Source organism: Chromobacterium sp. INPA-IVC, from assembly GCF_059047085.1.
The window spans coordinates 1-56,164 of the sequence record NZ_JBTNLS010000013.1 but is presented as its reverse complement, the minus strand read 5'-3'; the positions used below and the strand labels follow the sequence as shown (position 1 = coordinate 56,164).

Below are 56,164 nucleotides of genomic sequence, written 5' to 3'. Positions count from 1 at the left end.
GGCCAAGTTTGGCGGCGCCAGCCTGAAGACGGTAGCGGGGAGCGGCTATGCGACGTTGGGGCTGACTGAGGCGTTCAATGCCAATGCCTTCACCATCGAGGGGTGGCATTATCCGACTTTCGCCGGCACGGGCGGCTCCAACGGCTACAGCGCAGCCTGGCTGGTCAGCATGAATGCTTCTACCTCGATTGGTGAAATCACGATCGCCATCGATAGGGCCAGCCGCGCGCCTCTGGTATGGCTGTGCAACAGCACGAGTTTCTTTGCCAATGCATCGCTGGGGACCGCCGGCGTATTCAACTCCCCTCGCTGGTATCACGTCGCCTTCAGCTACGACGGCTCGACTTACCGCCTGTTTGTCGATGGCGCGCAGGTGTGGAGCCTGGCCAGCGCGACCCGGGTGAGCATCCCGGACAACACGCTGGTATTCGGCGTGGATGGCGGCGCACCGGGTGTCGCAGGCTCCACCACGGCTTACTATCAGGATTGGAAAATCAGCAAAATGTGTCGATATGCCGGCAATTTCGCGCTGCCGACTGCCCAGGCGGGTTATCAGCTTGCCTCGGATGCCGGGAAGTTCTATTTGCCCAATTTGTGCGGCGAATTCATCCGTGGCTGGAGCGACAGCCGCAAAGATGTGGAAAAGCGGGCATTCGGTTCATGGCAAAAGGGAACGCTGACTTTTTCGGATCCAACACTGGGCGCGATTTGCGTAGGCACGCCAATTCATGCGACCGATAACGCGCTAGATGGATATCAAGACTTAGGCGCGGATCCAGTCAGCAAGCTGTGGTATCAGATGAGCCGAGCCTGGATTCCTGGCCAGGAAGTTCATCCTGATTTGGATAGCAATGGCTGGAATTTTGGCTACGGTTCCACCCGTCCGCGCAACGTCGCGCTGCTCGCTTGCGTCAAATACTGAGGAGATTCGCCATGCAACAACAGAAAACTGTTTACAGCTATCACCCGCAAACCGGCGAGTATTTAGGCCTGGCGCTGGCTGACCGATCGCCGCTGGATGCGGAGGAGGTCTGGTTGATCCCGGGTTTTACGACCGAGCAACAGCCGCCGCAGGCAGGAGAACGTCAGGTTGCTGTTTTCTGCGATGGCGAGTGGGCCTTGCAGGTTGATTGGCGCGCTACGCCGTTGTGGAGCAAACAGACGGCTCAGCTGGTCATGCCGAAAATCGGCGATACGCCGGGCAGCCTGAACGCCACGACGCAGCAACCTCCTGCTTTCGCCGTGTGGAAGGACGATGCATGGACGGTGGACGACGCGGCGCAACGGGCGGCTCAGACGGCGGCGGCGCAATTGCGGCAACAGCAGCGTTTGGCAGCGGCCTTGCAACAGCGCAAGCCCTTGGAGGACGCGGTGGAGTTGGGTATCGCCAGCGCTGCGGAACAGGCCAAGCTGGCGGAGTGGAAACGCTACTGCGTCGATTTATCCCGCCTGCCGCAGCAAGCAGGTTGGCCGTCGCTGGCGGACAGCGCATGGCCCGCGCAGCCCGCCGCCTGAGCATCTCGCCGGATAGACGGAAGTCGTAAACCCCTTTCCTAAACCCCGTTCCAATCCGCGCGCCGCGCGCTTGGGCACCATGTCGTCCTGACCGGAAAGCCGGCCTCTGTCTTGAGGCCGGTTTTTTGCCGCGCACCTTGCGTGGCTCAGGCGCTTGGACGGGGACGCATGCGTTCATCGCCACGGTCTTGATTTCGCTTCTGCCGCCTGCGGGTCGGCAGTCCATCACTATTCATGACCGTGAGGAATGACATGGCCAATCTGCAGGAAAAGTCGTTTTGGGAACCTGGCATCTATCAATTGGAAACTTCAGATCCAGTGCTGGCCGGGCCGGACGGCATCGACAATCTGCAAGGCAAGCAGCTGGCAAATCGCACCAGTTATCTGAAGGACCAAGTCGAGCAACTGGCCAGCGGCAAGCAGCCGGCCGGCAACGCGGCCAAGCTGAGCGCCGCGCGCAAGATTGAGGCGACCGGCGACGGCAGCTGGAATGTCGTCTTCGATGGCAGCAAGGATGTCACCGGCCAACTGACACTGCGCGATAGCGGCGTGGCGCCTGGCAGCTACGGCATGGTGACCGTAGACGGGAAAGGCCGGGTCACAGCAGGCCGGCAAATGACTGGCGATGATATGCCGGCGCATGACTGGAGTAAGGTTGCCAGCGGCAAACCGACCACATTGGCGGGGTATGGCATTACCGACGCGGCAAGCAAAGATAGCCAGGGCAGGGTGTGGGGAACGACGATTCGCGCGGAAAAAGGCATCCCGGCCGGGGATGGCTCAAACGTGGGTTTCGCATTCGGTCCGGACGGAGATACCGGCTTGTTTGCGGATGCGTCGGGAGATAAACCCATTACAGGCACTAGCGTACTTGGGATGTATATCAATTCTAGCAAGGTATTGGGGGTGGATAAGACGGGAGCGGTTTGGACGCCTGCATATGGAATGTTGGATGACAAGTTTGCCTCTAAAGCCGATGCCCAGCCAGCTAGCTCCGACCTGACCGCGCTGGCCAATCTGAAAGGCGCGGCCGGCCTCTACGTCAATACTGGTCCAGGCGCGGCGACCGTGCGCAGTCTGGCCGCCGGCCAGGGCATTACCATCAGCAACGGCGACGGCAAGGCGGGCAACCCCACGGTGGCGCTGGCCAACAGCGGCGCGGCAGCCGGCACCTACGGCATGGTGACGGTGGATGCGATGGGACGGGTGACGGCGGGCAGGCAGATGGCTGCGAGCGATGTGCCACTGTTGGATTGGTCGAAGATCGCGACTGGTCAGCCGACCACGCTGGCGGGTTATGGCATTACTGATGCGGCAAGCAAAGACAGTCAAGGCCGCTTATGGGGAACAACGGTGAGAGCGGACAAGGGCCTGCCGTCAGGAGATGGCTCGAATGTGGGCTTCGCGTTTGGTCCAGATGGCGACACCGGTTTGTTTGCGGATATGTCCGGGGACAAACCTGTTTCCGGCACCAGCGTTCTCGGGATGTATATCAACTCAAGCAAAGTATTGGGCGTGGATAAGGCGGGAGCGGTCTGGACGCCTGCGTATGGAATGCTAGATGACAAGTTTGCTGCGAAGGCTGATTTCCAGGCGGCGATTGACGGGCCGGTGATGTCATTCCGTGGAGAGCTTGAGGACGATTCTGATCTTAATGTCATACAGGCAAATGGATGGGTCAGGCAGAGAATGAATGTGCGAGCGGCATCAGGGAAAAACTATCCTCCCATCAAGGATGCTGGCGCGTTGACCACCTTGAATAGCGGCAGCATGACTTTCCAGCAGTATCAGACCCACCATCCGAAAAATACTCAGTTATTTTTCCGCAGCCGTTACGACGACATATGGAGCGACTGGAAACAAGTATGGCATAGCGGAAACCTAGTTTTCTCTAGTGTGGTAGAAGGCAACGGCTACCAGAAATTGCCCAGCGGCCTGATCATCCAGTGGGGACAGGGAAGTTTATTGGCAACCTTAGGACAACCTAGTGGCTTTGGCAGCCCATTATTCGCGACGGGTGAGATCACATTCCGGACAAGCTTTCCATCGGCATGCTTTTCCATCATGGTTAATGGCAATGAGAATAGTGTCAACAGCCAGACACAAGAAGGCTATTTCTGGGTAGGGGGGCGATCAAAGGAAAAGGCGACGATTGGCTATACCCAGACATTTGGCTCTTCCGGTGTGGGTGAAAGAACCGCATTCGACTGGATCGCGATTGGATATTGATAACTGAGGAGAGCGAAATGACGATTTTTTATTCTGCCGGAACGGGTGGTTTTTACGATAGCGAGGTCCATGGACAAGACTACCCCGCGGATGCGGTCCAGGTGGAGGCTTCTGTGTATGAGACGCTGTTTCGCGGACAGGCGGCTGGCAAGCTTATTCAGGCGGATGGCAACGGTTGCCCCGTCTTGGTTGACGGCCCGGCGCTTTCCATTGAACAACTGCGCCAATCCAGAATGGCGCGTTGCCAAGGGGAGATTGGCCGTCTGGAGGCTGATCAACATCGAGCGGTCAGGGAGCTTTTGACCTCGATGCTTGGCGGCGCGGCGCCGGTGGATGCGCTCAAGACTGAGGCGGGACAGAGGCTGCAGCAGGTGGAAACGGCTATTGTCCGGTTGCGCTCAGTGCTGGAGCGTATTGCCAAGGCGCAGACCCCTGCGGAGCTGAATGAGATCGTCTGATCGCGGCTCATCGCAAGCGGACGTAAAAAAACCTGCCTGTTTCCAGGCAGGTTTTTCCATTCAAGCGGCAGGAAAGCGTTACCGCTTCTCCCCCTCCCACCCCCCGCCCAGCGCCTTGTAGACGCCGATGGTGGAGTTGAGCTTGTCCAGCTTGGCGTTGACCAGGTTCAGCTCGGCCTGGAAGCTGTTGCGCTGCGCGTCCAGCACGTCCAGGTAACTGGCGTAGCCGTTGTCGTAGCGCAGGCCGGCCAGCTTCAGCGTGCGGTTCAGCGCCGTCGCCTGGGTGGTTTGCGCCTGCAGGATGTCGCGGGAGGCGCTGTTGGCGGCCAGCGAATCCAGCGCGTCCTTGAACGCCGACTGCACCGTCTTCTGGTACTGCGCCAGCGCCTGCTTCTGGCCGGCCGTCGCGGCGTCCACGTTATAGCCGGTGGCGCCGAAGTTGAAGATAGGCGCGGCCAGGTTGCCGGCGAAGCTCCAGGTGCGGGTGGGGCCGGTGAACAGGCTGTCCAGCGACAGGCTCTGCGAGCCCAGCGCGCCGGTCAGGTTGATGCTGGGGAAGTAGGCGGCCTTGGCCACGCCGATGCGGGCGTTGGCGGCGATCAGCTGCTGCTCGCTGGAGGCGACGTCGGGCCGGCGCTCCAGCAGGCTGGAGGGCAGGTCGGCCGGCACGTCGGGCGGGCTGGCCAGGCTATTGATGTCCTTGCCGCGGACCAGGCCGCCGTCCACCAGCTGCTTGGGGCTGTGGCCCAGCAGCACGCCGAGCGCGGTTTCGGTCTGCTCCAGCGAACGGGCGAACTGCGGCACGGAAGCGCGGGCCGACGCGGCCTCCACCTCGGCCTGGCGCTGGTCCAGCTCGGAGATCAGGCCGCCGTGAAAGCGCTTGGTCTGCAGTTTCAGCGATTCCTCGCGGCTTTGCAGCGTGCGCTTGGCGATGTCCAGTTGGGCGTCCAGCGCCCGCATCTGGAAGTAGGTTTGCGCCACCTGGGCCGCCAGCGACAGCTGGGCGGCGTCGCGGTCATAGCGGCTGGCCTGGTAACTGGCGCGCGCCGCCTCGTTGCCGCGGCGCAGCTTGCCCCACAGGTCCAGCTCCCATGAGGCGGTCAGGTTGGCGGAGCGGACGTCGTTGACCAGCGGCGCGCCGGGTGTGGCGAGCTGCTGCGAGGTGCGGCCGCTCTGGTAGCCGGCGTTGGCGCCCAGCGCGGGCAGCAGCGCCGCGCGGGCGATGCCGGCCTGCGCCGCGGCCTGGTCGACGCGGGCCGCGGCAGCCTGCAGGTCGAGGTTGCTCTTGACGGCTTCCTCGATCAGCTGGTTCAGCACCGGGTCGTCGAAGCGTTTCCACCAGCCGGCGTCCACCGCCGGCGCCTGGGCGCCGGCCTGGGCCTCCGGCAGCTCGACCTTGGGCCGGCTGTAGTCGGGGCCCACCGCGCAGGCGGACAGCGCCAGCGCCAGCAAGGTGGGGATCAGGGCCCGCTTAAGCATCTGCGTTTCCTCCGGCCTCGGCGTTTTGCTGAGGCTTGTTCTGTTTGCTGAACTTCATGATCAGGATGAAGAACAGCGGAATGAAGAAGGTGGCGATGAAGGTGGCGGCCAGCATGCCGCCGATCACGCCGGTGCCGATCGAGTGGCGGCTGGCGGAGCCGGCGCCGCTGGAAATGGCCAGCGGCACGCAACCCAGCACGAAGGCCAGCGAGGTCATCACGATCGGGCGGAAGCGCAGGCGGGCGGCTTGCATCGCGGCGTCCACCGCTTCCATGCCTTCCTCCATCTGCTGCACCGCGAACTCGACGATCAGGATCGCGTTCTTGGCCGACAGGCCGATCAGCGTCACCAGCGCCACCTGGAAGTACACGTCGTTGGCCAGGCCGCGCAGCCAGTTGGCCATCAGCGCGCCGAACACGGCGAAGGGCACCGCCATCAGCACCGAGATCGGCAGGCTCCAGCGTTCGTACTGCGCCGCCAGGATCAGGAACACCATGATCATGCCGAAGCCGAACACTAGGGCGGACGAGCCGCTGGTGGATTTTTCCTGGAAGGCGGAGCCGGTCCAGGCCAGGCTATAGCCATCGGGCAGCGTTTCCTTGGCCACTTCCTCCAGCGCGGTCAGCGCCTGGCCCGAGCTGTAGCCCGGCGCCGGGCCGCCCACCAGCTTGGCCGCCGGGAACACGTTGAAGCGTTCCAGCGTTTCCGGGCCGGTGGTTTGCTGGATGTTCACCAGCGCGGTCAGCGGGATCATCTGGCCGGTCTGCGAGCGCACGTAGACGTTGCGCAGATCGTCCACCTTGGTGCGGAACGGCGCTTCGGATTGCAGCTGCACGCGGAAGGTGCGGCCGAACTTGTTGAAGTCGTTCACGTACAACGCGCCGAAGGTGCTTTGCATGGTGTCGAATACGCTGTTGATCGGCACGCCCAGCGCCTTGGCCTTGTCGCGGTCCAGCTGCACGAAGACCTGCGGCACGCTGGCGGAGAAGGTGGTTTGCACCCCCTTCAGCTCCGGACGCTTGGCGGCGGCGGCCACCATCTTCTTGGTGATGTCGCCCAGCTCGGCCGGGGTGCGGCCGGCGCGGTCCTGCACATAGGCTTCAAAACCGCCGGTGTTGGACATGCCGGAGATCGGCGGCGGGTTGAAGGCCAGCACGATGCCGTCGCTGATGCCCATCGCGCCCTTGCCGAATACATCCTTCACCACCGCCATCGACGACAGCTCCGGCGACTTGCGCTCATCCCACGGCTTGAGCACGATGAAGGACACGCCGGCGTTGGTCTTGTTGCCGCCGGATAGGATGTCGAAGCCGGCGAAGGTCATCCGGTCCTGCACCGCCGGGTTCTTGGCCATCATGGCGTCCAGCTTGTCCATGGTGGCGGCGGTGCGGGTCAGCGACGCGCCGTCCGGCAGGAAGGCCGCGGCCAGGATATAGCCCTGGTCCTCGTCCGGCGCCAGGCTGGACGGGATGATGCGGAACAGGCCGGCGGAGGCGGCGATCAGGCCGCCGAACAGCAGCACCGCCAGCATCGCGCGCTTGTTGATGAAGGCCACGCCGCCGGCGTAGCGCTCGGTCAGGCGGTCGAACCAGTTGTTGAACCAGGTGAAGAAGCGGTTCGGATGCTGGTGTTCGGCCTTCAGGATCAGCGCGCACAGCGCCGGGGTCAGCGTCAGCGCCACGATGCCGGAAATCACCACCGACACGGCGATGGTCATCGCGAACTGCTTGTACATCTGGCCGGCGATGCCGCCGAGGAAGGCCACCGGAATGAATACCGAGCACAGCACCAGCACGATGGCGACCAGCGCGCCGGACACTTCCTTCATCGCCTTCAGACTGGCCTCGCGCGGCGACAGCCCTTCCTGCGTCATCAGGCGCTCGACGTTTTCCAGCACCACGATGGCGTCGTCCACCACGATGCCGATGGCCAGCACCAGGCCGAACAGCGTCAGCGTGTTGATGGTGAAGCCGAAGGCGTACATGCCGGCGAAGGCGCCGACGATGGATACCGGTACCGCCAGGCAGGGAATCAGCGTGGCGCGCCAGTTTTGCAGGAACAGGAATACCACCAGGAATACCAGCACCATGGCTTCGCCCAGCGTCTTGTACACCTCCTCGATCGATACTTCGACGAACTTGGTGGTGTCGTACGGGATGCCGTAGGACAAGCCGGTCGGGAAGCTCTTGGACAGGCGCAGCATCTCGGTTTCCACCGCCTGCGCGGTGGCCAGCTGGTTGGCGCCCGGCGCCAGGAAGATGCCGATCGGGATGGTGGCCTTGCCGTTGTGCTTGCCGTGGAAGTCGTAGGACAGCGCGCCCAGCTCGACGCGGGCGACGTCCTTCAGCTTCACCGCGGAGCCGTCCGGATTGGCGCGCACGATGATGTTCTCGAACTCCTCAGGCTCGGACAGGCGGCCCTTGGTGGTCACGGTGTAGGTGAAGTCCAGCTTCTGCGGCGTCGGCTCGGCGCCCAGCTTGCCGGCGGCGAACTGCGAGTTCTGCTCGCGGATGGCGGCGGCAACGTCGCTGGGGGTCAGCTTCAGCTGCGCCAGCTTGTCCGGCTTCAGCCAGATCCGCATCGAGTAGTCCTGGCCGGCGAAGTTCACCACGTCGCCCACGCCCTGCACCCGCTTCAGCTCGTCCACCACGTTCAACAGCGCGTAGTTGCTGATGAACAGCGTGTCATGGCTGTTGTCGGGCGAGAACAGCGACACCACCTGCAAGATGGTGGCGGACTTCTTGCGCACGTTGACGCCCTGGCGCCGCACTTCTTCCGGCAGCTGCGACAGCACCGATTGCACGCGGTTGTTGACGTTGATGGTGGCCTGGTCGGCGTTGGTGCCGATCTTGAACGACACGGTCAGCGACAGCGTGCCGTTGCTGGCGCTGTTGGACTGCACGTACAGCATGTCGTCCACGCCGTTGATCGCCTGCTCCAGCGGCGCGGCCACGGTGTTGGCGATCACTTCGGCGGAAGCGCCCGGATAGCTGGCGGTGACGTTCACCACCGGCGGCACGATTTCAGGGTACTGCTGGATAGGCAGCGCCTTGATGGCGGCCAGGCCCGCCAGCATGATCACGATGGAGATCACGCTGGCGAAGATCGGCCGCCGGATGAAGAAAGCGGAAAACATGTATCAGGTTCCCCCTGGTTTACTGCTTGGCCGCGGCGGCCGGCGCGCTGGCGTCGGCCTGGAACGGGTGAGGCTTGACCTCGGCGCCCGGACGCAGCTTGATGATGTTGTCGACAACGACCTGGTCGCCGGCCTTCAGGCCCTGCTCGACCAGCACGTCGAGGCCCACTTCCTGCGAGGTGATGATGGGGCGCGGCGCGGCCTTGCCTTCGGCGCCGACCACCCAAACCATCTTGCCCTGCTGCGTGGTCAGCACCGCGCGCTGGGGCACGGTGATGGCCTGAGTGCGCACCGCGCCGTTCAGCTGCACGCGGACGAACTGGCCGGGCAGGATGCCGCCTTGCGGGTTGGCGAAGGTGGCGCGCGAGCGGATGGTGCCGGTGGTGGTGTCCACCAGGCTGTCGGTGAAGTTCAGATGGCCGGATTTGCCGTACATGCTGCCGTCGGGCAACTTGAGCTGGACTTCGAAACCGCCGCCGTTGGCCAGCTTCAGCTTGCCGGCGTGCTGCATCTTGCGCAGGTTCAGCATGTCGCCGTCGGACATGCTGAAGTTGACGTAGATCGGGTCCAGCTGCGAGATCTTGGTCAGCAGGCTGGCGTCGGCGCTGGTCGCCACCAGGCTGCCCTCGGAGCGGGCTTCCTGGCTGGTGATGCCGGAGATCGGCGCGGTGACGCGGGTGTAGCCCAGATTGATCTGCGCCTGTTCCACCTGCGCCTGCGCGGCGGCGGTGGAGGCCTTGGCGGCGTTATAGGCGGCCACGGAGTCGTCGCGGTCCTTCTGGCTGACCGCGTTCTCCTTGAACAGCGGCATGATGCGCTCGTAGTCCTGCTTGGTGCGGGCGAGCTGCGCCTGCTGCACCTGCAGATTGGCCTTGGCTTGGTCCAGCGCGGCCTTGAACGGCTCGGGGTCGATCTGGAACAGCAGGTCGCCGGCCTTCACCGGCTTGCCTTCGGCGTAGGCGCGCTTCTGCAGGATGCCGCCGACGCGGGCGCGCACTTCCACTTCGCGCGAACCGGCCGCCTGGCCGACGAATTCGTACGACACCGGCACGTCGGCCGGCTGCACCTTGATCACGGCCACCGGCACCGGCGGCATCGCGCCGCCGGCTTGGGCGTCGGGTTTCTGGCCGCAGGCCGCCAGGCTGGCGGCCACTACGCCCAGCATCAGCCCGCGCGCGGCGCGCGGGAACACTACACTTGCTTGCATGGTTTCGAGTCCTCGAAAGCAGAATCCGGGAAGGTTTACTGTTATTAGGGGAATGGTCTGGATTGTCATATCCCCGAGTCTGCGCATTTTACATACATACGCGTCTGTATGTAAAATGAAGAAATGTCGAGGCATGTAACAGCTTTGCGATATCGACTAGGGATAGGCGTTAAAATTCATTAATTAGTACTAGCGTAAAGAATCAGGAATGGCACGGAAAACACGTGAGGAAGCGGAACAGACCCGCCAGCAGTTGCTCGACGCCGCCGAGCAGCTGTTCAGCGAGCAGGGCGTGTCGCGCACCACGCTGGCGGAAATCGCCACCGCCGCGGGGCTGACCCGCGGCGCGGTGTACTGGCACTTCCAGAACAAATTGGATCTGTACCGCGCGATGCTGGACCGGGTGTCGCCGTCGTTCGACGATATGCGCGAGCAACTGTTGCTTGTCGCCAACACCGATCCGGCCCAGGCGTTGTGGCAGCACAGCCACCGTCTGCTGGCGCTGATCGAGCACAATCCGCAGGTGCGGCGGATTCTGCTGATCCTGTTCATGCGCAGCGAGCACGTCGGCGAATTGGCGCCGATCCACGAGGAGTGCGTCGCCCACATGCACGAGGCGCGCGGGATGCTGAGCCAGGTGGTGCTGGCGGCCAAGGATAGGGGGCAGACCTATGATTGCGTCGATCCGGACGAAGTGGCGGTGGCGCTGCAGTCGCTGCACGACGGCCTGATGAACCGGCTGCTGGTGGAGACGCCGTGTCCGGACGCCACCCTGGCCGCTAGCCGGCTGTTGCAGTATTTGTACCGCGGCATTTTCCTGCCGCCGGTGATGGAACAACTTACCACTTGCGGCTGAGCCGGCGCTATAATTGCGCTTTTTTCTCAAGCCACTAGCGCGCGTTCATCCGGACGGCATCGCCTTGGTGGCCCCATGGTTTTCATGTCCCACGCAATCGAAATCGAGGCCGTCAGCAAGCGCTACGGCCAGCTGCAGGCGCTGGACCGGGTGAGCTTCGCTGTCGAGCCCGGCGAATTCTTCGCTTTGCTCGGCCCCAACGGCGCCGGCAAGACCACGCTGATCTCGGCGCTGGCCGGCCTGGCCCGCCCCGACAGCGGCAGCATCCGGGTGATGGGCCGCGACGTGGTGCGCGACTTCCGCGACGCGCGGCGCGCGCTCGGCGTGGTGCCGCAGGAGCTGGTGTTCGATCCCTTCCTGTCGGTGCGCGAGACGCTGCGCTTCCAGTCCGGCTACTTCGGCCTGGCTCGCAACGAGGCCTGGATCGACGAGCTGCTGTTCAAGCTGGGCCTGGCCGACAAGGCCGACAGCAATATGCGCGCCTTGTCCGGCGGCATGAAGCGCCGGGTGATGGTGGCGCAGGCGCTGGTGCACCGCCCGCCCGTGGTGGTGCTGGACGAGCCCACCGCCGGTGTCGACGTCGAGCTGCGCCAGAGCCTGTGGACCTTCGTCCAGGAGCTGAACCGCGCCGGCACCACCATCGTGCTGACCACCCATTACTTGGAAGAGGCCGAGGCCCTGTGCGGCCGCATCGCCATGCTGAAGAAGGGCAGGCTGCTGGCGCTGGAGAACAAGGACAAGCTGCTGGCTCACAGCGCGCGCCGCGAAGTGGCGGTCAAGCTGTCCGGCCCGCTGCCCGACAGCCTGCTGCCGCGCAAGCTGCGGGACGACGACGGCCGCGCGGTGCTGCAACTGGCGGATCTGTCCGAGCTGGAGGGCGTGCTCGCCGAGCTGCGCCTGGCCGGCGTGGAAGTGCGCGAACTGAACGTGGTGGAGGCGGATCTGGAAAGCGTGTTCGTCAAGATGATGAATGGAGGCGCGGCATGACCGGTTTCCTGACCCTGTTCAAGAAGGAACTGGTGCGCTTCTGGAAAGTGGCGTTCCAGACCGTGGCGGCGCCGGTGCTGACCGCGCTGATGTACCAGCTGATCTTCGCCCACGTGCTGTCCAAGCATGTCGAGGCCTATCCCGGCGTCGATTACACCGCCTTCCTGATCCCGGGCCTGGCGATGATGTCGATGGCGCAGAACGCCTTCGCCAACAGCTCGTCCAGCCTGATCCAGTCCAAGATCACCGGCAACATCGTGTTCCTGCTGCTGCCGCCGCTGACCGCGGCCGAGTTCTTCTTCGCCTACCTGCTGGCCTCCATCGTGCGCGGCCTGGCGGTGGGCGCCGGCGTGCTCGCCGTCACCGCGTGGTTTGGCCTGCCGCTGCCGGCCCAGCCGTTGTGGGCGCTGATTTTCGCCGTGCTGGGCTGCGGCGTGCTGGGCGCGTTGGGCGTGATCGCCGGCATCTGGGCGGAAAAATTCGACCAGCTGGCCGCCTTCCAGAACTTTTTGATCATGCCGCTGACTTTCCTGTCGGGCGTGTTCTATTCCATCCACAGCCTGCCGCCGTTCTGGTACGCCGTGTCGCACGCCAACCCGGTGTTCTACATGATCGACGGCTTCCGCTACGGTTTCTTCGGCCAGGCCGACGTCAGCCCCTGGCTGTCGGCCGGCGTGGCGGCCGGCAGCTTCGCGCTGCTGTGCGCGCTGGCGCTGGGCATGATCCGCGCGGGCTACAAGCTGCGCCACTGAACCCTATTCGCCATTCGGACAATCAAGATGACCCCTGAGCAAGTCAAACAATATATCGAGGCCGGCCTCGACTGTGCTTTCCTGAAAGTGGAGGGCGACGGCCACCACTTTTACGCCACCGTGGTCTCGGCCGCCTTCGAAGGCAAGCGCCTGATCGACCGCCACCGCCTGGTGAAGGAAGTGATCGCCAGCCGCCTGGCCAGCAACGAAATCCACGCGCTCTCCATCGTCAAGGCGGCCACGCCGGACGAGTGGGCCAAACAGCAAGCCTGAAAGCAATACCATGGATAAACTGAAAATCATCGGCAACGGCCCGCTGAACGGCGAGATCCGCGTTTCCGGCGCCAAGAACGCCGCGCTGCCCATCCTCTGCGCCGGCCTGTTGACCGGCGACACCATGCGTTTCACCAACGTGCCGATGCTGCGCGACATCGCCACCACCCAGAAGCTGCTGCAAGGCATGGGCGTGCGGGTGATGACCGACAATGTGCACGAGGTGGAGATCACCGCTTCGCAGCTGGACAGCCTGGTGGCGCCGTACGATCTGGTGAAGACCATGCGCGCGTCCATCCTGGTGCTGGGCCCGACGCTGGCGCGCTTCGGCGAAGCCACCGTGTCGTTGCCCGGCGGCTGCGCGATCGGCAGCCGCCCGGTGGACCAGCACATCAAGGGCCTGGTGGCGATGGGCGCGGAAGTGTCGATCGAACACGGCTACGTCAAGGCGCGCGCCAAGCGTCTGCGCGGCGCCCGCATCGTGATGGATGTGGTGACCGTCGGCGGCACCGAGAACCTGCTGATGGCCGCTACCCTGGCCGAGGGCACCACCATCCTGGAAAACGCCGCCCGCGAGCCGGAAGTGACCGACCTGGCCCACTGTCTGGTGGCGATGGGCGCCAAGATTTCCGGCATCGGCACCGACCGCCTGGTGGTCGAGGGCGTGGACAAGCTGCACGGCGCAGAGTACGCGGTGATGCCGGACCGCATCGAGGCCGGCACCTTCCTGGTGGCCGGCGCGATGACCCGCGGCCACGTGGTGTTGCGCAACGCCGCGCCCAAGAGCATGGAAGCGGTGCTGGACAAGCTGCGCGAAACCGGCGCGCTGATCGAGTGCGGCGACGACTGGATCTCGCTGGACATGAAGCAGCGCCCCAAGGCCGTCAATTTCCGCACCCTGCCGTATCCGGCCTTCCCGACCGACATGCAGGCCCAGCTGATGACGCTGAACTGCGTAGCCGAGGGCGCCGGCGTGGTGACCGAGACCATCTTCGAAAACCGCTTCATGCACGTGCCCGAGCTGAACCGCATGGGCGCCAACATCGAAGTGGAAGGCAACACCGCCATCGTCAAGGGCGTGGAGAAGCTGTCCGGCGCCACTGTGATGGCCACCGACCTGCGCGCGTCCGCCAGCCTGGTAATCGCCGGCCTGGTGGCCGAGGGCGAAACCATCGTCGACCGCATCTACCACCTGGACCGCGGCTACGAGTACATCGAGAAGAAACTGGGCGCCGTCGGCGCGCTGATCGAGCGCGTCAGCTGAGCGCAGAGCCGTCGATGACGGAAAACGCCGCGGGCCTTCGGGACGCGGCGTTTTTTTGTCCGGCGCCGGCGCTTGCCGCCGCTCACTGGCCTGGGCGGGCGGCGGCGTAGGCCGGCGAGGCGCGCACTTCGGCCACGGCGTCCCATATTCGCCGGGCCAGCGCCGGCTGGCGCTGGTAGAAATCGTGCGAGAAGATCAGGTAATAGGGTTTGACCGCCAGCGGCGGCTCCAGCTTGTCCAGCGTGCCCTGCAGCGACGGGTCGGCGGCGATGGCGTCGTCCGCCGCCCGGCTTTGCAGCGCCGCGCCATCCACCCTGCCCAGCAGCACCTTGCGCAGGATGACCGCCGCGCTGCGCGAGCTGCTGTCCACCCGCAGGCCCCATTGCTGCAGCTGGGCGACGATGGAAAACCCGGCCTGGGCGGCGATGCCCCTGTCCGCATGGGCGATATGGCGGCCGTCCCAGCCCAGATGGCCGCTTCTGGCGCGATAGAGATGGTAGCTGTCGGTCAGCATGCGCAGCGCGGCGTCGGGTTGGCCGTGCTTCAGCGGAAACTCGCCCAGCGCCATCCGCTCCGGCGCGTAGCTGACCTTGTACAGGCCGTCCAGGCGGCCGGCCTTGACCTCGGCCATGCAGCGCACCCAGGGCAGCGCTTCGGTCTGGATGACGATGTCTAGCCGCTTGGCCACCATGTCCATCATGATCTGACTGAGGCCGCGGCCGTTTTCCAGCAGCCAGGGATAGGATGGCGCGTCCTCATGGCACAGGCGGACGGCGGGAGGCTGGGCGGCGGCCTGGCATAGCCACAGGCAAGCCCAAAGTCCGGACAATACGCGGATCATCGATGTCGGCGCTTGGCGATGGAGTTGTCATGAGTATAGAAGGGATGAAAAAAGGCGGCCGGAGGGCCGCCTACGTCGATCACCGGCATACGCCGCGCGGATCAGGCTTTCTTGACGAACTCTGACTTCAGGCCCATCGCGCCGATGCCGTCTATCTTGCAATCGATGTCATGGTCGCCGTCCACCAGGCGGATGTTCTTCACCTTGGTGCCGACCTTGACCACCAGCGACGATCCCTTGACCTTCAGGTCCTTGATCACGGTGACGCTGTCGCCGTCCTGCAATACGTTGCCGACGGCGTCGCGCACCACGCGGACTTCCTCGGTTGCGGCGGCCGGCTGATCGCTCCATTCATGCGCGCACTCCGGGCACACGAACAGCGCGCCGTCCTGGTAGGTGTATTCCGATCCGCATTGCGGACAGGCGGGCAATTGGCTCATGGCGGCTCCTGTGTTTTGAAAAAGAAAAACGCCGCCGTCCGGAGGACGGCAGCGGCGTGGGACGGGGCGGGCGCTTATTGCGCGGCCGAAGCGGCGACGGCCGCCGCGGGCGCGGACGCTTCCGCCGGAGCGGTTTTGCGTTCTGCGGCGGGGGCGGAGCTGTCGCCGCCGTTCACCAGATCGTCCAGATTGAAGTTGTCCACCGGCTGGGTCGGGTCCGGCTGGCCCAGCTGCTTGGCGCGGTACTGCATGTAGAGGTCACGGGTGTAGCTGTAGCGGTCCACTGCCGCGGTGTCCAGCAGATTGTCGGCGCCCAGCAGTTTGGCGCGGGTGCTGACGCCGTAGACGCTATAGAAGGCGATGGCCTCGTTGGTGTTGTGGTAGACCAGCTTTTCCGGACCGGGTCCGACCAGGGAGGTGGCGAGGCCAGTGCTGTCTCGCACCGTCGACGGGCCGAAGAAGGGCAGCACGAAGTAGTTGCTGTTCTTCCAGCCCCAGGCTGACATGACATCGCCCAGCGAGGTCTTGTTGTTCTTCAGTCCGGCCTGGTCGGCGATGTCGATCAGGCCGAACAGGCCGAAGCCGGTGTTCATCGCCACGCGCATGAAGTCGTTGGCGGCTTTTTCCGGCTCGGCGCGCAGGATGTTGAAGGCGAAGCTGTAGACATCCTTCAGGTTGTCGAAGAAGTTGCCCACCCCGGTGCGAATGGGCGAGGGCACGACGGCCTGGTAGCCCTGGGCCACCGGCTTGATCACCCATTGGTCGGCCTTGTCGTTGACCGTGAACATCGCGCGGTTGTACGGCTCGTACGGGTCGTAGGCGGTGGTGGGATGGCTGGCGCAGCCGGCCAGCAGCAGGAGCGCGGTTGCGGCCAGGAGTTTATCGGGGCGCATGGTCAGTCTCCAGCGCGAAGCAAAGGTTCGAGATTGTACAGGCCGGCCAACGTGGCGAGGCCGGCGGGGATGCCGGACAGCGTCAGCGGGTGGCCGGCGGCGGCGGCGGCGCGGCGCGCCGCCAGCAGCAGCGCCAGCGCGGCGGAGTCGGCGGTTTCCACGCCGGACAGATCCAGCCGCAGCGGCCCCTGGGCCGCCAGCTGAGCCAGCGGCCGCGCCAGCGACGCGCAGCTGGCCATGTCGATGCGGCCGGACAGGCTGGCCGCGCCGGGGGCGGTGGCGTTCAGCATCAGCCCTTGCCCTTGGCGGCCGCAGCGGCGGATGCCGGACCGGCGTTCTTGTCCTGCAGCAGCTTGATCAGGCCATCCACGCCGTTCTTGCGGATTTCCTCGGTGAAGCTGTTGCGGTACACGGTCACCAGGCTGGCGCCTTCCACGCTGACGTTGTAGATCTTCCAGCCCTTGTCGCCCTTGTTCAGCACGTAGTCGACGGACACCGGATTGGCGTTGCCCGGCAGGGTGACGCTGGACTTCACGGTGACGTCCTTGCCGTTGGCGCCGGGCACCGGGTTGGGTTGCACGTTGACCTGGGCGGTCTTGAAGCGGGTCATGGTGGTGGAGTAGGTGCGCACCAGCAGGGTCTGGAATTGCTGGGTCAGCTCATTGCGCTGATCCGGCGACGCCTGGCGCCAGCCCAGGCCGACCGCCAGCGCGGTCATGCGCGGGAAGTCGAACAGCGGCACGGCGACGGCTTCGGCCTGCTGGCGCACTTGCTTGGTGTTCTTGCCGTTGTCCTGCTTCAGGATGTCCAGCACTTGGCGCGAGCCGTCCTTGATCAGCTCGACCGGGTTGTCGGCGGCGGCCAGAACCTGGGTGGAGGACAGGCCCAGCATCAGACAGAACAGGGTAAGCAGTTTCTTCATTTGCGACATTCCATTTTTCACTAGTCGGGCGGCACGCGGTGCCGCGAGGAGGGTTGGCCCCGCTTGCGACGCTATTTGCTTGCGTCTTTGCCGGTAAATCCGGTCATGAATTTACCGATCAACTGTTCCAGCACCAGCGCCGACGAGGTGATGGTGATGGTGCCGCCGGGCGCCAGATTGGTTTCCGAACCGCCTTGCTGCAGGCCGATGTATTGCTCGCCCAAGAGGCCGGAGGTCAGGATCGAGGCGCTGACGTCATCGCTGAGCTGGTAGGTCTTGTCGATGTTCAGCGCGACGCGGGCGCGGTAGGTCTTCGGGTCCAGGCGGATGTCGGACACGCGGCCCACCAGTACGCCGGCTTCCTTGACCGGCGCCTTCACCTTCAGGCCGCCGACGTTGTCGAAGTCGGCGTAGACGACATAGGTTTGCGACGCGCTCTGCGGCGTAAGATTGGCCACTTTCAGCGACAGGAAGACGACGGCGGCGATGCCGAGGGCGACAAAGATGCCGACCCATAAATCAATGGTAGAGCGTTTCATTCGTTTTATTCCTAGAACATGAAGGCGGTCAGCACGAAATCCAGCGCCAGGATCACCAGCGCCGAGGTGACCACGGTGCGGGTGGTGGCGGCCGACACGCCGGCGGCGGTCGGGGTGGCGTCGTAGCCCTCGAACACGGCGATCAGCGTCACGGCGATGCCGAACACCAGGCTCTTGATGATGCCGTTGATCACGTCGTAGTGCAGGTCCACATTGCCCTGCATCTGCGACCAGAACGTGCCGGCGTCCAGGCCTATCATCACCACGCCGACCAGATAGCCGCCGAAGATGCCGACCACGTTGAACAGCGCGGCCAGGATGGGCATGGAGATCACGCCGGCCCAGAAGCGCGGGGCGATCACGCGGGCCATCGGGTTGACCGCCATCACGCTCATCGCGTCCAGTTGCTCGGTGGTCTTCATCAGGCCGATTTCGGCGGTCATCGCGCTGCCGGCGCGGCTGGCGAACAGCAGCGCGGCCAGCACCGGGCCCAGCTCGCGCAGCAGCGCCAGCGCCACCATCGCGCCCAGCGCGTCGGCGGAGCCGAACTTGGCCAGCGTGGTGTAGCCCTGCAGGCCCAGCACCATGCCGACGAACAGGCCGGAGACGACGATGATGATCAGCGACATCACGCCGGCGAAGTAGATCTCGCGTATCGTCATCTGCAGCCGCAGTAGGCTCTGGCCGCTGTTGAGCAGGATGGCGGCCAGGAAGCGGGCGGCGAAGCCCAGCCGCCAGACGGCGTTGATGGTGGTATGGCCGAGGCGGCGCAGCGGCGAGGTCAGAAAATCAAGCATGCCCGCCTCCTTGCAGACCCAGGTCCGCAGCCAGCGAGGTGGCTGCGGGGAAGTTGTAGTGCACCGGGCCGTCGGCCTCGCCGTTGATGAATTGCTTTACCCATGGGGAGTCGGACGCGCGGACTTCGTCCGGCGAGCCCTGGGCGATGATCTGGCCATTGGCGACGAACAGCACATGGTCGACGATGGCCAGCGACTGGTGGACGTCGTGGGTGACCATCACCGCGGTGGTGCCCAGCGCGTCGTTCAGCTTCTTGATCAACAGCGCGATCACGCCCAGCGAGATCGGGTCCAAGCCGGTGAAGGGCTCGTCGTACAGCATCAGCTGCGGATCGAGCGCGATCGCGCGCGCCAGCGCGACGCGGCGCGCCATGCCGCCCGACAGCTCGGCCGGCATCAGCTTCTGCGTGCCGCGCAGGCCCACCGCCTCCAATTTCATGGTGACGAGGTCCTGGATCATGCTTTCCGGCAGCTTGGTGTGCTCGCGCAGCGGGAAGGCGACGTTGTCGGCGACCGAAAGGTCGGTGAACAGCGCGCCGAACTGGAACAGCATGCCCATGCGGCGGCGGTGCTGGTACAGCTCGGACTGGCTCATCCGCGCGATGTCGCGGCCGTCCACCAGCACTTCGCCCGACTGCGGGCGAATCTGGCCGGAGATCAGCCGCAGCAGCGTGGTCTTGCCGCTGCCGCTGCCGCCCATGATGGCGACCAGCTTGCCGCGCGGCACGCTGAGCGTAAGGTTCTTCAGGATGGGCCGGTCGCCGTAGGCGAAGCTGACGTTCCTGAATTCGATGAAATGGTCTGTGGACACAAAAATTCCAAACAGCTTGAAAGAGGGATCCCGTATCTGACCCCGCTGCGACGGCGAAATTCAACCGGTTCGGCTGCCGGCGAGAATCAGGTCGGCCGCGGTTTATGGTAGCGTACTATCCGGTCTCGAATAGCTGGATTTTATAGCGTTGGCGACTTTGCGCCAAATCTAGCTATGTTACGGTGTGCAAAATCGCCGCAATTTGATGCCCATGTCATCGCGACCGGGGCAGGGGTGTTGCCATAATGGCACACCGGCCGCGACCGGGGATCGGTTCGCGGCCGGCGCAAAGACGCCGGGAGGCGTCTTTCAGGTCGGGATCACACGCCGCGCAGCAGTTCGTTGATGCTGGTCTTGCTGCGGGTTTGCGCGTCCACCTTCTTGACGATCACCGCGCAGTACAGGCTGTGGCTGCCGTCCTTGGACGGCAGGTTGCCGGACACCACCACCGAGCCCGGCGGCACGCGGCCGTACATCACTTCGCCGGTTTCGCGGTCGTAGATCTTGGTGGATTGGCCGATGTAGACGCCCATCGAGATCACCGAGCCCTCGCCGACGATCACGCCCTCGACGATTTCTGAGCGCGCGCCGATGAAGCAGTTGTCCTCGATGATGGTGGGGTTGGCCTGCAGCGGCTCGAGCACGCCGCCGATGCCGACGCCGCCGGACAGGTGCACGTTCTTGCCGATCTGGGCGCAGGAGCCGACGGTGGCCCAGGTATCCACCATCGCGCCTTCGTCGACGTAGGCGCCGATATTGATGTAGGACGGCATCAGCACGGTGTTCTTGGCGATGAAGCTGCCCTTGCGCGCCACCGCGCCCGGCACCACGCGGAAGCCGGCTTCCTGGAAGCGGGCCTGGCTCCAGTCGGAGAACTTGGTGTCGACTTTGTCGAAATAGCGGTTGACGCCGTCGTCCTGCACCGCGTTGTCGCGGATGCGGAAGGACAGCAGCACCGCTTTCTTCACCCACTGGTTCACCACCCAGTCGCCGCCTTGCTTTTCGGCGACGCGCAGATGGCCGTTGTCCAGTTCCGTTACGACCTGCTCAATGGCGGCCTTCAGTTCCGGCGACACGGTGGCGGGGGTGATCTCGGCGCGGTTTTCGAATGCCTGTTCGATCAGGCTTTGGATCGGATGCATCTGGTTCAGTCCTTTGGCAATGTGAATCGAAGTCGTCATCTGTAATTCTGGGTCCTGTGGCGGAGCGTCACGCCGGCGTCGCGGCGCGCTGGGTCTGGATGAATTCTACAATCCTTTGCGCGGCGGCCACGCATTCTGCTTGCTCGGCCACCAATGCGATGCGCACGTAGCCGCGGCCGGGGTTGGCGCCGTGGGCGTCGCGGGCGAGGAAGCTGCCCGGCAGCACCGTCACGTGTCGCTGCTGGAACAGCGAGCGGGCGAAGGCCGCGTCGTCGCCGTCCGGCACCTTGGCCCACAGGTAGAAGCCGGCTTCCGGCATGCCTACCTCCAGAACCGGCGAGAGCAGCGGCAGCACCGCGGCGAACTTGGCGGCGTAGGCGGCCCGGTTGGACTCGACGTGCGCCTCGTCGTTCCAGGCGGCCTGGCTTGCCGCCTGCACCGTCAGGCTCATCGCGCTGCCGTGGTAGGTGCGATACAGCAGGAACTGCTTCAGGACGGCGGCGTCGCCGGCGACGAAGCCGGAGCGCATGCCGGGCACGTTGGAGCGCTTGGACAGGCTGGTCAGCATCACCAGCCGTTCCAGGCTCCGGCCAAGCGCGCGGGCGGCGGACAGGCCGCCCAGCGGCGGCGCGTCGAAATAGATCTCGGAATAGCACTCGTCGCTGGCGATGACGAAGCCGTAGCGGTCCGACAGCGCGAACAGCTTGTCCCAGGCGGCCAGGTCCATCACCGCGCCGGTGGGATTGCCGGGGCTGCAGACGATCACCAGCTGCGCGCGCCGCCACACGTCATCCGGCACGCCGTCCCAGTCCGGCTGGAAGCGGTTCGCCGCCTCGCAATTCAGGTAGTAGGGCTCGGCGCCGGCCAGCAGTGCCGCGCCTTCGTAAATCTGGTAAAAGGGATTGGGAGACACCACTACCGGTTTTGTCGCGCCGCCGGCGTCGATCAGGCACTGGGTCAGCGAGAACAGCGCTTCGCGGCTGCCGTTGACCGGCAGCACTTCGCTGGCCGGGTCCAGCTTCACGCCGTAGCGGCGCTCGGCCCAGTCGGCGCAGGCCTGGCGCAGCGCCGGCGTGCCTTGCGTCGCCGGGTAGCCGGACAGGCCGGCGAGATTCGCGCACAGCGCGTCCTTCACCAGTTGCGGCGCCGGATGCTTGGGTTCGCCCATCGCCAGGCTGATGTGCGGCAATGCCGCCGGCGGCTTGGCGTCGGCCAATAGCGCCGCCAGGCGCTGGAACGGGTAAGGATGCAATTGGGCCAGGCGGGGATTCAAAGCGGCGTCTCCATCGAAATTCGGCACAGGCAATCGACCATCTTAAGAACAGCCATGACACCTGTAAAACAAAAAATCGTCGCCACCTCCGGCATCCTCACCACCGCGCTGGTGTGGGGGCTGATGTGGTATCCGTTCCGCAGCCTCAAGGCCCAGGGCGTCAGCGTGCCCATGGCCTCGCTGGCCACCTATCTGGTCACCATCGCCGCCGGCCTGACGCTGTTCTTCAAAGTGTACCGGCGCCAGTTCCATTTCGAACCGGTGCTGGTGCTGCTGACGCTGTTGTTCGGCTGGTGCAATTTCAGCTACACGATGGCGGTGGCCGAAGGCCAGGTGATGCGGGTGCTGCTGCTGTTCTACCTGTCGCCGCTGTGGACCGCGCTGTGGTCGCGGCTGCTGCTGCACGAGCACCTGACCCGCCGCGGCTGGGTGGTGGTGGGGTTGTCGCTGCTGGGCTGTTGCGTGTTCATCTACCGGCCGGAGCTGTTCGCCGGCGAGCTGCCGCTGACCCACCGCTACGAGTGGCTGGCGCTGTCAGGCGGCATGGCTTTCGCGCTGGGCAATGTGATCAGCCGCCGCTCGCACGGCATCCCGGTGCCGGTGAAGTCGGCGACGGTGTGGTTCGGCGTGGCGCTGATCGGCGCGTTCAGCCTGCTGCAGAGCGGCGATCTCCCCAGAATGCTGGAGATCCCGGCCGAGAGCTGGCTGGTATTGTCGATTCTGGGCGTGGTGCTGTTGTGCACCAGCGTGGTGTCGCAGTACGGCCTGTCCATCATGCCGGCCACCCAGGCGATGACGCTGATGCTGATGGAGCTGGTGTTCGCCGCGGTGTCGGCCTATCTGCTGGCCGGCGAGAAAATGTCGCTGCAGGAGTGGCTGGGAGGCGCGTTGATCGCCGGCGCCAGCCTGCTGTCCGGCGGCATGAGCCAGCCCGGCAGCAAGCCGCAGCCCACGCCTTGAGTATCGATAGTCGGGAAAACAAGATGCAGATCAGATTGATGGAGCCGCGGGATTTCGCGGCGTTCTGGCCGGTGTTCCACCAAGTGGTGGCCGCCCGCGAAACCTACGCTTTCGACCCGGACATGGACCAGGAGGCGGCGTGCCGGCTGTGGTGCGAGGCGCCGCTGGAAACCTGGCTGGCGGAAGAGGATGGCCAGTTGCTGGGCAGCTACTTCCTCAAGGCCAACGCCGCCGGGCCCGGCGGCCATGTCGGCAATTGCGGCTACATGGTGGCGCCGGCGGCGCGCGGCAAGGGCGTGGCCCGCGCGATGTGCGAGCACTCGCAGCAACGCGCGCGGGAGCGGGGATTCCTGGCGCTGCAGTTCAACAGCGTGGTGGCCACCAACGCGGCGGCGGTGGCCTTGTGGCAGAAGCTGGGCTTCGACGTCGTCGGCCGGCTGCCGCGCGCCTACCGCCACGCGGTCCACGGGCTGGTGGATTGCCTGGTGATGTACAAGTGGTTGGGCGAGGCGGAAGCGCCGGCGATGCCGGAGCCGGTCAAGCTGATCGGCCGCAAGAACATCGAGGCGACGGTGTCGCGGCGGCGCAAGCGGGATTGAGGAAGGCCGCCCCGCGGCGGGAGCCGACGGGGCGGGATGCGGGCGTTTACAGATTGTCCAGGTACTGTTGCAGCGCCCGGATATTGTTGTCGTAGGCGGCCGGGGTGCCCAGCTCGACGCCGCCGCTGCGCACGTAGTAGGCGAACGCCACGCCGCGGGTGTCGAAGAAGGGCAGGAAGTCGTCCGGCTGCAGCGTGCTGCCGTTCAGGCCGATCGCCCAATTATTGGCCTTGTAGTGGTTCAGCTGCGTGATCGCGCCGTGCACGGCGATGCCCTCGGAGCTGCGGATCAGCGCGACGTAGTGGTTCAGCGTGTCGATGTTGATCTGATAGGCCGACGGCTCGCCGACGCTGACGCCCTGCGCGCGGACGTAGTAGGCGAACGGCAGCTGGCGCTCGGTGAAGAAGGCCAGGAAGTTGTCCGGTGCCAGATTGTCGCCGTTCAGGCCGATCGCCCAGTTTTTCGACTGATACTCCTTCAGCTGTTTGACGACGCCGTCGGCGGCTTCGATTTCCTGCCTGGCGGGAACGTTCACTGCGATGCTGTGTGCCATGTCGGATACTCCTGCGTTGGGGTTGGTCAACAGCAGAAGGCGCTGGGGCGGAATAGGGTGGTCATCGCGGGTCTCCGTTGCCGGGTGGGCGCCGCAGGGGCGGCGGAAAGTGAGACCAGCCTACCGTTGGCGGCCGCGTGCGGATACTGGGATTGCGGCCAGCCGATTTATGTCGGCAAATATCCTATAAAAGCAGGTATATCGACGCATTTGTCTGCAAAATTTCGTATTTGCAAACCTGTTTTTCCGATAAGGCGACGTTTACCAGCTGATCGTGGCATGGGACAGCTTGGGATCGCCGTGGGGATTGATCTGCGCCTTGTAGCGGGTGTTGGCCTTGAGCGAGACCGGTCTGGAGATATTGCCGGGAGAGATCGATTTCTGCTGGTTCAGCAGCTTGGGCGCGCTAGCGTCCGTCATGTCGAAGACGCTGCAGTCGGCGGGGCTGCCGTTGACCAGGAATGTGAGCTTGGCGTTTTGGCTGCAGGTGAAGGTGTGTTCGAACCCATTGCCCGGATGAAGCCGGAAGGTGCGCATGGCGGTCTCCCCGAATATGGGCGGCGCGGGATGCGCTGCCCATATTCGGTGAACGGGAAGGCGCGCGCGGCGTGAAGCGCGCCGCGCTCAGTAGTGCGGCGGAATCTCGTCCCGCGGCGAGCCGCCGGGGCCGTCATCCGGCTGCGCGCTTCTGAACTGCTGGTACAGCAGGCGGATCTGCTGTTGCAGCAGGTCGATTTCCTTCTGCTGGCGCGCGACGGTGGCGTTCAGCGCGTCCAGCAGCTCGTCCTGGAAGGCGAGGCGCACTTCCAGCGCCTCGACGCGGTTTTCGTTTTCAGTATGCATGCCCGCCATTCTACAACACCATCGCCGCGATCCAGCCGGCGGTCATCAGCGGCAGGTTGAAGTGCAGGAAGGTGGGGATCACCGTGTCGCGGATGTGGTCGTGCTGGCCGTCCAGGTTCAGGCCGGAAGTCGGGCCCATCGTCGAGTCCGACGCCGGCGAGCCGGCGTCGCCCAGCGCGCCCGCGGTGCCGATGATGGCCACGGTGGCCATCGGCGAGAAGCCCAGGTGCGCGCACAGCGGCACGTAGATGGCGGTGAGGATGGGCACGGTGGAGAACGACGAGCCGATGCCCAGCGTCACCGTCATGCCGATGGCCAGCATCGCCAGCGCCGCCAGAGAACGCTGGCCCTCGAACAACGCCGCGCCGGCCTTGACCAGCGGCGCGATCTCGCCGCTGGCGCGCAGCACTTCGGCGAAGCCCTGGGCGGTGATCATGGTGAAGCCCACCATCGCCATCATCTTCATGCCCTCGTTGAACACGCCGTCGGCGTCCTTCCACTTGACCACGCCGGCGGCGAGGAACAGCAGGAAGCCGGACAGCGCGCCCATGATCATCGAATCGGTGTACAGCTGCACCGAGAACGCGGCGACGATGGCGGCGAAGGCGGTGGCCAGCGACTTGCGGCTGACACGGGCGTGAGTGCGCTCGGCGTTTTCGATTTTGCCCAACGAGTAGCGGCGCGGCTTGCGGTAGCTGACGAACACCGCCGACAGCAGGCCCGCCACCATGCCCAGCGCCGGAATCGCCATCGCGTGCATCACGTTGATGTTCGAAGTGTCCATGCCGGCCTTGGCGGCGTTGCCCAGCAGGATCTGCTTCAGGTAGATGTCGCCGAAGCCCACCGGAAACACCATATAGGGCGTCACCAGGCCGAAGGTGATCACGCAGGCCACCAGCCGGCGGTCCAGCTGCAGCCGCGCCATCACGTACAGCAGCGGCGGGATCAGCATCGGAATGAAGGCGATGTGTATCGGCACCAGATTCTGGCTGGCGACGCTGACGCAGCCGAGCAGCGCGATCAGCGTCCATTTCAGCTTGCGGTGGGCGCTGGCGTGCTCCAGCTTCTTCACCGCCAGGTCGGCCATCGCGTGCGGCAGCCCGGATTTGGCGATGGCGACGGCGAAGGCGCCCAGCAGCGCGTAGGACAGCGCCACCGAAGCGCCGCCGGTGATGCCCTGGTTGAAGGCGGCGAGGGTGGCGGGCAGCGACAGTCCGCCGGCGAGGCCGCCGACCAGGGCGCCGATCAGCAGGCTGATGACGACATGGGTGCGCAGCAAGGTCAGGGTGAGCATGGCGCCCACGGCTAGTACAACGGCATTCATTTGTATAGACAAATCAGTGGCTTATGCGCGGCTGCGCGGGGCGGGCAGGGTAACGGGTTTGCCGGGGCCTGTCTAGCAGTCTGACCTTCCATGCCATCCATATATCAAATGAATATTGAAATAAAATTTATTATTACTTTGAGAGATTAGCGGGCCGCTTTACAGTCAAACCATCACCCGATTCCGCGCGAAGCGGCAAGGAGGCAAGATGGAAGCGCTGCTGGTGGGAGCCGATAGCCTGGGCAATATTCCCGAGGTGCTGAGCCTGTACGACATCCGCATCGCCCGCCACATCTGCGGCCGCAACGTCGCGCATCAGCGCAAGGCGGCGCTGCCCGGCCGGCCGGACGTGCTGATTCTGCTCACCGATTTTCTCGGCCACAACGTGATGCGGCACTATCGCGACCGCGCCGCCGCGCTGGGCATCCCGGTGCTGGCCTGCCGCCGTTCCGCCACCGCGGTCGAGCAGCGTTTGCGCCACCACGGCTGGAGGAGGCTGTCATGATTTTTTCCGGCAACGAAAACTGGCTGGCCTGGCTGCTGGGCCGCACCGCGCTGCAGGCGCCGCCCAAGGTGGAATGGCGCCGCGTCGCGCCGCCGACAACCCCTCCCTCCCGCTGAAATCGGATGGCGGCGCTGGTTCCCCGGCCGCCTATCTGAGAAACTCCCTGCCATCGTCGGCGTCCAAGCGGCTTGTCCGCCGCGGCGGGCGCCTCATCGTTTCGAAACAGGGAACCGCTTGATGTCAGTCTTTTCCGTTGAATTCAAAGTGCGCGACTACGAGTGCGACATGCAGGGCATCGTCAACAACGGCGTCTATTTCAATTACCTGGAGCACGCCCGGCATGAGTTTTTGCTGGCCAAGGGCATAGACTTCGCCCAGCTGGCGCGCGACAAGATCAATCTGGTGGTGGTGCGCTCGGAGATGGACTACAAGGCCTCGCTGACCAGCGGCGACGCCTTCGCCGTCACCGTGGCTTTCGAAGCGGTGTCCAAGGTGCGCTTCGGTTTCCGCCAGCAGGTGGTGCGCGCGGCCGACGGCAAGGTGGTGCTGGATGGCCTGGTGATAGGCACCGCGATCAATGAACGCGGCCGCCCCGCCATCCCGGAAGGCTTCGCCGAGCGGCTGACCGCCTGAGTCTGCCGTCGCGTCTATTCCGCCAGCGTTTCCGGCCGGATGCCCCACTGCTGGCGCAGGAAGGCTTGCCCGGCCGGCGTGACGCGCAGCGCGCGGCTGTCCAGCCGCCGCTCCACCCAGTTCCGTTGCAGGAATTCCCGGCACAATGCCGCGCCTAGGGCGCCGGCCAGATGCGGCCGCCGCTCGCTCCAGTCGAGACAGGCCCGCGCCAGCGGCCGCTTGCCGCCGGCCGGGGCTGTCACTGCCAGCGTCGCGGCGAACCAGCCTCGGCCCGCTTCGGTCACCGCGAACTGCCTGTCCTCATCCAGCAATAGCAATCCGTTTTCCAGCATCGCGTCGGCGATGGCGATGCCCAGCCGGCCCGCCAGGTGGTCGTAGCAGGTGCGCGCCAGCCGCAACTCCGGCGTCACCCGGCTGGCCGCGCGCGGCCGGGCCAAGTCGTGGCCGTGGGCGGCGGCGCTCAGCGCCTCCAGCGCCTGGGCGATGGCCGCGTTGGCCAGCAGGTAATAGCGATGGCGGCCATGCTGCTCCACCTTGACCGCGCCGCCTTGCAGCAGCTTGGCCAGGTGGTTGCTGGCGGCCTGGGCGCTGAGGCCGGCGTGCTGCGCCAGCTCGCTGGCCGGGTAGCTGCGGCCGTCCAGCATCAACAGCAGCATCAGGGCGCGGCCGGGGTCGGCCAGCAGACTGGCCAGGCGGCTGATGTCGGGTAGGTTGGCGGCGGTCATGGTTCACTCCAGCGTGAAACATCGTGGTAGTTCGCCGGCTACGATACGGCTATCCGAACGACATGCCAAGGAGTTTTGCCATGCGAGCCCTGCTGGATTATCTACACACCTATTTCATGAGCGAGCCGCAGCTGCTGTTCCGCTGCGGCCTGGCGCCGGAGCGGCTGGCAGAGCTGCAGCGGGAGGGCCGCGCGCCCCTGCCTTCTTACAAGGTGCGCTGCGCCGGCACCGTCACGTCTTACTTCGGCGAGCGGGCGCTGGATGGAGAGCTGGCCTGGTATCCGCAGGCGATGGCCGAGTGGCTGATCGAGGCCGAGCATGCCGACGCGGCGACGCTGCGCGCGCGTTTCGAGCGGCGCTACCGGGCCGAGCTGGCGCGTCTGGCGGAGCAAGGGCTGCCCATGGTTGAACCAATTGGCGGTTTGGACGAAGAGTGGGCGCATTTTCTGGCCGGCACCTACGGCGTCTGCACCCGCGATGGCAGGGTGGAGCAGATCGCGGCCAAGAGCGCGCTGGTGGCCCTGATAGACCGGCTGACCGAACGCCAGACCCGAGCCTTTTTGCCGGAGGCCGAGCTGGCCTTGCTGCGCCGAGCGGTGGATCTGCTGGACGAAACGGAGGCATGGTTCGCCCCGCATGAACGCGCGGCCAGCTCCCGCGCGCGCTGCGTCGACGGCGCGCGGCGGCGATATCTGGGAGGCGGGGCATGAGCGCTTGGCCGGAACACGCGCTGGCCGCTGCCGGCCATCCAGACCCTTATCCTTATTACCGGGCGTTGGCCGAGGTCGGCTGGCGGCGCGACGAGCAGCTGGGGTTGTGGCTGGCCGCCTCGCGCCGGGCGGTGGACGCGGTGCTGGCCAGCCCCATCTGCCGTGTGCGGCCAGTGAGGGAGCCGGTGCCGGCGGGCATCGCCGGGTCGCCGCTGGGAGAGGCGTTCGGCCGCTGGCCGCGGATGAGCGAGGGCGACGCGCATGCCCGCTTGCGGACGGCGGTGGGAGAGGGCCTGGCGGCCCAACCCTGCGATGAGGCGGAACTGACTGCGCGGCGGTTGGCTCGGGCTTTCCTGGCGGCCGGCGCGGTAGATGGCCGCCGGCTGGACGCGTTGGTGGATTTTCTGCCGGTCGCCACGTTTGCTTCGCTGTTGGGCTGGCCGGAGGCCGCGTTGGCCGAGGCGGCGGAAGCGATCGCGCGGGTGTGCCGGGCCTTGGCGGCCGATGCCGACGCCGCGGCGCGAGAACGGGGCGCGGAGGCTTGCCGGATTTTGTTGGCCTATCTCGCGCATCTGCCGGCAGAGGGCTGGCTGCGGCGCTGGCGCGAGGTGTTTTCCGAATGGGACGACGCCAGCCTGAGCGCGAATCTGCTCGGCATTCTGTTCCAGAGCCGCGACGCCGGCGCCGGGCTGCTGTCGGCCGGCATCGCCTGGCGCTGCCAGGGCGAGTGGGATCATGCCGATCCCGCCGAGTGGCGCGCGCGTTTGCGGCAAGACCCGGTGCTGCATCACACCCGACGCTTCGTCGCAGCGGACGTGACGCTGGCCGGTCAGACCTTGCGGGCCGGCGATCAGGTGCTGGTGTTGCTGGCCGCCGCGGCGCGCGATCCGGCCGGGCCGGCAGAGACCATGGATTTCGGCCGCGGCCGGCATGCCTGCCCGGGCGAGACGCTGGCCCTGGCCACCGCCCGCGGCGCTTTGCATGCATTGGAGCAGAACCGTCCGGACTGGCGGGCCTTGGGCGGCGGCATCCGTTTTTCTGGTCCGCCCAATGTCAGAATGCGCCGCTTCGGCGCGGGAGAGCGAGCATGATCGCGGTGATATTCGAGGCGACGCTGGCCGAAGGCGGCCGCGAGGCTTACTTGCAATGGGCGGCGCGGTTGGCGGAGCAGTTGCGGACGATGGACGGCTTTGTCTCCATCGAGCGTTTCCAGAGCCTGAATCAGCCGGACAAGCTGCTGTCGCTGTCGTTCTGGCGCGACGAGACGGCGCTTGCCGCCTGGCGCAATCTGGAATCGCACCGGATGGCGCAGGCGGCGGGGCGGGGCGGCGTGTTCGCCGACTACCGGCTGCGGGTGGCGGCGGTGATGCGCGACTACGGCATGGGCGAGCGGGAACAGGCGCCTGACGACAGCCGCGCGGCGCACTCAGCTTGAGAGGGCTTTGATCACGTAGAGGTCGAAACGGGTGGATTTGCCGTCCAGCACCGCGGACGGCTTCACGCCGGCGATGGCCGCGCCCAGACGCGGCCGTTTCACCACCACCCGCACCTTGGCGGCGGAGATGGCGGCGGCCAGCAGCTCGGCGCTGTCCATGTCGTCGCCAATCACATGCTGGAAGGCCTGCATGTCCTTCTTGGCGGCGGCGGATTTCTTGTCGGTGTCGGGGAACATCGGGTCGACGAACACCACGTCGGGCCGCTGCGCTTCGGCGAGGCCGGCCAGCCAGTCGCGCGAGTTGGCATGCACCAGCGTCATCCGCGCGGCGATGTCGCGGGTGGTTTCGTCGCGTTCCGCGCGCTCCAGCGCGTCAGCCAGCAGCGCCGCCGCCACCGGCGAGCGCTCCACCATCGTCACCCGGCAGCCCAGCGTGGCCAGCACGAAGCTGTCGCGGCCCAGGCCGGCGGTGGCGTCGGCCACATGCGGCAGATCCTTCGCGCCCTTCAATCCCACCGCCTTGGCCACCGGCTGGCCGCGGCCGCCGCCCTGCTCGCGGCGGTGGCGCGCCGCGCCTTCGACGAATTCGGCGTACACCGCGCCGTGTTTGCCGGTGGTCAGCAGTTCCAGCCGTTCGGAGCCCAGCTCCAGCCAGTAGCCGTCGGTCGGCCGTTGCCTGATCAGGGGCAGGGCGAAGCGTTCGCTCAGGCGGAGGGCGGCGTCGAGGCGGGCGGGCTCGGCGCAATAAAGCGGTGTGGCGGTCATCGGCAGTCCTTCAAAACTGTTGCGCACGATACGGGATGCGGGACCGCGTCGCAAGCCGCCTCGTGGCCGCGCTACGTAGATTTATCTAAAGGCTCTTTACTCATACGACATTTTTTTATGCCCTCAACTAGTCTATTTCTGTAGAAGGGATAATTTTATTCAAACGCAATCGGCGGCAGCCGTAGCGCAGGCGCGGGAGCAGGAACATGGCGTGGTGGAAATCGACGGGCCGGGAATCGGCCAAACAGGCTGGACGTCCGGCCGGCCGTTTGCTGCTGCAGGCGCTGGAGCCCAGGATGATGTTCGACGGCGCGGTGGCGGCTTCGGTCGGCGAGGCCGCGCATCATGTCGACCCCGCGCACGACGCGGCGCGCGTCGACGCGCAGCAGCGACACGGCGAGGCCGCAGCCGTCGCCCCGCCGCGGGATGCCGCCAGCGCGCGCGATACCCATGCGCAGGGGCCGCAGGTGGTGTTCGTCGAGTCCAATGTCGTCAATTACCAGAGCCTGATCGCCCAGCTGCCGGCCAATTACCAGGTGGTGATTCTGGACAGCAGCAAGGACGGCCTGGCGCAGATCGCGCAGTGGGCGCAAACCCATAGCGGCTACAGCGCCATCCATATCATTTCCCACGGCCAGGAAAACGATCTGCAACTGGGCACCGCCCAGCTAACCACCGCCAATGTCGCCAGCTATCAGGCCGAGCTGGCCGCCATAGGCCAGGCGCTGCGCCCCGGCGGCGACATCCTGCTGTACGGCTGCGACGTGGCCGAGGGCAGCGACGGCGCGGCGCTGGTCAACGCCATCGCCCGCGAAAGCGGCCGGGTGACCGCCGGCTCCACCGACGCCACCGGCGCCGCCAGCTTGGGCGGCGACTGGACGCTGGAATACGCCACCGGCAAGCTGCACGCGGCGACGCTGGATCTGCCGGGCTATGTCGGCCTGCTGACCCAGCCGACCAGCGGCACCACCACCTTCGACAACCTGGACGGCGCGGTCTACAACCCGTCTGGCAGCACGGACACGGCGACCAACCTGAACGGCTGGAATTTCGTCATGCAGCTGGGCCAGACCAACAACGGCAACCAGTCCATCATCGTCGAAAAGCCCAGCACCGCGGAAACCGTGGACGGCTATTCCGACGGCACCATTCCCATCACCTATCTGAGCGTCAAGCCCAACGACGGCAGCCTGTTCACGCTCAACTCCATCGGCGTGGTGCTCAATGGCTACGATTCCGGCACCACCGGCGGCAGTGTTCAACTGGTTGGCTATTTGAATGGCTCCGCGGTGTCTGGCGCGACATTGACCCAGTCTGTGGGCGATGTGCTGCAGGGCGGCGGCACGCTGGTGACCTTCAACGTTTCCGGCAATAGCGCCTTCCAGGGCATAGACTCCTTCCGGCTGCTGGCGGCCTCGGGCCACAACATCACCGGCATGGTGGGGGTGGGCAGCATCAACGCCATCAATTTCCATTTCCCGGGGCCGACGCTGACCGCCAGCGGCGGCAGCAGCGCCTACAGCTCCGGCAACGGCAACGCGGTGGCGGTGGACAGCGGCATCACGCTCAGCGACACCGCGGCCTCGACGCAGACCAGCGCCACGGTGTCCATCACCGGCAACTTCCACAGCAGCGAGGACGCGCTGGCGTTCAGCAACACCAACTCCACCACCTTCGGCAATATCGTCGCCAGCTACAACAGCGGCACCGGCGTGCTGACGCTGACCTCCAGCGGCTCCACCGCCACCAACGCCCAGTGGCAGTCGGCGCTGGAGGCGGTGACCTATCGGGACACTTCGCTGTCGCCCAACACCAGTACCCGCACCCTCAGCTTCGCCATCACCGACGCCAGCAGCAACACGAGTTCCACTGTGACCAAGACCGTCACCGTGGCCGCCGACGCGGCGCCGGTGATCGGCAACCTGAACGGCGACAGCAATACCTACTACGCCGGCAGCGGCGCGGTGAGCCTGGACACCGGTACCGCCGCCACCGTCAGCGACAGCGATACTTCGAATTTCAACGGCGGCAACCTGACGGTGCACATCTCCGCCAACGGCCATAGCGGCGAGGACGTGCTCGGCATCAGCACCGCCGGCACCGTCACGCTCAGCAACGGCACCAATTCGGGCAGCACGGTGTCGGTGGGCGGCGTGGCGGTCGGCACCATAGACAGCAGCGGGGTGGGCAGCGGCGGCCAGGACCTGATCGTCGATTTCAACAGCAACGCCACCGCCTCCAGGGTGGGCTTGCTGGTCAACGCGCTGACCTTCAACGACACCGCCGGCACGCCCAACACCGCCACCCGCACCGTGCAGGTGACGGTCAACGACGGCCGCGGCGGCACCAGCAGCGCCGCCAGCGTGACGATGGCGATCAGCAACGCGGCGCTGCTCACCGCCAGCGGCGGCAGCGCGGCCTTCACCGCCGGCGACAACGCCACCTCGACGCCGGTGGCGGTGGACGGCGGCATCGCCATCGTCGACAACGCCAGCAGCACGCTGGCCAGCGGCACGGTGTCCGTCACCGGCAACTTCCACAGCGGCGAAGACGTGCTGGCGTTCAGCAACACCAACGCCACCACCTACGGCAACATCGTCGCCAGCTACAACAGCGGCACCGGGGTGCTGACGCTGACCTCCAGCGGCGCGACGGCCACCATCGCCCAATGGCAGGCCGCGCTGCGGGCGGTGACCTACACCGACAGCGCGGTGACGCCGAACAGCTCCACCCGAACCATCAGCTTCCAGGTGGCGGACGGCAGCAGCAACACCAGCAGCGCGGTGACGCGGACGGTGACGGTGGCCGACACCGACCAGACGCCTATCGCCACCGCCAGCAGCGGCAGCGCGGCCTTCACCGCCGGCGACAACGCCACCTCGACGCCGGTGGCGGTGGACGGCGGCATCACCGTGTCCGACCTCGACAACACCACCCTGGCCAGCGGCACGGTGTCCATCACCGGCAACTTCCACAGCGGCGAGGATGTGCTGGCGTTCAGCAACACCAGCGCGTCCACCTACGGCAACATCGTCGCCAGCTACAACAGCGGCACAGGCGTGCTGACGCTGACTTCCAGCGGCGCGACGGCTACGGTCGCGCAATGGCAGGCGGCGATGCGGGCGGTGACTTACACCGACAGCGCGGTGACGCCGAACAACGCCACCCGCACCATCAGCTTCGTGGTCAACGACGGCACCAAGAACAGCGCGGCGGCGACGCGGACGGTGACGGTAACCGACACCGACCAGACGCCGATCGCCACCGCCAGCGGCGGCAGCGCCGCCTTCACCGCCGGCAACAATGTGACGTCGACGCCGGTGGCGGTGGACGGCGGCTTTACCGTGTCCGACCTCGACAACGCCACGCTGGCCAGCGCGACGGTGTCGATTACCGGCAACTTCCACAGCGGCGAGGATGTGCTGGCGTTCAGCAACACCAACTCCACCACCTTCGGCAATATCGTCGCCAGCTACAACAGCGGCACCGGCGTGCTGACGCTGACGTCCAGCGGCGCGACGGCCACGCTGGCCCAGTGGCAGGCGGCCCTGCGCGCAACGACTTACACCGACAGCGCGATCACGCCCAACAACGCCACCCGCACCGTCAGCTTCGTCGTCAACGACGGCACCAAGAACAGCGCCGCCGCGACACGCACCGTGACGGTGGCGGATACCGATCAAACGCCGATCGCCACCGTCTCCGGCGCCAACGGCAGCTACACCATCAGCGGCACGCCGACGCCGGTGGCGGTGGACAGCGGCATCACCGTATCCGATCGCGACAACGCGACGCTGGCGTCGTCGACGGTGTCGATCACCGGCAACTTCCACAGCGGCGAGGATGTGCTGGCGTTCAGCAACACCAGCTCCAGCAGCTTTGGCAACATCGTCGCCAGCTACAACAGCGGCACCGGCGTGCTGACGCTGACCTCCAGCGGCGCGACGGCGACGGTGGCGCAGTGGCAGGCCGCGCTGCGGGCGGTGACCTACAACGACACGGCCGGCTCGCCGAATACCGCGACCCGGGTCATCAGCTTCGTCGTCAACGACGGCACGGTGAACAGCTCCGCCGTCACCCGCAACATCGCCATTCAGCTGCCGACGCCGACGGTAGCCGGCCTGACGGCGGGCACAGACACCGGCAGCAGCAGCTCCGACGGCATCACCAGCGATAACACGCCGACGGTGACCGGCACCGCCACCGCCAGCAGCACCGTCACGGTCTATGTCGACGGCGTCAGCGTCGGCACCACGACCGCCGACGGCAGCGGCGCGTGGAGCTACAACTTCGTCTCCAGCCTCGCGGACGGCAGCCACGCGATCACGGCGATGGCCAGCAGCGGCGGCGTCAACAGCGGCGTCTCCTCCGGCTACAGCGTTACCATAGACACCGCCGCGCCCAGCGCGCCGACGGTGACGGGCCTGACCGCCGCCACCGACACCGGCAGCAGCCACAGCGACGGCGTCACCAGCGTCAACACGCCGACGGTGCAGGGCACGGCCGAAGCCAACAGCACGGTGACGGTCTACATCGATGGCTCGGCGGTGGGCACGGCGACGGCGGATAATGCCGGCGCCTGGATCTACAACATCGTCAGCAGCCTGGCCGACGGCAACCACAGCATCCGGGCGACAGCGACCGACACGGCCGGCAATGTCAGCGGCCAGGCGACGGCTTACAGCGTCACTATCGATACCGCGACGCCATCGACGCCGGCGATCAGCGGGCTGAGCGCGGCGACGGACACCGGCAGCAGCCACAGCGACGGCGTCACCAGCGACAACACGCCCACTCTGCAAGGCACCGCGCCGGCCAACAGCACGGTGACGGTGTACATCGACGGCGTCCAGGTAGGCACCGCCACCGCGAATGGCAGCGGCGCTTGGAGCTACAACCTGAGCGCCAGCCTGCCGGACGGCAACCATGGCGCGCGGGTGACGGCGACGGACATCGCTGGCAATGTCAGCACGCTGTCGGCGGCTTACAGCATCACCATCGACACCACGGCGCCCGGCGCGCCTGCCGTCAGCGGCCTGACCGCGGCGTCGGACACCGGCAGCAGCCATAGCGACGGCATCACCGACAACAACCAGCCGACGGTGCAAGGCACGGCCGAGGCGGGCAGTACGGTGGTGGTGTACGTGGATGGAACAGCGGTGGGCACCGCCACCGCGGACGGCAGCGGCGCCTGGAGCTACAACCTGAGCAGCCCGCTGGCCGATGGCAGCCACAGCATCCGGGCGACTGCCACCGACGCGGCGGGCAACATCAGCGGCCAGTCGTCGGCGTACGGCATCACCATCGACACCGCAGCGCCGTCGGCGCCGTCCGGCCTGGCGCTTAGCGCGGCCAGCGATACCGGCAGCAGCCATAGCGACGGTATCACCGACAACAACCAGCCGACGGTGCAAGGCACGGCCGAGGCGAACAGTACGGTGACGGTGTATGTCGATGGGACGGCGGTGGGCACCGCCACCGCCAACGGCAGCGGCGCGTGGAGCTACAACCTGGCCAGCCCGTTGGCCGACGGCAATCACAGCATCCGGGCGACGGCGACCGACGCCGCCGGCAATATCAGCGGCCAGTCGAGCGGCTACAACATCACGGTGGACACCGCCGCGCCGTCTGCGCCTTCCGGACTGGCGCTTAGCACGGCGACCGATACCGGGGTAAGCCATAGCGACGGCATCACCGACAACAACCAGCCGACGGTGCAGGGCATGGCCGAGGCGAACAGTATGGTGACGGTGTATGTCGATGGGACGGCGGTGGGCACCGCCACCGCGAACGGCAGCGGCGCGTGGAGCTACAACCTGGCCAGCCCGTTGGCCGACGGCAATCACAGCATCCGGGCGACGGCGACCGACGCCGCCGGCAACATCAGCGGCCAGTCGAGCGGCTACAACATCACGGTGGATACCACGGCCCCTCAAGCCACGATCAGCGCCACCAGCCCGCTGAATACGACAGCCAGCACGCTGTCTTATCAAGTGACGTTCAGCAAGCCGGTGGCTTCGTTCACCGCGGATAACCTGAGCTTGGTCACTGGCGGCAGCGCGCGCGGCACGATTTCCAGCGTGACCGCGATCAATGCCACCACGTATGCCGTCCAGTTGACCGGCGTCGGCGGCTCCGGCTCGCTGTCGGTGGCGATCAAGAGCGGAACGGTCAGCGACAAGGCCGGCAATCTGTTGTCCGGATCGGCGACCGTGCCGTCGTATCAAGTCAGCGCGCAGCAGACGACTGACAACGTTGTGATCCCGGTATCCGCAGTCATTTCGACGCCGCCGGCCGTGGCCGCCAACACTATCCAGCTGCCGCCCATCACGCCCAATATCGTGCTGGCGGCGGTGGGGGGCACGCCGGCCGTCGCCACCGGCAACGAGCATGCCGACAACGCGGCGCAGAATCTGTTGTCTGACGCCTCGCATGCCAATGCGCCGTCGCTGGGCGTCAACGGGCTGGACAATGTCAACGGCGGCGCGCCCTCCTTCGTCAGCAACACCGCCAGCAATCCGACCATCGCCCTGCAGGTGAATCCGGACCTGGGCGTGCGTCCGGTGGCCGCGGGGCAGTCGTTCACCATCGTGTTGCCGCCGGCCACCATCATCAGCCGCGAGTCTTCAGCCAACCTCAGCATCGTGGCGCGCCAGAGCAATGGCCAGCCTCTGCCGGCCTGGCTGAAGTTCGATCCGGCGACCGGCCGTTTTTCCGGGCAGGCGCCGGCGGGATGGAACAAGCCGGTTTCGATCGACATCCGGGTGCAGGACAAGACCGGCCACCATGGCAACAGCCATATCCAGCTGAATTTCGGCAAGAGGCAGGCGACGACGCAGGCGCGCAAGGCGACGCCGGCCGCCGGCAAGCTGGCGCTCAACCGGCAGTTCGACCATCACGGCCAACGCGGCTTCCTGCAGCGGCTGGCGGCGCTTCTGGGAGATGACAAGCAGGGTTAGCTTCGCCGCTGCGGGCGGGGCTGCGGAAAATAGACAGCGATAAGGATGGCCTGGGTAAACCGACAATGCTCTAAAGGGGGCAGCGACATGCAATCCGATTATCAGGCAAGGCCGCGCTCGCGCGGACTCCGATTGGTTCCGCTGGCGTGCGCGCTGGCGCTGGCCGGCTGCGCGGTGACGCCGCAGCCGTTGAGCCTGGCCGAGCGCCAGTCCCAGATCCGCGCCGACCGGCAGACGATGTTCGGCAGCCAGGAGGCTGTCAGCGCGCCGGTGACGCTGCAGGAGGCGATGGCGCGGGCGCTCAAATACAACCTGGACTACCGGGTGAAGCTGATGGAGGAGGCGATGGCGCAGCGGCAGCTCGACCTGTCCAGTCTGGACATGCTGCCCAAGCTGGCGCTGGCCGCCGGCTACACCACCCGCAGCAAGGACAACGCGTCGTCGTCGCAGAATGTCGCCACCGGCGAGCAATCGCTGGTGCCGTCCATCTCCACCGAGAAGCGTGATCGCACCGCCGATCTGAACCTCAGCTGGAACGTGCTGGATTTCGGCGTCAGTTATTACTCCGCTCAGCAGCAGGCGGACCGTGTGCTGATTCTGGAGCAGCGCAAGCGCAAGGTGGCGCAGCAACTGATGCAGCAGGTGCGGGAGGCGTGGTGGCAGGCGGCCGGGGCCCAGCAGCTGCAGGGGCGGGTCGATGCCTTGCTGAAAGACGCGCAGTCCGCGCTGGAGGATGCGCGCCAGGTGGAGAAGCAGAAGCTGCGCTCGCCGTTGGACGCGCTCAACTATCGCCGCCAGTTGCTGGATGTGATCCGCCAGATGAGCGCGGTGCGCAACGCGCTGTCGCAGGCCAAGCCTCGATTGGCCGCGATCATGAATGTTTCGCCGGGCCAGGATTTCCAGGTGGCGACGCCGTCCGGCATGCCGGTGCCGACCTTGGGCATGGATGTCGACCGGATGGAGGAGATGGCCTTGCTGAACCGGCCGGAAGTGGTCGAGGCGCAATACAGCAGCCGCATCAGCGCGCTTGAAACCCGCAAGGCCATGGCCAAGCTGCTGCCCGGGCTGGAGTTCAGCGTCGGCCAGCACTACGACAGCAACAAATTCCTGGTCAACAACTCCTGGAGCGACGCCGGGCTGCGCATCAGCTGGAACCTGCTCAATCTGTTCAGCGCCGGGCCGATCACCCGCGCCGCGGACGCTCAGAAACAGGTCAGCGAGTCGCAGCGGCTGGCGCTGAACATGGCGGTGCTGACCCAGGTGCACGTCGCCTATCTGGACTTTCAGGGCAAGTCGCGGCAGTACGAACTGGAGCATGAGCTGAGCGGCGTCGACCAGGCGATCTACCAACAGACCCGCAACGCGGTGGAGAGCGGCGCGTCGGCGCGGCTGCAGGGCATACTCGCCGACGCCAATGCGGTGTTCTCATCGCTGCGGCTATATCAATCGTATGGCGATCTGCAGAACGCCTACGGACTGATGGGCGCCAGTCTGGGCCTGGATCCGCTGCCGTCCACTACCAAGGGCTACGACCTGGCCTCGCTGAGCCAGGCGCTGCAAGGCGCGGAAAGCCAGTGGCAGGGGACGGTCTCCGGGGGCAAGCAATGAGGTTGGCCTGGGTCGTGATGGCCGTGTCGATGGCCGCGCAGGCCGCGCCGCCGGCCACGGCTGCCGATGGACGGATACGCGTGCAACTGATGTCGCGCCACGCGGTCACCCTGTCCAGCGAGATTCCGGCCAAGATATCGGCGATGCCGGTGGTGGAGGGCGGAGGCTTTCGCCGCGGCCAGCCGCTGGTGGAGTTCGATTGCAGCAGCTACCGCGCCCAGTTGCGCAAGGCTCAGGCCTCGCTGGAGGCCGCCAGCCAGTTGTTGAAGGTGAACAACCAGCTGGCCAAGTACAACTCGGTCGGCACGCTGGAGCTGACCCAGGCCCAGGGCAAGGCCAAGGAAGCGGCCGCCGATGCCAGCTACGCGCAGACGCTGGTGTCCAAATGCAGCATCGCCGCGCCCTTCGACGGCCGGGTGGCCAAGCGCAGCGCGGCGGTGCACCAGTACGTGAATCCGGGCAATCCCATCCTGGACATCGTCGACTCCGAATCGCTCGAGCTGCGCATGCTGGTGCCGTCCAAATGGCTGGCGACGTTGAAGCCGGGCAGCCGCTTCACCGTGGCTGTGGATGAGCTGGGCGCCAGCTTCCCGGCGCGCATCGAGCGGCTGGGCGCGCAGATCGACCCGGTCAGCCAGACCATCCTGGCGATAGGCGTGATAGACGGCAAAGCCGCCAACCTGCTGCCCGGCATGAGCGGCTGGGCCAGCTTCAAGTAGCCGCCATGGGCCACGCCGACCGCAGCCGGGAACTGGCCACGCTGCTGCAGCTGCTGCATCGCGCCCGCGAGGCCGACGGCGCCGAGCGCCTGGGCTTCGTCATGGTCAACGAGACCCAGCACCTGCTGCCTTACCGCCAGGCGGTATTCTGGCGCGAAGGCCTGCGCGCCCATGTCGCCGTCTTGTCCGGACTGGCCGAGCCGGATCCCACCGCGCCCTATCTGCAATGGCTGTCCGCCTTGTTCCGCCATCTGGCGAAAGAGGACGCCGACCGGCTCAGCGTGTGTTGCGACGCGTCCATCCTGCCCGAGGCATTGGCCGAGGAATGGGCGCACTGGCTGCCGGAGCATGGACTATGGCTAAAGCTGGACGGGCACGGCGCGTTGCTGTTGGCCCGCGATCTGCCATGGAGCGAGTACGAGGTGCAGCTGGCCGAGGAGCTGGCGCATGGTTATGGCCACGCCTTGCGCCAGCATGCGCCGCGCCGCGACTGGACGGCGCTGGCGAAGACTTGGCTGCGCGAAGGCGACCGCCGCAGACGCCTGTTGATCGCCGCGCTGCTTGTCGTCTGTTTCCCGGTGCGGCTCAGCGTGCTGGCCCGCGCCGAGGTGGTGCCCAGCGATCCGATATTGTTGCGCGCGCCGGTGTCCGGGGTGATAGACAAGGTGGCGGTCTTGCCCAACCAGCCGGTCAAGCGCGGCGCGGCGCTGTTCGACCTGGACGCCACCGTGCTGTCCAGCCAGCTGGCGCTGGCGAAGGAGGAGGCCAGCGCGGCGGAGGAAAGCTTCCGCGCCAGCGCCCAACTGGCGCTGACCGACGACAAGGGCAAGCTCGCGCTGGCGCAGGACAGGGCCAAGCTGGAGGAGAAGGACATCAGCGCCGATTTCGCCGGCCGCGAGTTGAAACGCTTGCACGTCACCGCGCCGGCCGACGGCGTGGTGGTGTTTTCCGACCGGAATGATTGGCAGGGCAAGGCGGTGGCCCTGGGCGAGAAAGTGATGACGCTGGCCGATCCGGCCAAGGTGGAGCTGGCCGCCTGGCTGCCGGCGGCGGAGGCGATCGACCTGGAGCCGGGCGGCAAGGTGACGCTGTACCCGAACGCCACGCCGTTCCAGTCGTACGAGGCCACGCTGCTGCGGGTGGCCTACAAGGCCGAGGCCGGCGAGGGCAATCTGCTGGCCTACCGGCTGCAGGCCCGCTTCGCTGACGGCCAGCGGCTGCCGCTGTTGGGGCAGATGGGCACCGCCAGGGTATACGGCGATTGGGTGCCCCTCGCATATTACGCGCTGCGCCGGCCGCTGACCGCCGCGCGGCAATGGCTGGGCTGGTAGCGTGGCCGCCCGCGCGCTGCCGTCGCTGCGCCAGGAGCTGACGCTGCACGCCGGCCCCGATCTGGCGGACGGATCGCCCAGCTGGATGCTGCACGACCCGGCGGCCAACCGTTATTACCAGCTGGGCTGGGCGAGCTTCGAAATGCTGTCGCGGTGGTCGCTGGGCAGCGGCGCTGCGCTGCTGGAGGCAGTCAACGCCGAAACCACGCTGCGCCTGGACGAGGACGATCTGGCCGAACTGCTGCAGTTCCTGTCGCAGCATCAGTTGCTGCAGGCCGTGGACAGCGATTGGCTGTGGCGGGTGCGCCAGGCGGGCCGGCCGAGCCACGCGATGTGGTTGTTGAAGAACTACCTGTTTTTCCGCATTCCGCTGCTCCGGCCGGAGGCCTGGCTCAACCGCCTGCTGCCCTGGTGCGGATGGCTGTTCCGGCCCGCGTTCTGGTGGGCGATGGCCGGCGTCGCGCTGCTGGGGCTGGCCTTGGTTTCGCGCCGCTGGGACGAATTCACCCATACGTTTTCCGGCTACGGCGGCTGGAGCGCGGCGCTGGGCATCGCGGCGTCGCTGAGCCTGGCCAAGATGTCCCACGAATTGGGCCACGCGCTGACCGCCCGCCATTTCGGCTGCCGAGTGCCGGCGATGGGCGTGGCTTTCCTGGTGATGGTGCCGGTGCTGTACACCGACACCAACGACGCCTGGAAACTGCCTTCGCGCCGCCAGCGGCTGCTGATCGGCGCGGCCGGCATGCTGACCGAGCTGACCCTGGCCGCCTGGGCCACGCTGGCTTGGTGCGCGCTGCCGGAGGGGCCGCTGCGCGCCGGCGTCTTCCTGTTGGCCACCACCACTTGGCTGGCGACCCTGGCCATCAATTCCAGCCCTTTCATGCGCTTCGACGGCTATTTCCTGTTGTCTGATTGGCTGGGCGTGCCCAATCTGCATGCCCGCTCTTTCGCGCTGGCGCGCTGGCAGCTGCGGCGCTGGTTGCTGGGCTTGGACGATCCGGTGCCCGAGCGTTTTCCGCCGGCTCGTCAGCGCGGCCTGATCCTGTTCGCCTGGGCGACCTGGCTGTACCGCCTGGTACTGTTCACTTCGATCGCGCTGCTGGTCTACCACATGTTTTTCAAAACGCTGGGCCTGCTGTTGTTGTTCGTCGAGTTGGGATGGTTCATCGCCAGGCCCATCGTCGGCGAGGTTTCGGCATGGTGGCGCCGCCGCGCCGATCTGCGCTGGCGGATGGAAACCCGGCGCAGCGCCGCCCTTCTGGCCCTGCTGTTGCTGTTTTTGATCCTGCCGTGGCAGAACGAGCTGTCCAGCCCGGCGGTGATGGGCGCGGCGCAGTCCCAGGGGCTTTACGCGGCGGAGGCTGCCGTGGTTGCAGGGGTGAGCGCGCGCGAAGGGCAAAGAGTGAGGGCGGGACAGGCGCTGGCGCAGCTGGCTTCGCCGCAACTCGACCAGCGTCTGGCTTTGGCCAAAGTGCTTGAGGCCGATCTGGCCTGGCAGGTCGCGCAGCAGTCTTTCAACAGCGAGCTGCAGAGCAAGGGCACGGCCTTGCAGCAGCAGTGGCAGGCGGCGCGGCAACAAGTGGCGGGCTTGCAGAGCCAGCGGGACCGGCTGGCGCTGATCGCGCCCTTCGCCGGCCGGGTGGCCGATGTGAGCGAGGCGTTGAGGCCCGGCACGGTGGTGGCCCAGGGCGAGCGCCTGCTGCAGGTGGTCGGCGCCGATGGCGTGAGGGGCGAGGCGTATGTCGATGAGGACGGCCTGGCGGACCTGCGGCGCGGCGATGTCGCCCGGTTCGTGCCGGACAGCGGCGAGACCTGGGCCATCGTCTGCCGGCTGGGGCCGATAGACCGCTTGAACCAGGCGGCGCTGGAGCAGCCGTTGCTAGCTTCCGTGTATGGCGGGCCGATTCCGGTCGAGTTGAGAGACCATGATCTGGTGCCCTTGCGCGCGATTTTCCGGGTTCGGCTGGAAGACTGCGGCCGGCGGGCCCCGCCGCTGCGGGAAATGCCCGGCTGGGCGCGTCTGAGCGGCGAGCGCTACAGCCTGCTGTCGCAGGGTTGGCGCAAGCTGGCGGCGGTGCTGGAGCGCGAGGCGGGGCTGTAGCGGCCCGGGCGGCGAGGCGCGCGCGGGGTTCCGATTTCCATCAACTGGCAAGGAGACATGTGTGTCTGCCGAACTTCATTTTTCCTCGTTATGCCCGTCCTTGTCGCTGCGTCCGGCGCGTCAGGCCGACGCGCCTTGCATCGACCGCATTTACCGCAGCGCGCGGCCCGACTTGCAGTGGATAAACGGCGACGCCGAATTGATCGACACGGTGCAGCGCCAGCAATTGCAGGTGTTGCAACAGGGAACGGGGCAAAACTACCCGAACGCCATGCATTTCATCGTGGAAAAGGCCGGCGGCGCGGTCGGCGCGGTGATGGTCGATTTCGGGCCCAACGAGGTGCGCATCATTTTCCTGGCCATGCTGCCGGAAGCGCGCGGCCAGGGTTACGGCAAGACTGTGCTGCAAGGGCTGCAGCAGGCGGCGAAGCAGGTGGGCGCGCCGTTGGCCGCCGTGGTCTGGCACAACAACGGCGAAGCGCGCCGGGTCTACCAGTCGCTGGGTTTCGTGCTGGAAGAGGCCGGCGCGATGGCCGACAAGCTGGTTTGGCATCCGGATGGCCGGGCCATCATGGCCGGCGCGGTCTGAGGCCGCCAGCCGGTCCCGGCTGGCGGAGCGGCGCTAGTTGAACGGCAACTGGAAATAACAGTAGCGCCGGTCGCGGCCCATCGCGCCGGTGCGGCTGATCCACACATTGTCCAGCGTGCGCGCCGGCAGCTCCCCGGCCGCCGGCAGTTGCAACTGGCCGACGGCATCGACCAGTTCGGTATCCGCGGTGGCCACCAGCTCCACCACGAACGGCGTGCGTTCGCTCCCCTCCCGTCCCGGCACCTGGGACAGAGGCTTTTGCCGTATCGATTGCACCTGCAGTTCCACCTCCGGCCACGGCGCCGCGCGAAAGCGGCAGCATTGCCCCAGAAGCGGCGTGAAATCCTCGCTGCTCAGCGTGTCCAGCATGGCATTCCCCTTGCATGGCAATACCGGCGGACGTATCCGCTCCGCCGGCAGGTTTGTGTTTTATTGTCGTGTCGGGAACAGGCCTTGAACCGCGATGCAGAAGTTCAGCGCCAGGAAGGGGTTGAGCACGCTGACCGGGGTGGTGCCGCCGGCCACGTCGGTGTTGCCGCTCAGGCCCAGGCCCTTGACGGTGACCGGGCTTTCCAATTGCTGGCTCCAGATGGTGGCGAGGCCGGTGCCGCCGCCGGAAGCGCCCAGATAGGGATTGCTGGCGCTGGGCGAGCTGGCAGGGGTGGACGGGTTTGGAATCGTCGACGCCTGAAAGCTGACATTGACCGCCGAGGTGCCGTGGGCATGGAGCGGCATATTGGAGGTGAGCAGGGCGACGGTTTGCTGGCCGCCGAAATTGCCGATCGCGTAGGACGGCAGGTTATAGGTGGGTTGGGCCGGCCCGATGCTGATCGGCATCCGGCCACACAAATTGGGCAGTTGGAAGTTGGTGCTGCCGTTGCCGCCGTAATGATTGCCGATGACGGCGAACAGCGCCTGGTTTTGCGAGACTTGCAGCGTCTGGCCCTGGCATTGCGCCCAGTCGATCGGGGGATAGTCAAAGGCAAAGGGGATAATGCTGCCGATATAAGCTTCCACGTTCGCTCCTTCGTCAGATGATCCCGTCGGCGGGGTGCCGGCAGGGGGAAAAAACCCATCCGTTGACATAGGTTTAGTCCATGGGGTTTTAAATTCAATCGACATTGCCCGTTGTTTTGCCAGGTAGTTTTACCTAGGAACCGTAGGCCGGGACGCTGGCCATGGCCGGCGGGGCCGCAGAGTCGGAGGAAACATGTCGCAGTGGGTGGCCTGGGTGGCCGGCGTCGTCGCTTGCGCTTTCCTGCCGGCGCTGCCTGGCTTGTGGTGGATAGGTTTGGCGGCGGGCCTGGCCGTGGCGGCGGCTGCCGGATGCCGCGGGCGGCCACGGCTGCGGCAGGGGGCTGTCTGCGCGCTAGCCTTGCTGCTGGGCTTGGGTTACGCCGCCCAGCGCGCGCAGTGGCGGCTGGAGCAATCGCTGCCGCCGGCGTGGTGGCAGAAGCCGGTCGAGCTGGTCGCCACCGTCCGGGGCTTGCCTGACCCCGGCGAGTACGGCGTCCGGCTGACGTTGGAGGTGGAGAAAACGCTGACGCCGGGCATCGCGCTGCCGGAGCGGGTGCAGCTGCACGACTACCAGCGGCGCGACTGGCCGCCGGGCAGTCGCTGGCAGTTGAGCGCGCGTTTCAAGCCGCGGCGAGGCAGCGCCAATGCCTTCGGTTTCGACGCCGAACGCTGGCTCTGGTCCGAGGGGCTGCTCGCCAGCGGATCGGCGGGCAAGCCGCGCCAGCGGCTGCCGGACCGGAGCGATCTGATGGCCTGGGTGGACCGCTGGCGGGGTGCCCAGGTGGCGCGCATCGAGCGCGCGCTGGGCGAGGGGCGCGAATCGGCGCTGGTGGCGGCCTTGACCGTGGGCGCGCAGCAGCGGATCGCGAGAGAGGATTGGCAGCTGTTCGCCGCCACCGGCTTGACCCATATCGTTTCGGTGTCCGGGCTGCACATCACGATGCTGGCGGCGCTGGTGGCATGGGTTTGCGCCAGGCTGGTGCGGCGCATTCCAGGGCTGCGCGCGCCCCGAGTGGCGACGGCGATGCTGGCCTTGTCGGCGGCGGCGCTGTATTCGTTGCTGGCGGGCTTCACGGTGCCGACCCAGCGCACGCTGTTCATGCTGGCGGCGGGCAGCGCCTGCCTGCTGTGGCGGCGCCAGCTGTCGCCGTTCCAGGCCTGGTGGCTGGCTTTGGCGCTGGTGTTGCTGTTGGACCCGTTCGCGGCGCTGACGCCCGGCCTGTGGCTGTCTTTCGGCCTGGTGGCGGCGTTGATGTGCAGCTCGCTGGCGAGGCGGCGGCCGGCCTCGGGTTGGCGCGCGGCGGCGGCGGGACAGTGGGCGGCCGGCATCGCCAGCCTGGCGCCGCTGGCGGCGCTGTTCGGCGGCTTTCCGCTGTTGTCGCCGCTGGCCAATGCCTTGGCCATCCCTTACGTCTCTGTCTTGCTGACTCCCCTGTCGCTGCTGGCCGTCGCCCTGCCCTGGGACGGCGTGCTGCCGCTGGCGGGCTGGCTGGCGCGCGGATTCTACTGGATGGTCGGCATGCTGGCGCATGGGCCGGCCTGGCACGTGGCCGGCGCGCCATGGCCGTTGCTGGCGCTGGCCGGCATCGGCAGTGTCTGGCTGATCGCGCCGCGCGGCGTGCCCGGCAAGGTGTTGGGCGGATTGCTGTTGCTTCCCTTGCTGGTCTACCGGCCGCCGGGGCCGGAGTGGGGCGCCGCGCGCGCCACGGTGCTGGACGTGGGGCAGGGCTTGTCGGTGCTGGTGCAGACGGCCGACCATGCGCTGCTGTTCGATACCGGCGCGGGCGAGGCCGGACGCGTGGTGCTGCCGCAGCTGCGCGGCTTGGGCGTTGACCGGCTTGACGCGTTGCTGCTGTCGCATCACGACAGCGACCACGACGGCGCGGCGGCGGGCGTGAGGGCCGCGCTGCCGGTGGGGCGGGTGTTGGCGGGGCAGCCGGAATCCGCGCCGGACGCGGCGGGATGCGCGCAAGGGCAGGGCTGGGAATGGGACGGCGTCCGTTTCGACATGCTGGGCCCGCCGCCGGGATGGCGGGCTGACGAGGATAATGCCCGCAGCTGCGTATTGAGGGTGGCCACGCGACGGCAGGCGTTGCTGCTGAGCGGCGACGCGCCGGCGCGGATGGAGGAGGCGCTGGCGGCCCAGCCTGGCCTGCGTCTGGCCAGCAGCGTGCTGGTCGCCGGCCATCACGGCAGCCGCACCGCCAGCAGCGAGGCCTGGCTGGCGGCGGCGAGCCCCAGGCTGGCGGTGGTCAGCGCCGGGCACTTGAACCGTTACCGCCATCCGCACCCGCTGGTATTGGAGCGCTTCCGGCGCGCGGGGGCGGCGGTTTTGCGCACCGATCTGGACGGCGCGCTGACGCTGGAGATGGGGGACGCGCTGGCCTGGCGCTGCCTGCGCCGCGAAGCGCCACGCTATTGGCGCGATGCGGGCTCCTGCGGCGATGAGGCCGTCATTCCCCCTGATTGACCAGCGCCACCACGCGGTTGCCCTTGTCCTGGTAGCGAAGATCGTCGAACGATAGCTTGCGCGCGATCAGGATGCCGCGGCCGTGGCTGTTCATCAGCGAGGACGGCTCGGCGTTCTGGTAGTACTCCCAGTCGAAGCCCGGCCCCATGTCTTCGATGACGAATTGCAGCTGCTTGCCCTGCTGCGAGAACGCCACCGTGATCTCCCGATCGCGGTAGGTCGGCGCGGACAGCCGGTTTTCCAGCTCCTGCTCCCATGTGCCGGCGGCGATCAGCTGGCTTTTCTGTTCGTAGCTGATTTCCAGGTTGCCATGCTCGATGGCGTTGACCAGCAGCTCGAACAGGCCGGTGGCCACCCGTTCCGGCTGCGGGCAGGTTTTGGCCAGCAGCGCGGTGATCGCCTGGGCCTCGCGGTGGCTGCGGCAGCGGAAGGTGGCGGCGTTCAGGTGCTTGAGCGCGTCGACATGGAGGTTGGCCAGCTCCCGGAAATGGGCATAGCGGTCCCAGTGGCCGACCGCGGCGCCGACGATGGCCAGCAGCATGTCGCGCGAGAACGGCTTGGTCAGGTAGTAGAAGGCGCCCGCGGCCAGGCCCTCCTGCACGCTGGAGGCGGCGCCCATCGCGGTCTGCATGATCACAGGCAGGAATTCCAGCCGGGGTTCCGCCTTGATCTTCTTCAGCACGTCGAAGCCGCTCATGCCCGGCATCATCTTGTCCAGCAGCACGGTGGAGTACTGCTCGCCTTCGCTGGACAGGATGTCCCAGGCGACTTCCCCGTTTTCCGCCTGCCGGGTTTCATAGCCGGCATCCTGAAGCAGTTCCGTCATCAGCTCCAGATTGAAGGGCTCGTCGTCGACGAGCAGGAGTTTATGAGACATCGGAGTCGTCCTCCTTTATCTGAAAATGGCAGGGGATCGCGAAAGTGAAGATGGCGCCGCCCTGGGGCAGGTTGCCGGCGGTGATCCAGCCGTGGTGCGCATGCACGATTTCCCGGCTGATGGCCAGGCCCAGGCCGGTGCCGCCGGCGCCGGTTTTGGTGGTGCTGCTCTGGATGAACTTGTCGAAGATGGTTTCCAGCTCCTTGTCCGGGATGCCGGGGCCGCCGTCTTCGACGCTGGTCATGATCCAGTCGGCGCCGTCCCGCTCGGTCAGGCACGCCTTCACCTGGATTTCCGAGCCGGCCGGGCTGAATTTGATCGCATTGGACAGCAGATTCCGTATCACCTGCCCCAGGCGGAAGGGGTCGATGTCGGCCGCCAGCATCTCTGGTTCGCAGCTCAGCTTCAGCTGGATCTGGTTGCGGCCGGCCATCGGCGTCATTTCTTCGTACGCCTCGCGCAGGCATTGCGTCAGATTGCCGCGGCCGATCGAGTATTCCATCCGTCCCACTTCCATCTTAGCCATGTCCAGCAGATCGTTGAGCAGCGTCAGCAGCCGGCTGCCGCTGGTATTGATGCGGGCGAAGTATTGCTCCGCCTTGGCGTCGCCCAGACCCTGGGCGCGCAGCTGGCCCATCTCTGTGAAGCCTAGGATGGCGTGCAGCGGAGTGCGAAGCTCATGCGACATATTGGCCAGGAACTCGGTCTTGGCGCGGCTGGTTTCCTCGGCCAGGATCTTGGCGTGGCGCAGCGTTTCCTCCACTGCGCGCTGGGCGGAAATGTCCTGGTATACCCAAATGGTGCCCAGCTTGGGCACCGAGGGGTTGACCGCGCGGCCGTGCAGCCGGCACCAGAACAGCTGGCCCTTGCCGGTGCGCAGCCTCACTTCGGTTTGTACTACCTTGCCGTCGTTGAGCAGGCTGTACAGCGCCTTGCCGGTGCGCTCCCATTGTTCTGGGTTTTCGAAATAAGGCATGGTGGGCTGGCCTATCACGTCCAGGCCCTGTTGCTGGAACAGCTCGAGGAAGGCGTGGTTCACCTGGCGCAGGCGGCGATCGACGATGTAGGCCATCGCCAGCGGGCTGGCGTCCAGCAGGGCCGCCAGCTGCCGGCTCTGCACCTCGACTTGCTCGGCCAGACTGTTCTTCAGCCGGATCAGCGCTTCTTCCTGCTCCTTGCGGCGCGAGATGTCGCGGCACACGGTGACGTAGAACCAGTCGTCCGGCATCACCACCCGGCTCAAGGACAGCTCCACCGGCAGGCGCTGGGCGTCGCTGCGCAGCAGGCTGGCCTCGAACGGCCGGCCTTCGTGGCGCTGGGCGGTCTGTTCGAACGGGGGGCTGGGCTCTGAGGTGTACAGTTCCGGAAACAGCACGCCGACGGGCAGGTTTTCCAGCGACTGGGCGCTTTGCTCCACCAGTTTGGCGGCGGCCGGATTGGCCTGGATGATGTGGCCGTCGCGGTGAATCAGGATGATGGCGTCCGAACTGGCCTGCAATATCGCGCGTTGTCGAGCCTCGCTTTGCGCCAGGGCCTGCTGTGATTGCTCGCGATCGCTGATCTGTTCGCGCAGCGTGCGGTCGAGCTCCTGCAACTGCAGGCGCAGACTCGCCGCGATCCTCTCCAGCAGCAAGCCGCCGCGCAGCTGCCGTTGCTGCGCCAGCAGGAACAGGGCCAGCACCAGCGCGGATGCCGCCAGGATGATCCAGGCGACCGGGCCTAGCTGGGGGCGCACCGGTTGCAGCGCGTAGGCGCCCAGCTGCAGATCGGTGCCGCCGACCGGGCTGAGGCGGGAGAATATCGGCGAATCGGTCGGCAGCGGACGGCCGGGCACCGAGTCCAGCAAGGGCGTGTCAGGCTGGTTTTTGCCCCAGGCCAGCAGCCGTACATGGTGCAGGGGATTGCCGCTGATCAGCTCGTTGTTGATCGGCTGCATCAGTTTGTCCTGGCGCAGGTGCAGCAGCAGCAGCGTATGGTCGTTGCCCAGGCGGGTGACGATGTCCAGGCGCGGCATGCCGGTATCCAGCGGCTGGCCGGACAGCAGCATGGGCTGGTCGCTGCGGCGGGCCAGGTCCAGCACCCATTTGGAGTTGCCCCGGTGGCTGAGATCCAGGCCTTGCGGCAGCGCGTTGGCGTCGTCGGGCAGGTAGCTGGCCACCGGATAGTATTGCAGTTGAACCGGGCTGGCCTGCAGATGCTGGTTCTGTAGGAAGCGGATGCTGGTGGCGATGCGGTTTTCAAACGCGGCGCGGCGGTTTTGCTCCACCAGCTCCACCGTGCCGATGCCGGCGAACACGCTGTCATCGCGGACGACGCGGCGCGCCAGATCGGTCAGGCTGTGGGGGGCGTCGGCGCCGGCCAGCTGTTGCGCCAGCATGCGGGAATGCTCCAGCGCGTTCTGTATCTGCAGGACCACGATGCCGGTGCCCAGCGCGCCCCAGTGCTGCAGCTGCTGCTGGCGCTCTTCCCGGTCATGCTCCAGCAGCAGCCAGTATTCGCCCAGCAACAGGCCTAAGCCCAGCAGGCCGCACAACAGCAGCGAGGTGAGGCGGTTCAACCTCGGCATGGAGTCCCTCGTCAGCGATCGCTCAACTCTTGGTACAGCGCCTCGAATTCACGGGACAGCTTGTGGCGCGGATCCAGATAGATCATGGGCCGAGCGGCCTGGTGCGATTCGCGGATCTTGACCGAAGCCGACAGCGGGGATGCCAGCACGGGCAGGCCCTCCGCCTTCAATTCGTCCACCAGTCGCACCGGCAGGCTGGCGCGCGGCTGGAACTGGTTGACCACGATGCCCTCGATGAACAGATCGGGATTGTGGTCGGCGCGAATCTCGTCGGCGCTTTCTTTCAGGTTATAGAGGGCGTGGCGCGAGAACGCATCGCAATCGAAGGGGATCAGGCAGCGGTCGGCCGCGATCAGCGCCGAGCGGGTGTAGAAATTGAGCGCAGGCGGGGTGTCTATCCAGATTTCGTCGTACTGCGGCGCCAGCTGGTCCAGCGCCTCTTTCAGCTTGAACATCTTGTAGCGCGATTCCAGCTTGGCCATCAGCTCGGACAGCTCGGGATGCGAGGCCAGCAGCGACAGGCCATCGATGCCGGAGCCGCGGACGAATTCGTGCGGTTCCTTGGAAAACAGCGAGATGTTCAGCATCTGCTGGAACAGGTCGGCCAGGCTGGGGCCGGTTTCGCCGCCGGCGGCGCCGAGCAGGTAATGGCTGGCGTTGCCTTGCGGGTCCAGGTCGATCAACAGCACGCGCCGGCCCCGGCTGGCCGCCACCGCCGCCAGATTGACGGCGATGGTGGATTTGCCCACCCCGCCTTTCTGATTGAATACCACGCGTCGGATAGTCATGGAGACTCCTGTAGTTGGGCGGTGCGGCGGGCGAGAGAACGGGGCGCGGCGAGGCTAGGCATCCGGCGGTTTTCAGAAACCGGGTTGTCCTTTGCAAACCAGCAGCATTTGTTGATAACTGGCGGAATTCTGCACCACCGGCATGGATTTTATCTGACCGTCATTATAGGAGAAGCTGGCGATCTGGCGGCCGTTTTCGTCGAACAAGGTCATGTCCAGCAAACGGAAGGTGTGTTGCGCGCAATCGATCTGCCAGGTGTTGAGCGAGGTCTTGTGCCGCGGGGTGGTCAGGAAGTTTTCCTTCTTCAGATTGAAGATGGTTTTGCGGTCGCGGAAGGTCGTCACCGCTCCCTGGCGCTTGATCGACAGCAGGTCCAGCTCGTTCAGGATATTGCCGTTGGGCGAGACGCCCAGATTCTGCCAGTCGGCGCTGGCCTGGGCCGGCGCGGGGGCCGAAGGCTTGATGGCTTGGGTCGGCGTGGTTCGCTGCGGCGCGGCGGCGCAGCCGGCCAGCAAAATCGCGGCGGCCAGGGTGGTGAGCAGGGTGCGCATGAATGTCTCCAGAAGATGGCGCCAGTGTCGCATAGCCGGGAGCGCGGGAAAACCGTTTGCGGCGCCGTGGCAGATTTTTGCAGAAAGTCCGGAACTTTATCGCGGCGAGGCCGGTCTTTCGTAGTGCGAGAGCATTTTTCCTCTTCGTTTCACATTGTCTCCATCCAACTTGAGGCCGCCATTACCTGGCGGCCATTTTTTTGCCCGGCTCGTCCCGGGGGCCTCCTTGCCGTACAATGGCGTTTTCTCCCGCGCCATCCTGTCCCGCTCATGCACGATGCAGTCTCCATCCTCAATCATATTTTCGGCTACCCGGAATTCCGCGGGCAGCAGCAGGAGATCGTCGAGCAAGTGGCCCACGGCGGCCATGCGCTGGTGCTGATGCCCACCGGCGGCGGCAAAAGCCTGTGCTACCAGATCCCGGCTTTGTTGCGCGACGGCGTCGCCATCGTGGTGTCGCCGCTGATCGCGCTGATGCAGGACCAGGTGGCCACACTGCAGGAGCTGGGCGTCGCGGCGGCCTGCCTCAATTCCGCCACCTCGCAGGACGAGGCGCGCGATATCTCGCGCCAGGCGCGCGCGGGCACGCTGGACTTGCTCTATGTGGCGCCGGAGCGCTTGCTGACGCCGCGCTTCCAGGAATTCATCGCCAGTCTGAAGATCGCCTTGTTCGCGATCGACGAGGCGCACTGCGTCAGCCACTGGGGCCACGATTTCCGGCCGGAATACCAGCAGCTGGGCATGCTGGCCGAGCAGTTCCCGCAGGTGCCGCGCATCGCGCTGACCGCCACCGCCGACGAGCAGACCCGGCTCGACATCATTCATTATCTGAAGCTGGCTGAGGCCAGGGTGTTCCTGTCCAGCTTCGACCGGCCCAACCTGTTCTACCAGGTGGTGGAAAAGCACAACGCCAAGAAGCAGTTGCTGGATTTCATCCGCCAGGAGCATCAGGGCGCCACCGGCATCGTCTATTGCTTGTCGCGCAAGCGGGTGGAGGACACCGCCCAGTGGCTGCGGGAGAACGGCATCGAGGCGCTGGCCTATCATGCCGGCATGAGCCACGCGGAGCGCGAGGCCAACCAGCGGCTGTTTCTGCGCGAGGACGGCATCGTGATGGTGGCCACCGTCGCCTTCGGCATGGGCATCGACAAGCCGGACGTGCGCTTCGTCGCCCACATCGACATGCCCAAGAGCCCGGAAAACTTCTATCAGGAGTCAGGCCGCGCCGGCCGCGACGGCCTGCCGTCGGCCAGCTGGCTGTGCTATGGCCTCAACGACGTGGTGCAGCTGCGGCAAATGATAGAAGGCGGCGAGATGGCCGAGCTGCAGAAACAGGTGGAGCTGTCCAAGCTCGACGCGATGCTGGCCTTTTGCGAAACCGCCGGCTGCCGCCGCCAGCACATCCTGGCGCACTTTGGCGAGGCGAGCAAACCATGCGGCCATTGCGACAACTGCCTGCATCCTCCCATCACCTACGACGCTACCGAGCCGGTGCGCAAGCTATTGTCCTGCATCTATAGAGTGGGACAGCGTTTTCCTACCGGCCACGTCATCGACGTGCTGCTGGGGCGGCAGAACCCCAGCATCGGCCATCATCGCCACGACCAGCTCAGCACTTACGGCATCGGCAAGGACATGAACCAGCGCTGGTGGCGTTCCATCGTCCGCCAGCTGGTGGCGCGCCAGCTGGTGCAGGTGGACATCGCCCGCGGCCAGTCGCTGGTGCTGACCGACGCCTGCCGGCCGCTGCTCAAGGGCGAGCAGAGCATCTATCTGCGTCCGCTGGCCGACGAGAAGAAATCGCGCGGCAGCGGCGGCGCCGACCGCTGGCTGCGCACCGAGCGCGAAGAGCGGCTGTGGCAGGCATTGCGGCGCTGGCGCCGCCAGGTGGCCGACGAGCACAATGTTCCGGCCTACGCGGTGTTTTCCGACCGCACGCTGCGCGATCTGGTGGAAAAGCGGCCGGACAGCCCGGCCGGCCTGCAGCGCATCTACGGCCTGGGCGAGTTGAAGCTGGCCCGTTACGGCGAGGCGCTGCTGAGCTGCCTGCGCGAGGCGCAGGAGTAGGCCAAACGATTTGCCCAGCCATGAATGGCGAAATTCTTATACAATCCGTCGCATATATGTAAATGCTGGAGAATTTCATGGCTGTGAATCTGAATCCGCCGCAAGCCGGCCTATTGCCGCCGGTAGCCGGCGTTGAACTGCTGGTGGCCGAAGCCGGCATCAAGACCCCGGGCCGCAAGGATGTGCTGGTGGTGAGGCTGGACAAGGGCAATACCGTCGCCGGCGTGTTCACCCGCAACCGTTTCTGCGCGGCGCCGGTGCAGCTGTGCCAGGAGCATCTGGCCGCCGGGGTGCAGATCCGCGCGCTGGTGGTCAATACCGGCAACGCCAACGCCGGCACCGGCTTCGATGGACGCGAGCGCGCATTGTCGGTTTGCCGGGCGGTGGCGGAGCGGGACCAGCTGCAAACCGAACAGGTGCTGCCTTTCTCCACGGGCGTGATTCTGGAGCCGCTGCCGGCCGGCAAGATCGTTTCCGCGCTGCCGACGCTGCGCCAGGCGAACTGGGCCGAGGCCGCGGAGGCCATCATGACCACCGATACCCTGGCCAAGGCTGCCAGCCGCAAGCTGGACATCGGCGGCAAGCCGGTGACCATCACCGGCATCGCCAAGGGTTCGGGCATGATCCATCCCAATATGGCCACCATGCTGGGCTTCATCGCCACCGACGCGGCCGTTACCCGTCCGATGCTGAACCAGCTAGTGCGCGAAGTGGCCGACCAGTCGTTCAATAGCATCACTGTGGACGGCGACACCTCCACCAACGACAGCTTCATTCTGATTTCCACCGGGCAGAGCGGCGCGCTGTTGATCGACTCGGCGGAGCAGCCGGCTTACCAGCAGTTGAAGCAGGCGCTGCTGGATGTCGCCATCGAGCTGGCCCAGGCCATCGTCCGCGACGGCGAAGGCGCCACCAAATTCATCACTGTGGAAGTGAACGGCGGCCGTTCGGTGGCCGAATGCAAGGACGTGGCCTACGCGATCGCCCGTTCGCCGTTGGTGAAGACCGCCTTCTTCGCATCCGATCCGAATCTGGGCCGCTTGCTGGCCGCCATCGGCTATGCCGGCGTCGCCGATCTGGATGTCGACCGCCTCTCCCTGTATCTGGATGACGTGCTGGTCGCCTGCGAAGGCGGCCGTAATTCCCTATATAAGGAAGAGCAGGGCCAGGCGGTGATGAACCAGAGCGAAATCACTGTGCGGGTGGAGCTGGGACGCGGCGCCGCCAGCGCAAGGGTGTGGACCTGCGACTTCTCCTATGAGTATGTGCGGATCAATGCCGATTACCGCAGCTGAGGCGATGGAGCGCGCTGGATAAGTTTGGAAAAACATATTTCAAGAGAAAAGCCCCGGGATATCGGGGCTTTTTTCATTTTTCGAATCGGGAATCTTGGGGCGAAGAGTCAGTTTTAGCGGGTGGAGTAGAGATTTATAAAAAATACCAATGTATTAATTTGTTTGATATCAGGTGGTTGTGATGGATTTTTAGCAAACCTCTCCTTTTTCTCAAAAAACCTGTTGACCGAGGGTGAGGGCGCAGGTATAGTTCGTCTCCTCAGCTGACGCAGCGAACGAAACAGCGGAAACGAAACGGTTCCGGTGAAGACGACGCAGCGGATGGCACTGCTCTTTAACAGAACGAATAACCGATAGGT

Annotated in this window: 50 protein-coding genes (1 of these 50 cut by a window edge); 25 read left to right on the top strand and 25 right to left on the bottom strand. The window is 66.0% G+C overall.

From position 1 onward, the window contains the following. The 4 genes from ACX17K_RS21340 to ACX17K_RS21325 form a co-directional block, all read left to right on the top strand. Positions 1-922: the 3' end of a LamG-like jellyroll fold domain-containing protein gene (locus tag ACX17K_RS21340; RefSeq protein ID WP_493776340.1), read on the top strand. The gene continues 1,439 nt to the left of window position 1, outside the view; only the last 922 of its 2,361 coding nucleotides appear in the window; the start codon falls outside the window, past its left edge; its stop codon occupies positions 920-922. An 11-nt stretch (positions 923-933) separates the two neighbouring features. Further along, positions 934-1,515, top strand: coding sequence for a tail fiber assembly protein (locus ACX17K_RS21335; protein ID WP_493776339.1), 582 nt, complete (start codon positions 934-936; stop codon positions 1,513-1,515). A 252-nt stretch (positions 1,516-1,767) separates the two neighbouring features. Continuing rightward, on the top strand, positions 1,768-3,744 hold the full coding sequence (locus tag ACX17K_RS21330) for a pyocin knob domain-containing protein (RefSeq protein ID WP_493776338.1): 1,977 nt from the start codon (positions 1,768-1,770) through the stop codon (positions 3,742-3,744). Between the two features lie 17 nt (positions 3,745-3,761). Next, on the top strand, positions 3,762-4,202 hold the full coding sequence (locus ACX17K_RS21325) for a hypothetical protein (RefSeq protein WP_493776337.1): 441 nt from the start codon (positions 3,762-3,764) through the stop codon (positions 4,200-4,202). Between the two features lie 78 nt (positions 4,203-4,280). On the opposite strand, the gene ACX17K_RS21320 is transcribed toward ACX17K_RS21325, so the two are convergent. Genes ACX17K_RS21320 through ACX17K_RS21310 form a run of 3 tightly spaced genes read right to left on the bottom strand, consistent with a single transcriptional unit; the run spans position 4,281 to position 10,024 of the window. Then, positions 4,281-5,681 (bottom strand): efflux transporter outer membrane subunit, encoded by a 1,401-nt coding sequence (locus ACX17K_RS21320; RefSeq protein WP_493776336.1) that lies wholly within the window; start codon positions 5,679-5,681, stop codon positions 4,281-4,283. Continuing rightward, a complete protein-coding gene (locus tag ACX17K_RS21315; protein WP_493776335.1) occupies positions 5,674-8,817 on the bottom strand; it encodes an efflux RND transporter permease subunit in 3,144 nt (1,047 codons plus the stop codon). The genes ACX17K_RS21320 and ACX17K_RS21315 overlap by 8 nt, the downstream gene beginning before the upstream one ends. A 19-nt stretch (positions 8,818-8,836) precedes the next feature. Next, positions 8,837-10,024 (bottom strand): efflux RND transporter periplasmic adaptor subunit, encoded by a 1,188-nt coding sequence (locus tag ACX17K_RS21310; protein WP_493776334.1) that lies wholly within the window; start codon positions 10,022-10,024, stop codon positions 8,837-8,839. A 208-nt stretch (positions 10,025-10,232) separates the two neighbouring features. Here ACX17K_RS21310 and ACX17K_RS21305 point away from each other — a divergent pair, with 208 nt between their 5' ends. The 5 genes from ACX17K_RS21305 to murA all read left to right on the top strand — a co-directional run bounded on the left by ACX17K_RS21305 (position 10,233) and on the right by murA (position 14,156). Continuing rightward, on the top strand, positions 10,233-10,880 hold the full coding sequence (locus tag ACX17K_RS21305; protein ID WP_343480492.1) for a TetR family transcriptional regulator: 648 nt from the start codon (positions 10,233-10,235) through the stop codon (positions 10,878-10,880). An 84-nt stretch (positions 10,881-10,964) separates the two neighbouring features. Further along, positions 10,965-11,867: an ABC transporter ATP-binding protein gene (locus ACX17K_RS21300; protein WP_104948002.1), complete on the top strand. Its 903-nt coding sequence runs from the start codon at positions 10,965-10,967 to the stop codon at positions 11,865-11,867. Next, positions 11,864-12,619: an ABC transporter permease gene (locus ACX17K_RS21295; RefSeq protein WP_493776333.1), complete on the top strand. Its 756-nt coding sequence runs from the start codon at positions 11,864-11,866 to the stop codon at positions 12,617-12,619. Before ACX17K_RS21300 ends, ACX17K_RS21295 begins: the two co-directional genes overlap by 4 nt. 27 nt (positions 12,620-12,646) lie before the next feature. Next, positions 12,647-12,892, top strand: a complete 246-nt coding sequence (locus tag ACX17K_RS21290; RefSeq protein ID WP_493776332.1) for a BolA family protein — start codon at positions 12,647-12,649, stop codon at positions 12,890-12,892. A 10-nt stretch (positions 12,893-12,902) separates the two neighbouring features. Then, positions 12,903-14,156, top strand: coding sequence for a UDP-N-acetylglucosamine 1-carboxyvinyltransferase (gene murA, locus ACX17K_RS21285; protein WP_493776331.1), 1,254 nt, complete (start codon positions 12,903-12,905; stop codon positions 14,154-14,156). 82 nt (positions 14,157-14,238) lie between these two features. On the opposite strand, the gene ACX17K_RS21280 is transcribed toward murA, so the two are convergent. The 10 genes from ACX17K_RS21280 to dapC all read right to left on the bottom strand — a co-directional run bounded on the left by ACX17K_RS21280 (position 14,239) and on the right by dapC (position 21,814). Next, on the bottom strand, positions 14,239-14,997 hold the full coding sequence (locus ACX17K_RS21280) for a hypothetical protein (protein ID WP_493776330.1): 759 nt from the start codon (positions 14,995-14,997) through the stop codon (positions 14,239-14,241). A 101-nt stretch (positions 14,998-15,098) separates the two neighbouring features. Further along, positions 15,099-15,437 (bottom strand): zinc ribbon domain-containing protein YjdM, encoded by a 339-nt coding sequence (locus tag ACX17K_RS21275; protein WP_493776329.1) that lies wholly within the window; start codon positions 15,435-15,437, stop codon positions 15,099-15,101. 74 nt (positions 15,438-15,511) lie between these two features. Beyond that, entirely contained in the window at positions 15,512-16,330 is an 819-nt protein-coding gene (locus tag ACX17K_RS21270) for an MlaA family lipoprotein (protein WP_493776328.1), read from the bottom strand. A 2-nt stretch (positions 16,331-16,332) separates the two neighbouring features. After that, positions 16,333-16,620: an STAS domain-containing protein gene (locus ACX17K_RS21265; RefSeq protein ID WP_493776327.1), complete on the bottom strand. Its 288-nt coding sequence runs from the start codon at positions 16,618-16,620 to the stop codon at positions 16,333-16,335. Then, positions 16,620-17,252: an MlaC/ttg2D family ABC transporter substrate-binding protein gene (locus tag ACX17K_RS21260; RefSeq protein WP_231155064.1), complete on the bottom strand. Its 633-nt coding sequence runs from the start codon at positions 17,250-17,252 to the stop codon at positions 16,620-16,622. The genes ACX17K_RS21265 and ACX17K_RS21260 overlap by 1 nt, the downstream gene beginning before the upstream one ends. Before the next feature lie 71 nt (positions 17,253-17,323). Further along, positions 17,324-17,791, bottom strand: a complete 468-nt coding sequence (gene mlaD, locus ACX17K_RS21255; protein ID WP_021475582.1) for an outer membrane lipid asymmetry maintenance protein MlaD — start codon at positions 17,789-17,791, stop codon at positions 17,324-17,326. Between the two features lie 11 nt (positions 17,792-17,802). Further along, positions 17,803-18,588 (bottom strand): lipid asymmetry maintenance ABC transporter permease subunit MlaE, encoded by a 786-nt coding sequence (gene mlaE / locus ACX17K_RS21250; protein WP_166440945.1) that lies wholly within the window; start codon positions 18,586-18,588, stop codon positions 17,803-17,805. Beyond that, positions 18,581-19,399 (bottom strand): ABC transporter ATP-binding protein, encoded by an 819-nt coding sequence (locus tag ACX17K_RS21245; RefSeq protein ID WP_493776326.1) that lies wholly within the window; start codon positions 19,397-19,399, stop codon positions 18,581-18,583. Before ACX17K_RS21245 ends, mlaE begins: the two co-directional genes overlap by 8 nt. A gap of 320 nt (positions 19,400-19,719) precedes the next feature. Beyond that, positions 19,720-20,541 (bottom strand): 2,3,4,5-tetrahydropyridine-2,6-dicarboxylate N-succinyltransferase, encoded by an 822-nt coding sequence (gene dapD, locus ACX17K_RS21240; protein WP_493776325.1) that lies wholly within the window; start codon positions 20,539-20,541, stop codon positions 19,720-19,722. Positions 20,542-20,608: 67 nt separating this feature from the next. Beyond that, complete coding sequence (gene dapC, locus ACX17K_RS21235; protein ID WP_493776324.1) at positions 20,609-21,814, bottom strand: succinyldiaminopimelate transaminase; 1,206 nt, start codon at positions 21,812-21,814, stop codon at positions 20,609-20,611. 54 nt (positions 21,815-21,868) lie between these two features. Here dapC and ACX17K_RS21230 point away from each other — a divergent pair, with 54 nt between their 5' ends. Then, positions 21,869-22,774 carry a DMT family transporter gene (locus ACX17K_RS21230; RefSeq protein WP_493776323.1) on the top strand — a complete coding sequence of 302 codons (906 nt, stop codon included), beginning with the start codon at positions 21,869-21,871 and terminating at the stop codon, positions 22,772-22,774. 23 nt (positions 22,775-22,797) lie between these two features. Continuing rightward, positions 22,798-23,373 carry a GNAT family N-acetyltransferase gene (locus ACX17K_RS21225; RefSeq protein WP_493776322.1) on the top strand — a complete coding sequence of 192 codons (576 nt, stop codon included), beginning with the start codon at positions 22,798-22,800 and terminating at the stop codon, positions 23,371-23,373. 46 nt (positions 23,374-23,419) lie between these two features. On the opposite strand, the gene ACX17K_RS21220 is transcribed toward ACX17K_RS21225, so the two are convergent. The 4 genes from ACX17K_RS21220 to ACX17K_RS21205 all read right to left on the bottom strand — a co-directional run bounded on the left by ACX17K_RS21220 (position 23,420) and on the right by ACX17K_RS21205 (position 26,093). Beyond that, positions 23,420-23,926 carry a hypothetical protein gene (locus ACX17K_RS21220; protein WP_221664904.1) on the bottom strand — a complete coding sequence of 169 codons (507 nt, stop codon included), beginning with the start codon at positions 23,924-23,926 and terminating at the stop codon, positions 23,420-23,422. A gap of 261 nt (positions 23,927-24,187) precedes the next feature. Next, the gene (locus tag ACX17K_RS21215; RefSeq protein WP_493776321.1) at positions 24,188-24,463 is read right to left on the bottom strand and encodes a hypothetical protein; all 276 of its coding nucleotides are present in this window, start codon (positions 24,461-24,463) and stop codon (positions 24,188-24,190) included. Positions 24,464-24,550: 87 nt separating this feature from the next. Then, positions 24,551-24,778, bottom strand: coding sequence for a SlyX family protein (locus ACX17K_RS21210; protein ID WP_082107302.1), 228 nt, complete (start codon positions 24,776-24,778; stop codon positions 24,551-24,553). A 1-nt stretch (position 24,779) separates the two neighbouring features. Next, positions 24,780-26,093: a Na+/H+ antiporter family protein gene (locus tag ACX17K_RS21205; RefSeq protein ID WP_493776320.1), complete on the bottom strand. Its 1,314-nt coding sequence runs from the start codon at positions 26,091-26,093 to the stop codon at positions 24,780-24,782. A gap of 208 nt (positions 26,094-26,301) precedes the next feature. Between ACX17K_RS21205 and ACX17K_RS21200 the strand changes: the two genes are divergently transcribed. Both ACX17K_RS21200 and ACX17K_RS21195 read left to right on the top strand, forming a co-directional pair. Then, positions 26,302-26,598: a DUF2325 domain-containing protein gene (locus ACX17K_RS21200; protein ID WP_021475592.1), complete on the top strand. Its 297-nt coding sequence runs from the start codon at positions 26,302-26,304 to the stop codon at positions 26,596-26,598. Positions 26,599-26,835: 237 nt separating this feature from the next. After that, positions 26,836-27,231: an acyl-CoA thioesterase gene (locus ACX17K_RS21195; protein ID WP_347370629.1), complete on the top strand. Its 396-nt coding sequence runs from the start codon at positions 26,836-26,838 to the stop codon at positions 27,229-27,231. Positions 27,232-27,245: 14 nt separating this feature from the next. Here ACX17K_RS21195 and ACX17K_RS21190 read toward each other — a convergent pair whose 3' ends face one another. Next, the gene (locus tag ACX17K_RS21190; RefSeq protein ID WP_493776319.1) at positions 27,246-27,956 is read right to left on the bottom strand and encodes an ArsR/SmtB family transcription factor; all 711 of its coding nucleotides are present in this window, start codon (positions 27,954-27,956) and stop codon (positions 27,246-27,248) included. 80 nt (positions 27,957-28,036) lie between these two features. On the opposite strand from ACX17K_RS21190, the gene ACX17K_RS21185 reads away from it, so the two are divergent. Genes ACX17K_RS21185 through ACX17K_RS21175 form a run of 3 tightly spaced genes read left to right on the top strand, consistent with a single transcriptional unit; the run spans position 28,037 to position 30,101 of the window. Then, positions 28,037-28,666 (top strand): DUF6058 family natural product biosynthesis protein, encoded by a 630-nt coding sequence (locus tag ACX17K_RS21185; RefSeq protein ID WP_493776318.1) that lies wholly within the window; start codon positions 28,037-28,039, stop codon positions 28,664-28,666. After that, positions 28,663-29,757: a hypothetical protein gene (locus tag ACX17K_RS21180; RefSeq protein WP_493776317.1), complete on the top strand. Its 1,095-nt coding sequence runs from the start codon at positions 28,663-28,665 to the stop codon at positions 29,755-29,757. The genes ACX17K_RS21185 and ACX17K_RS21180 overlap by 4 nt, the downstream gene beginning before the upstream one ends. Beyond that, on the top strand, positions 29,754-30,101 hold the full coding sequence (locus ACX17K_RS21175) for an antibiotic biosynthesis monooxygenase family protein (RefSeq protein ID WP_493776316.1): 348 nt from the start codon (positions 29,754-29,756) through the stop codon (positions 30,099-30,101). Before ACX17K_RS21180 ends, ACX17K_RS21175 begins: the two co-directional genes overlap by 4 nt. On the opposite strand, the gene ACX17K_RS21170 is transcribed toward ACX17K_RS21175, so the two are convergent. Continuing rightward, a complete protein-coding gene (locus tag ACX17K_RS21170) occupies positions 30,093-30,866 on the bottom strand; it encodes a class I SAM-dependent methyltransferase (RefSeq protein ID WP_347751645.1) in 774 nt (257 codons plus the stop codon). The two genes, ACX17K_RS21175 and ACX17K_RS21170, sit on opposite strands and share 9 nt — an antisense overlap. 206 nt (positions 30,867-31,072) lie before the next feature. Here ACX17K_RS21170 and ACX17K_RS21165 point away from each other — a divergent pair, with 206 nt between their 5' ends. From ACX17K_RS21165 to ACX17K_RS21140, 6 genes are all read left to right on the top strand, one after another. After that, positions 31,073-37,825: an Ig-like domain-containing protein gene (locus ACX17K_RS21165; protein ID WP_493776315.1), complete on the top strand. Its 6,753-nt coding sequence runs from the start codon at positions 31,073-31,075 to the stop codon at positions 37,823-37,825. A gap of 87 nt (positions 37,826-37,912) precedes the next feature. Continuing rightward, the gene (locus tag ACX17K_RS21160) at positions 37,913-39,433 is read left to right on the top strand and encodes a TolC family protein (RefSeq protein WP_493776314.1); all 1,521 of its coding nucleotides are present in this window, start codon (positions 37,913-37,915) and stop codon (positions 39,431-39,433) included. Beyond that, positions 39,430-40,152 carry an efflux RND transporter periplasmic adaptor subunit gene (locus ACX17K_RS21155; RefSeq protein WP_493776313.1) on the top strand — a complete coding sequence of 241 codons (723 nt, stop codon included), beginning with the start codon at positions 39,430-39,432 and terminating at the stop codon, positions 40,150-40,152. The genes ACX17K_RS21160 and ACX17K_RS21155 overlap by 4 nt, the downstream gene beginning before the upstream one ends. Positions 40,153-40,157: 5 nt before the next feature. Continuing rightward, positions 40,158-41,483, top strand: coding sequence for an efflux RND transporter periplasmic adaptor subunit (locus tag ACX17K_RS21150; protein ID WP_493776312.1), 1,326 nt, complete (start codon positions 40,158-40,160; stop codon positions 41,481-41,483). A 1-nt stretch (position 41,484) separates the two neighbouring features. Further along, positions 41,485-43,584, top strand: a complete 2,100-nt coding sequence (locus ACX17K_RS21145) for a site-2 protease family protein (RefSeq protein ID WP_493776311.1) — start codon at positions 41,485-41,487, stop codon at positions 43,582-43,584. A 61-nt stretch (positions 43,585-43,645) separates the two neighbouring features. Beyond that, on the top strand, positions 43,646-44,173 hold the full coding sequence (locus tag ACX17K_RS21140; protein WP_493776310.1) for a GNAT family N-acetyltransferase: 528 nt from the start codon (positions 43,646-43,648) through the stop codon (positions 44,171-44,173). A 33-nt stretch (positions 44,174-44,206) separates the two neighbouring features. On the opposite strand, the gene ACX17K_RS21135 is transcribed toward ACX17K_RS21140, so the two are convergent. Together ACX17K_RS21135 and ACX17K_RS21130 are read right to left on the bottom strand one after the other, a co-directional pair. Next, positions 44,207-44,542, bottom strand: coding sequence for a DUF6916 family protein (locus ACX17K_RS21135; protein WP_493776309.1), 336 nt, complete (start codon positions 44,540-44,542; stop codon positions 44,207-44,209). 60 nt (positions 44,543-44,602) lie between these two features. Then, positions 44,603-45,190: a phage tail protein gene (locus tag ACX17K_RS21130; protein WP_493776308.1), complete on the bottom strand. Its 588-nt coding sequence runs from the start codon at positions 45,188-45,190 to the stop codon at positions 44,603-44,605. 193 nt (positions 45,191-45,383) lie between these two features. Between ACX17K_RS21130 and ACX17K_RS21125 the strand changes: the two genes are divergently transcribed. Continuing rightward, positions 45,384-47,660 (top strand): DNA internalization-related competence protein ComEC/Rec2, encoded by a 2,277-nt coding sequence (locus ACX17K_RS21125; protein ID WP_493776307.1) that lies wholly within the window; start codon positions 45,384-45,386, stop codon positions 47,658-47,660. On the opposite strand, the gene ACX17K_RS21120 is transcribed toward ACX17K_RS21125, so the two are convergent. From ACX17K_RS21120 to ACX17K_RS21105, 4 genes are all read right to left on the bottom strand, one after another. Further along, positions 47,644-48,537, bottom strand: coding sequence for a response regulator (locus tag ACX17K_RS21120; RefSeq protein ID WP_493776306.1), 894 nt, complete (start codon positions 48,535-48,537; stop codon positions 47,644-47,646). The genes ACX17K_RS21125 and ACX17K_RS21120 overlap by 17 nt on opposite strands. Then, complete coding sequence (locus ACX17K_RS21115) at positions 48,527-51,103, bottom strand: sensor histidine kinase (protein ID WP_493776305.1); 2,577 nt, start codon at positions 51,101-51,103, stop codon at positions 48,527-48,529. The genes ACX17K_RS21120 and ACX17K_RS21115 overlap by 11 nt, the downstream gene beginning before the upstream one ends. Before the next feature lie 11 nt (positions 51,104-51,114). Continuing rightward, complete coding sequence (locus ACX17K_RS21110) at positions 51,115-51,891, bottom strand: ParA family protein (protein WP_221666110.1); 777 nt, start codon at positions 51,889-51,891, stop codon at positions 51,115-51,117. A gap of 72 nt (positions 51,892-51,963) precedes the next feature. Beyond that, positions 51,964-52,443, bottom strand: a complete 480-nt coding sequence (locus tag ACX17K_RS21105) for a surface-adhesin E family protein (RefSeq protein WP_231177466.1) — start codon at positions 52,441-52,443, stop codon at positions 51,964-51,966. Positions 52,444-52,713: 270 nt separating this feature from the next. Here ACX17K_RS21105 and recQ point away from each other — a divergent pair, with 270 nt between their 5' ends. Continuing rightward, positions 52,714-54,510, top strand: coding sequence for a DNA helicase RecQ (gene recQ / locus ACX17K_RS21100; RefSeq protein ID WP_331275066.1), 1,797 nt, complete (start codon positions 52,714-52,716; stop codon positions 54,508-54,510). 77 nt (positions 54,511-54,587) lie between these two features. Next, entirely contained in the window at positions 54,588-55,805 is a 1,218-nt protein-coding gene (argJ, locus tag ACX17K_RS21095; RefSeq protein ID WP_493776304.1) for a bifunctional glutamate N-acetyltransferase/amino-acid acetyltransferase ArgJ, read from the top strand. Positions 55,806-56,164 lie beyond the last annotated feature (359 nt).

What these genes read in the sequence shown, in the direction of transcription:
- ACX17K_RS21185 (WP_493776318.1), top strand. Translation starts at nt 28,037, where the DNA reads ATGCGAGCCCTGCTGGATTATCTACACACCTATTTCATGAGCGAGCCG.
- ACX17K_RS21335 (WP_493776339.1), top strand. Translation starts at nt 934, where the DNA reads ATGCAACAACAGAAAACTGTTTACAGCTATCACCCGCAAACCGGCGAG.
- ACX17K_RS21310 (WP_493776334.1), bottom strand. Translation starts at nt 10,024, where the DNA reads ATGCAAGCAAGTGTAGTGTTCCCGCGCGCCGCGCGCGGGCTGATGCTG.
- ACX17K_RS21230 (WP_493776323.1), top strand. Translation starts at nt 21,869, where the DNA reads ATGACACCTGTAAAACAAAAAATCGTCGCCACCTCCGGCATCCTCACC.
- mlaE (WP_166440945.1), bottom strand. Translation starts at nt 18,588, where the DNA reads ATGCTTGATTTTCTGACCTCGCCGCTGCGCCGCCTCGGCCATACCACC.
- ACX17K_RS21200 (WP_021475592.1), top strand. Translation starts at nt 26,302, where the DNA reads ATGGAAGCGCTGCTGGTGGGAGCCGATAGCCTGGGCAATATTCCCGAG.
- ACX17K_RS21170 (WP_347751645.1), bottom strand. Translation starts at nt 30,866, where the DNA reads ATGACCGCCACACCGCTTTATTGCGCCGAGCCCGCCCGCCTCGACGCC.
- ACX17K_RS21280 (WP_493776330.1), bottom strand. Translation starts at nt 14,997, where the DNA reads ATGATCCGCGTATTGTCCGGACTTTGGGCTTGCCTGTGGCTATGCCAG.
- ACX17K_RS21155 (WP_493776313.1), top strand. Translation starts at nt 39,430, where the DNA reads ATGAGGTTGGCCTGGGTCGTGATGGCCGTGTCGATGGCCGCGCAGGCC.
- ACX17K_RS21315 (WP_493776335.1), bottom strand. Translation starts at nt 8,817, where the DNA reads ATGTTTTCCGCTTTCTTCATCCGGCGGCCGATCTTCGCCAGCGTGATC.
- ACX17K_RS21190 (WP_493776319.1), bottom strand. Translation starts at nt 27,956, where the DNA reads ATGACCGCCGCCAACCTACCCGACATCAGCCGCCTGGCCAGTCTGCTG.
- ACX17K_RS21110 (WP_221666110.1), bottom strand. Translation starts at nt 51,891, where the DNA reads ATGACTATCCGACGCGTGGTATTCAATCAGAAAGGCGGGGTGGGCAAA.
- ACX17K_RS21195 (WP_347370629.1), top strand. Translation starts at nt 26,836, where the DNA reads ATGTCAGTCTTTTCCGTTGAATTCAAAGTGCGCGACTACGAGTGCGAC.
- ACX17K_RS21220 (WP_221664904.1), bottom strand. Translation starts at nt 23,926, where the DNA reads ATGGCACACAGCATCGCAGTGAACGTTCCCGCCAGGCAGGAAATCGAA.
- recQ (WP_331275066.1), top strand. Translation starts at nt 52,714, where the DNA reads ATGCACGATGCAGTCTCCATCCTCAATCATATTTTCGGCTACCCGGAA.
- ACX17K_RS21160 (WP_493776314.1), top strand. Translation starts at nt 37,913, where the DNA reads ATGCAATCCGATTATCAGGCAAGGCCGCGCTCGCGCGGACTCCGATTG.
- ACX17K_RS21225 (WP_493776322.1), top strand. Translation starts at nt 22,798, where the DNA reads ATGCAGATCAGATTGATGGAGCCGCGGGATTTCGCGGCGTTCTGGCCG.
- ACX17K_RS21165 (WP_493776315.1), top strand. Translation starts at nt 31,073, where the DNA reads ATGGCGTGGTGGAAATCGACGGGCCGGGAATCGGCCAAACAGGCTGGA.
- ACX17K_RS21325 (WP_493776337.1), top strand. Translation starts at nt 3,762, where the DNA reads ATGACGATTTTTTATTCTGCCGGAACGGGTGGTTTTTACGATAGCGAG.
- mlaD (WP_021475582.1), bottom strand. Translation starts at nt 17,791, where the DNA reads ATGAAACGCTCTACCATTGATTTATGGGTCGGCATCTTTGTCGCCCTC.
- ACX17K_RS21135 (WP_493776309.1), bottom strand. Translation starts at nt 44,542, where the DNA reads ATGCTGGACACGCTGAGCAGCGAGGATTTCACGCCGCTTCTGGGGCAA.
- ACX17K_RS21330 (WP_493776338.1), top strand. Translation starts at nt 1,768, where the DNA reads ATGGCCAATCTGCAGGAAAAGTCGTTTTGGGAACCTGGCATCTATCAA.
- ACX17K_RS21300 (WP_104948002.1), top strand. Translation starts at nt 10,965, where the DNA reads ATGTCCCACGCAATCGAAATCGAGGCCGTCAGCAAGCGCTACGGCCAG.
- ACX17K_RS21320 (WP_493776336.1), bottom strand. Translation starts at nt 5,681, where the DNA reads ATGCTTAAGCGGGCCCTGATCCCCACCTTGCTGGCGCTGGCGCTGTCC.
- argJ (WP_493776304.1), top strand. Translation starts at nt 54,588, where the DNA reads ATGGCTGTGAATCTGAATCCGCCGCAAGCCGGCCTATTGCCGCCGGTA.
- ACX17K_RS21105 (WP_231177466.1), bottom strand. Translation starts at nt 52,443, where the DNA reads ATGCGCACCCTGCTCACCACCCTGGCCGCCGCGATTTTGCTGGCCGGC.
- ACX17K_RS21265 (WP_493776327.1), bottom strand. Translation starts at nt 16,620, where the DNA reads ATGCTGAACGCCACCGCCCCCGGCGCGGCCAGCCTGTCCGGCCGCATC.
- ACX17K_RS21115 (WP_493776305.1), bottom strand. Translation starts at nt 51,103, where the DNA reads ATGCCGAGGTTGAACCGCCTCACCTCGCTGCTGTTGTGCGGCCTGCTG.
- ACX17K_RS21205 (WP_493776320.1), bottom strand. Translation starts at nt 26,093, where the DNA reads ATGAATGCCGTTGTACTAGCCGTGGGCGCCATGCTCACCCTGACCTTG.
- ACX17K_RS21295 (WP_493776333.1), top strand. Translation starts at nt 11,864, where the DNA reads ATGACCGGTTTCCTGACCCTGTTCAAGAAGGAACTGGTGCGCTTCTGG.
- ACX17K_RS21175 (WP_493776316.1), top strand. Translation starts at nt 29,754, where the DNA reads ATGATCGCGGTGATATTCGAGGCGACGCTGGCCGAAGGCGGCCGCGAG.
- ACX17K_RS21275 (WP_493776329.1), bottom strand. Translation starts at nt 15,437, where the DNA reads ATGAGCCAATTGCCCGCCTGTCCGCAATGCGGATCGGAATACACCTAC.
- ACX17K_RS21125 (WP_493776307.1), top strand. Translation starts at nt 45,384, where the DNA reads ATGTCGCAGTGGGTGGCCTGGGTGGCCGGCGTCGTCGCTTGCGCTTTC.
- ACX17K_RS21180 (WP_493776317.1), top strand. Translation starts at nt 28,663, where the DNA reads ATGAGCGCTTGGCCGGAACACGCGCTGGCCGCTGCCGGCCATCCAGAC.
- murA (WP_493776331.1), top strand. Translation starts at nt 12,903, where the DNA reads ATGGATAAACTGAAAATCATCGGCAACGGCCCGCTGAACGGCGAGATC.
- ACX17K_RS21260 (WP_231155064.1), bottom strand. Translation starts at nt 17,252, where the DNA reads ATGAAGAAACTGCTTACCCTGTTCTGTCTGATGCTGGGCCTGTCCTCC.
- ACX17K_RS21305 (WP_343480492.1), top strand. Translation starts at nt 10,233, where the DNA reads ATGGCACGGAAAACACGTGAGGAAGCGGAACAGACCCGCCAGCAGTTG.
- ACX17K_RS21270 (WP_493776328.1), bottom strand. Translation starts at nt 16,330, where the DNA reads ATGCGCCCCGATAAACTCCTGGCCGCAACCGCGCTCCTGCTGCTGGCC.
- ACX17K_RS21215 (WP_493776321.1), bottom strand. Translation starts at nt 24,463, where the DNA reads ATGCGCACCTTCCGGCTTCATCCGGGCAATGGGTTCGAACACACCTTC.
- dapD (WP_493776325.1), bottom strand. Translation starts at nt 20,541, where the DNA reads ATGCATCCGATCCAAAGCCTGATCGAACAGGCATTCGAAAACCGCGCC.
- ACX17K_RS21150 (WP_493776312.1), top strand. Translation starts at nt 40,158, where the DNA reads ATGGGCCACGCCGACCGCAGCCGGGAACTGGCCACGCTGCTGCAGCTG.
- ACX17K_RS21210 (WP_082107302.1), bottom strand. Translation starts at nt 24,778, where the DNA reads ATGGCGGGCATGCATACTGAAAACGAAAACCGCGTCGAGGCGCTGGAA.
- ACX17K_RS21290 (WP_493776332.1), top strand. Translation starts at nt 12,647, where the DNA reads ATGACCCCTGAGCAAGTCAAACAATATATCGAGGCCGGCCTCGACTGT.
- ACX17K_RS21120 (WP_493776306.1), bottom strand. Translation starts at nt 48,537, where the DNA reads ATGTCTCATAAACTCCTGCTCGTCGACGACGAGCCCTTCAATCTGGAG.